This window comes from Maribacter litoralis (genome assembly GCF_003075045.1).
In the GTDB taxonomy this organism is placed as follows: Bacteria; Bacteroidota; Bacteroidia; order Flavobacteriales; family Flavobacteriaceae; genus Maribacter; species Maribacter litoralis.
Map to the genome: position 1 here is coordinate 115343 of NZ_QCZD01000002.1, position 57671 is coordinate 173013.

52 protein-coding genes and 3 tRNA genes (2 of these 55 running past the window's edge) are annotated in these 57671 nt (G+C 36.0%); 30 read left to right on the top strand and 25 right to left on the bottom strand.

Translation table 11 applies throughout. The features are described 5' to 3' along the window. Together DCS95_RS07805 and DCS95_RS07810 are read right to left on the bottom strand one after the other, a co-directional pair. A protein-coding gene (locus DCS95_RS07805; protein WP_116770257.1) for a M56 family metallopeptidase crosses the window boundary here: on the bottom strand, nucleotides 1–873 show its start. Its footprint begins 1440 nt before the window's first position; 873 of the gene's 2313 nt are visible here — the first part of the coding sequence; the start codon lies at nucleotides 871–873; its stop codon lies off the left edge, out of view. Nucleotides 874–875: 2 nt separating this feature from the next. Continuing rightward, the gene (locus DCS95_RS07810; RefSeq protein ID WP_116770258.1) at nucleotides 876–1241 is read right to left on the bottom strand and encodes a BlaI/MecI/CopY family transcriptional regulator; all 366 of its coding nucleotides are present in this window, start codon (nucleotides 1239–1241) and stop codon (nucleotides 876–878) included. 226 nt (nucleotides 1242–1467) lie between these two features. Here DCS95_RS07810 and DCS95_RS07815 point away from each other — a divergent pair, with 226 nt between their 5' ends. Beyond that, nucleotides 1468–2046 (top strand): PhnA domain-containing protein, encoded by a 579-nt coding sequence (locus DCS95_RS07815; protein ID WP_116770259.1) that lies wholly within the window; start codon nucleotides 1468–1470, stop codon nucleotides 2044–2046. A 170-nt stretch (nucleotides 2047–2216) separates the two neighbouring features. On the opposite strand, the gene DCS95_RS07820 is transcribed toward DCS95_RS07815, so the two are convergent. Next, nucleotides 2217–3608, bottom strand: a complete 1392-nt coding sequence (locus DCS95_RS07820; RefSeq protein WP_116770260.1) for a dipeptidase — start codon at nucleotides 3606–3608, stop codon at nucleotides 2217–2219. Nucleotides 3609–3736: 128 nt separating this feature from the next. Between DCS95_RS07820 and DCS95_RS07825 the strand changes: the two genes are divergently transcribed. The 3 genes from DCS95_RS07825 to DCS95_RS07835 all read left to right on the top strand — a co-directional run bounded on the left by DCS95_RS07825 (nucleotide 3737) and on the right by DCS95_RS07835 (nucleotide 5479). Then, nucleotides 3737–3818, top strand: a tRNA-Leu gene (locus tag DCS95_RS07825). Nucleotides 3819–3972: 154 nt separating this feature from the next. Beyond that, nucleotides 3973–5181 carry a bifunctional alpha/beta hydrolase/OsmC family protein gene (locus tag DCS95_RS07830; protein ID WP_116770261.1) on the top strand — a complete coding sequence of 403 codons (1209 nt, stop codon included), beginning with the start codon at nucleotides 3973–3975 and terminating at the stop codon, nucleotides 5179–5181. Between the two features lie 16 nt (nucleotides 5182–5197). Then, the gene (locus tag DCS95_RS07835) at nucleotides 5198–5479 is read left to right on the top strand and encodes a DUF427 domain-containing protein (protein ID WP_116770262.1); all 282 of its coding nucleotides are present in this window, start codon (nucleotides 5198–5200) and stop codon (nucleotides 5477–5479) included. A gap of 62 nt (nucleotides 5480–5541) precedes the next feature. Here the strand turns inward: DCS95_RS07835 and DCS95_RS07840 are convergent, their stop codons facing one another. Both DCS95_RS07840 and DCS95_RS07845 read right to left on the bottom strand, forming a co-directional pair. Then, complete coding sequence (locus DCS95_RS07840) at nucleotides 5542–5790, bottom strand: hypothetical protein (RefSeq protein WP_036157715.1); 249 nt, start codon at nucleotides 5788–5790, stop codon at nucleotides 5542–5544. Nucleotides 5791–5923: 133 nt separating this feature from the next. Beyond that, entirely contained in the window at nucleotides 5924–8302 is a 2379-nt protein-coding gene (locus DCS95_RS07845; RefSeq protein WP_116770263.1) for a TonB-dependent receptor domain-containing protein, read from the bottom strand. A 386-nt stretch (nucleotides 8303–8688) separates the two neighbouring features. On the opposite strand from DCS95_RS07845, the gene DCS95_RS07850 reads away from it, so the two are divergent. After that, nucleotides 8689–9519: a sensor histidine kinase gene (locus tag DCS95_RS07850; RefSeq protein ID WP_244178418.1), complete on the top strand. Its 831-nt coding sequence runs from the start codon at nucleotides 8689–8691 to the stop codon at nucleotides 9517–9519. Then, complete coding sequence (locus DCS95_RS07855; protein WP_116770265.1) at nucleotides 9516–10226, top strand: LytR/AlgR family response regulator transcription factor; 711 nt, start codon at nucleotides 9516–9518, stop codon at nucleotides 10224–10226. The genes DCS95_RS07850 and DCS95_RS07855 overlap by 4 nt, the downstream gene beginning before the upstream one ends. Nucleotides 10227–10311: 85 nt before the next feature. Here DCS95_RS07855 and DCS95_RS20600 read toward each other — a convergent pair whose 3' ends face one another. After that, the gene (locus DCS95_RS20600; protein WP_257786202.1) at nucleotides 10312–10434 is read right to left on the bottom strand and encodes a hypothetical protein; all 123 of its coding nucleotides are present in this window, start codon (nucleotides 10432–10434) and stop codon (nucleotides 10312–10314) included. Nucleotides 10435–10955: 521 nt separating this feature from the next. Next, nucleotides 10956–12206 (bottom strand): 3-deoxy-D-manno-octulosonic acid transferase, encoded by a 1251-nt coding sequence (locus tag DCS95_RS07860; protein ID WP_116770266.1) that lies wholly within the window; start codon nucleotides 12204–12206, stop codon nucleotides 10956–10958. A gap of 90 nt (nucleotides 12207–12296) precedes the next feature. On the opposite strand from DCS95_RS07860, the gene DCS95_RS07865 reads away from it, so the two are divergent. From DCS95_RS07865 to DCS95_RS07880, 4 genes are all read left to right on the top strand, one after another. Next, nucleotides 12297–13451 (top strand): DegT/DnrJ/EryC1/StrS family aminotransferase, encoded by a 1155-nt coding sequence (locus tag DCS95_RS07865; protein WP_116770267.1) that lies wholly within the window; start codon nucleotides 12297–12299, stop codon nucleotides 13449–13451. A 43-nt stretch (nucleotides 13452–13494) separates the two neighbouring features. Next, nucleotides 13495–14511, top strand: coding sequence for a UDP-glucose 4-epimerase GalE (gene galE / locus DCS95_RS07870; protein WP_116770268.1), 1017 nt, complete (start codon nucleotides 13495–13497; stop codon nucleotides 14509–14511). A gap of 76 nt (nucleotides 14512–14587) precedes the next feature. Then, a complete protein-coding gene (locus DCS95_RS07875) occupies nucleotides 14588–15859 on the top strand; it encodes a metal-dependent hydrolase family protein (protein ID WP_116770269.1) in 1272 nt (423 codons plus the stop codon). Nucleotides 15860–15901: 42 nt separating this feature from the next. Continuing rightward, nucleotides 15902–16255: a hypothetical protein gene (locus DCS95_RS07880; protein WP_116770270.1), complete on the top strand. Its 354-nt coding sequence runs from the start codon at nucleotides 15902–15904 to the stop codon at nucleotides 16253–16255. 9 nt (nucleotides 16256–16264) lie between these two features. Here DCS95_RS07880 and DCS95_RS07885 read toward each other — a convergent pair whose 3' ends face one another. Both DCS95_RS07885 and DCS95_RS07890 read right to left on the bottom strand, forming a co-directional pair. Next, entirely contained in the window at nucleotides 16265–17368 is a 1104-nt protein-coding gene (locus DCS95_RS07885) for an acyltransferase family protein (RefSeq protein ID WP_116770271.1), read from the bottom strand. A 37-nt stretch (nucleotides 17369–17405) separates the two neighbouring features. After that, nucleotides 17406–17921, bottom strand: coding sequence for an alpha-ketoglutarate decarboxylase (locus tag DCS95_RS07890; RefSeq protein WP_116770914.1), 516 nt, complete (start codon nucleotides 17919–17921; stop codon nucleotides 17406–17408). A gap of 117 nt (nucleotides 17922–18038) precedes the next feature. On the opposite strand from DCS95_RS07890, the gene DCS95_RS07895 reads away from it, so the two are divergent. After that, complete coding sequence (locus tag DCS95_RS07895) at nucleotides 18039–20834, top strand: 2-oxoglutarate dehydrogenase E1 component (protein WP_116770272.1); 2796 nt, start codon at nucleotides 18039–18041, stop codon at nucleotides 20832–20834. A 25-nt stretch (nucleotides 20835–20859) separates the two neighbouring features. After that, nucleotides 20860–22080: a 2-oxoglutarate dehydrogenase complex dihydrolipoyllysine-residue succinyltransferase gene (gene odhB / locus DCS95_RS07900; RefSeq protein WP_116770273.1), complete on the top strand. Its 1221-nt coding sequence runs from the start codon at nucleotides 20860–20862 to the stop codon at nucleotides 22078–22080. Between the two features lie 40 nt (nucleotides 22081–22120). On the opposite strand, the gene DCS95_RS07905 is transcribed toward odhB, so the two are convergent. Then, nucleotides 22121–22570 carry a retropepsin-like aspartic protease gene (locus DCS95_RS07905; RefSeq protein WP_116770274.1) on the bottom strand — a complete coding sequence of 150 codons (450 nt, stop codon included), beginning with the start codon at nucleotides 22568–22570 and terminating at the stop codon, nucleotides 22121–22123. Between the two features lie 37 nt (nucleotides 22571–22607). On the opposite strand from DCS95_RS07905, the gene DCS95_RS07910 reads away from it, so the two are divergent. The 8 genes from DCS95_RS07910 to DCS95_RS07945 all read left to right on the top strand — a co-directional run bounded on the left by DCS95_RS07910 (nucleotide 22608) and on the right by DCS95_RS07945 (nucleotide 27737). Beyond that, nucleotides 22608–23375 carry a TatD family hydrolase gene (locus DCS95_RS07910; RefSeq protein ID WP_116770275.1) on the top strand — a complete coding sequence of 256 codons (768 nt, stop codon included), beginning with the start codon at nucleotides 22608–22610 and terminating at the stop codon, nucleotides 23373–23375. A gap of 24 nt (nucleotides 23376–23399) precedes the next feature. After that, complete coding sequence (locus DCS95_RS07915; RefSeq protein WP_116770276.1) at nucleotides 23400–24425, top strand: asparaginase; 1026 nt, start codon at nucleotides 23400–23402, stop codon at nucleotides 24423–24425. Nucleotides 24426–24496: 71 nt separating this feature from the next. Beyond that, nucleotides 24497–24584: transfer RNA gene (locus DCS95_RS07920), tRNA-Ser, on the top strand. Between the two features lie 77 nt (nucleotides 24585–24661). Beyond that, complete coding sequence (locus DCS95_RS07925; protein ID WP_058103980.1) at nucleotides 24662–25411, top strand: MotA/TolQ/ExbB proton channel family protein; 750 nt, start codon at nucleotides 24662–24664, stop codon at nucleotides 25409–25411. 25 nt (nucleotides 25412–25436) lie between these two features. Further along, on the top strand, nucleotides 25437–25868 hold the full coding sequence (locus DCS95_RS07930) for a hypothetical protein (protein WP_116770277.1): 432 nt from the start codon (nucleotides 25437–25439) through the stop codon (nucleotides 25866–25868). A gap of 12 nt (nucleotides 25869–25880) precedes the next feature. Further along, nucleotides 25881–26486: an ExbD/TolR family protein gene (locus tag DCS95_RS07935; RefSeq protein WP_116770278.1), complete on the top strand. Its 606-nt coding sequence runs from the start codon at nucleotides 25881–25883 to the stop codon at nucleotides 26484–26486. A gap of 23 nt (nucleotides 26487–26509) precedes the next feature. Continuing rightward, nucleotides 26510–26992 (top strand): ExbD/TolR family protein, encoded by a 483-nt coding sequence (locus tag DCS95_RS07940; protein WP_058103977.1) that lies wholly within the window; start codon nucleotides 26510–26512, stop codon nucleotides 26990–26992. A gap of 76 nt (nucleotides 26993–27068) precedes the next feature. After that, on the top strand, nucleotides 27069–27737 hold the full coding sequence (locus tag DCS95_RS07945) for a porin family protein (protein WP_116770279.1): 669 nt from the start codon (nucleotides 27069–27071) through the stop codon (nucleotides 27735–27737). Here the strand turns inward: DCS95_RS07945 and DCS95_RS07950 are convergent. From DCS95_RS07950 to pyrH, 6 genes are all read right to left on the bottom strand, one after another. After that, a complete protein-coding gene (locus DCS95_RS07950; RefSeq protein WP_116770280.1) occupies nucleotides 27732–28337 on the bottom strand; it encodes a hypothetical protein in 606 nt (201 codons plus the stop codon). The two genes, DCS95_RS07945 and DCS95_RS07950, sit on opposite strands and share 6 nt — an antisense overlap. After that, nucleotides 28337–29794, bottom strand: coding sequence for an RNA polymerase factor sigma-54 (rpoN, locus tag DCS95_RS07955; RefSeq protein WP_116770281.1), 1458 nt, complete (start codon nucleotides 29792–29794; stop codon nucleotides 28337–28339). The genes DCS95_RS07950 and rpoN overlap by 1 nt, the downstream gene beginning before the upstream one ends. A gap of 38 nt (nucleotides 29795–29832) precedes the next feature. Further along, complete coding sequence (gene asnS, locus DCS95_RS07960; RefSeq protein WP_116770282.1) at nucleotides 29833–31266, bottom strand: asparagine--tRNA ligase; 1434 nt, start codon at nucleotides 31264–31266, stop codon at nucleotides 29833–29835. Between the two features lie 96 nt (nucleotides 31267–31362). Then, complete coding sequence (locus tag DCS95_RS07965) at nucleotides 31363–33750, bottom strand: efflux RND transporter permease subunit (protein ID WP_116770283.1); 2388 nt, start codon at nucleotides 33748–33750, stop codon at nucleotides 31363–31365. Between the two features lie 131 nt (nucleotides 33751–33881). Then, nucleotides 33882–34436 (bottom strand): ribosome recycling factor, encoded by a 555-nt coding sequence (gene frr, locus DCS95_RS07970; protein ID WP_116770284.1) that lies wholly within the window; start codon nucleotides 34434–34436, stop codon nucleotides 33882–33884. 45 nt (nucleotides 34437–34481) lie between these two features. Next, the gene (gene pyrH, locus DCS95_RS07975; RefSeq protein ID WP_116770285.1) at nucleotides 34482–35189 is read right to left on the bottom strand and encodes a UMP kinase; all 708 of its coding nucleotides are present in this window, start codon (nucleotides 35187–35189) and stop codon (nucleotides 34482–34484) included. A gap of 149 nt (nucleotides 35190–35338) precedes the next feature. Between pyrH and DCS95_RS07980 the strand changes: the two genes are divergently transcribed. Then, entirely contained in the window at nucleotides 35339–37210 is a 1872-nt protein-coding gene (locus DCS95_RS07980; protein WP_116770286.1) for a M61 family metallopeptidase, read from the top strand. A gap of 77 nt (nucleotides 37211–37287) precedes the next feature. Here DCS95_RS07980 and tsf read toward each other — a convergent pair whose 3' ends face one another. The 4 genes from tsf to rplM all read right to left on the bottom strand — a co-directional run bounded on the left by tsf (nucleotide 37288) and on the right by rplM (nucleotide 40397). After that, nucleotides 37288–38112 (bottom strand): translation elongation factor Ts, encoded by an 825-nt coding sequence (tsf, locus tag DCS95_RS07985; RefSeq protein WP_116770287.1) that lies wholly within the window; start codon nucleotides 38110–38112, stop codon nucleotides 37288–37290. 67 nt (nucleotides 38113–38179) lie between these two features. After that, nucleotides 38180–39313 carry a 30S ribosomal protein S2 gene (gene rpsB / locus DCS95_RS07990; RefSeq protein WP_116770288.1) on the bottom strand — a complete coding sequence of 378 codons (1134 nt, stop codon included), beginning with the start codon at nucleotides 39311–39313 and terminating at the stop codon, nucleotides 38180–38182. A gap of 240 nt (nucleotides 39314–39553) precedes the next feature. After that, the gene (rpsI, locus tag DCS95_RS07995; protein ID WP_116770289.1) at nucleotides 39554–39940 is read right to left on the bottom strand and encodes a 30S ribosomal protein S9; all 387 of its coding nucleotides are present in this window, start codon (nucleotides 39938–39940) and stop codon (nucleotides 39554–39556) included. Nucleotide 39941: 1 nt separating this feature from the next. Beyond that, nucleotides 39942–40397, bottom strand: coding sequence for a 50S ribosomal protein L13 (rplM, locus tag DCS95_RS08000; protein WP_116770290.1), 456 nt, complete (start codon nucleotides 40395–40397; stop codon nucleotides 39942–39944). A 246-nt stretch (nucleotides 40398–40643) separates the two neighbouring features. Between rplM and DCS95_RS08005 the strand changes: the two genes are divergently transcribed. Continuing rightward, complete coding sequence (locus DCS95_RS08005) at nucleotides 40644–43274, top strand: DUF5916 domain-containing protein (RefSeq protein ID WP_116770291.1); 2631 nt, start codon at nucleotides 40644–40646, stop codon at nucleotides 43272–43274. Nucleotides 43275–43369: 95 nt separating this feature from the next. After that, nucleotides 43370–43876, top strand: coding sequence for a hypothetical protein (locus tag DCS95_RS08010; protein WP_116770292.1), 507 nt, complete (start codon nucleotides 43370–43372; stop codon nucleotides 43874–43876). A gap of 52 nt (nucleotides 43877–43928) precedes the next feature. Here the strand turns inward: DCS95_RS08010 and DCS95_RS08015 are convergent, their stop codons facing one another. From DCS95_RS08015 to DCS95_RS08025, 3 genes are all read right to left on the bottom strand, one after another. Further along, nucleotides 43929–44228, bottom strand: a complete 300-nt coding sequence (locus tag DCS95_RS08015) for a T9SS type A sorting domain-containing protein (protein ID WP_116770293.1) — start codon at nucleotides 44226–44228, stop codon at nucleotides 43929–43931. Nucleotides 44229–44325: 97 nt separating this feature from the next. Continuing rightward, a complete protein-coding gene (polA, locus tag DCS95_RS08020; protein ID WP_116770294.1) occupies nucleotides 44326–47160 on the bottom strand; it encodes a DNA polymerase I in 2835 nt (944 codons plus the stop codon). Between the two features lie 102 nt (nucleotides 47161–47262). Continuing rightward, nucleotides 47263–48249, bottom strand: a complete 987-nt coding sequence (locus tag DCS95_RS08025) for an isoaspartyl peptidase/L-asparaginase family protein (RefSeq protein WP_116770295.1) — start codon at nucleotides 48247–48249, stop codon at nucleotides 47263–47265. 41 nt (nucleotides 48250–48290) lie between these two features. Between DCS95_RS08025 and DCS95_RS08030 the strand changes: the two genes are divergently transcribed. From DCS95_RS08030 to DCS95_RS08040, 3 genes are all read left to right on the top strand, one after another. After that, nucleotides 48291–49013: a copper homeostasis protein CutC gene (locus DCS95_RS08030; protein WP_116770296.1), complete on the top strand. Its 723-nt coding sequence runs from the start codon at nucleotides 48291–48293 to the stop codon at nucleotides 49011–49013. A 57-nt stretch (nucleotides 49014–49070) separates the two neighbouring features. After that, nucleotides 49071–50300: a metallophosphoesterase gene (locus DCS95_RS08035; RefSeq protein WP_116770297.1), complete on the top strand. Its 1230-nt coding sequence runs from the start codon at nucleotides 49071–49073 to the stop codon at nucleotides 50298–50300. A 92-nt stretch (nucleotides 50301–50392) separates the two neighbouring features. Continuing rightward, complete coding sequence (locus DCS95_RS08040; RefSeq protein ID WP_058103959.1) at nucleotides 50393–50689, top strand: thioredoxin family protein; 297 nt, start codon at nucleotides 50393–50395, stop codon at nucleotides 50687–50689. A gap of 52 nt (nucleotides 50690–50741) precedes the next feature. Here the strand turns inward: DCS95_RS08040 and DCS95_RS08045 are convergent, their stop codons facing one another. Beyond that, nucleotides 50742–54092 carry a glycosyltransferase family 117 protein gene (locus tag DCS95_RS08045; RefSeq protein WP_116770298.1) on the bottom strand — a complete coding sequence of 1117 codons (3351 nt, stop codon included), beginning with the start codon at nucleotides 54090–54092 and terminating at the stop codon, nucleotides 50742–50744. A 168-nt stretch (nucleotides 54093–54260) separates the two neighbouring features. Between DCS95_RS08045 and DCS95_RS08050 the strand changes: the two genes are divergently transcribed. Both DCS95_RS08050 and DCS95_RS08055 read left to right on the top strand, forming a co-directional pair. Further along, nucleotides 54261–54331: transfer RNA gene (locus tag DCS95_RS08050), tRNA-Gln, on the top strand. A gap of 300 nt (nucleotides 54332–54631) precedes the next feature. Continuing rightward, the gene (locus DCS95_RS08055; RefSeq protein ID WP_244178419.1) at nucleotides 54632–54919 is read left to right on the top strand and encodes a hypothetical protein; all 288 of its coding nucleotides are present in this window, start codon (nucleotides 54632–54634) and stop codon (nucleotides 54917–54919) included. Between the two features lie 29 nt (nucleotides 54920–54948). On the opposite strand, the gene DCS95_RS08060 is transcribed toward DCS95_RS08055, so the two are convergent. Continuing rightward, nucleotides 54949–56271, bottom strand: coding sequence for a cation:proton antiporter domain-containing protein (locus DCS95_RS08060; protein ID WP_116770300.1), 1323 nt, complete (start codon nucleotides 56269–56271; stop codon nucleotides 54949–54951). A 222-nt stretch (nucleotides 56272–56493) separates the two neighbouring features. Between DCS95_RS08060 and rimP the strand changes: the two genes are divergently transcribed. Next, nucleotides 56494–56955 carry a ribosome assembly cofactor RimP gene (rimP, locus tag DCS95_RS08065; RefSeq protein ID WP_116770301.1) on the top strand — a complete coding sequence of 154 codons (462 nt, stop codon included), beginning with the start codon at nucleotides 56494–56496 and terminating at the stop codon, nucleotides 56953–56955. 12 nt (nucleotides 56956–56967) lie between these two features. Further along, nucleotides 56968–57671: the 5' portion of a transcription termination factor NusA gene (nusA, locus tag DCS95_RS08070; RefSeq protein WP_116770302.1), read on the top strand. It continues 529 nt past the right edge of the window; 704 of the gene's 1233 nt are visible here — the first part of the coding sequence; its start codon is at nucleotides 56968–56970; its stop codon lies beyond the right edge, outside the window.

Genomic DNA, 57671 nt, shown 5'->3' on the forward strand with positions numbered 1-57671 from the left:
TTCACTGAATCCAAATAGTAAAATTGCCAATAACGGAAGCAGCAATAGACTTCTAATTAAAATCCCCTTTTTTGATGTTTGTTTTTTCATGATGATGAATCGTTTTTTGATTGATGAATAATTTATGGCATTTGCAATACCAACTGATTGATGGATGTTAGAGCTGTCGTTTGATAAGTACGATAGTAATGTATTTTGATAGTTTAAGTGGTCTTCTTGACTATTAAGTACCGCACTGTCTGCTAAGAATTCATGATTTAGTTTAATGCTTTTCTTGAAAGCATATATTAACGGATTGAACCAAAATAATACTTGTAATACCTCCAGAAAAAGAACATCCAAACTATGCCTTTGTATAGCATGGGTTTCTTCATGTAGCAGCACAGAATTAGGTATGCTTTTGGTCTCAAATTTTTGTTTATTCAGAAATATGTACTTTAAAAAAGTGTGTGGCGGCAGTTGTTCTTTTAATAGGATTCTATAGATAGTACTATGTTTCGTTTTTGGATTGTTATGAATACGTTTCCAAATTTTATTGAGATTGATAAGAAAACGCAATGCAAATCCTGCAACTCCTAATCCGTATATAGTCCATAGTATTAAAGACCAATTCATAGGCGAATTTGCAATAGTCTGAACTACTGGTTGTATCTCTTGGGGTTCATTTATGGTGATAACTTGAGTGACTCCCGTGGAGGGTTCAATTTCAACGTATTCTGTAAATACAATTTGTGGTATTATAAAAGAAGCGATGACTGCTGTTAATAGAAAAAATCTTTTAAAATGATGCATGCTTTCTTTCTCCAAAAGGAGTTTATAGAAAAGCAAAAAGATGCTCATACATGCGGCGGATTTTAAAAGATAGATTTCCATAATTACTTCTTTTCTATTTCAACATCTATTAGTTTTTTCAATTCTTCCAATTCTGCTTTGCTTAAATTGGTTTCTTGAGTGAAAAAAGATGCGAACTGACTCGCACTATCATTAAAGAAGTTTTTAATGAGTCCGTTAACATGTTTAGAGAAATAGTCTTTTTTCTTAACCAACGGAAAGTATTCTCTACTTCTACCAAAGCTTTTATAGTCAATAAACTTCTTGTCGGTCATTCTTTTTAAAAGTGTGGCAACCGTTGTGGTGGCGGGCTTGGGTTCTGGGTAAGCATCAAGCAAATCTTTCATGAAAGCCTTTTTCTGCTTCCAAAGAATATTCATTAATTCTTCTTCTGATTTGGATAATTGCATTTTTCTACAAGTTTAGAGTATGTTCTACAAACATAGAATAAATATTTTAATTCTACAAATGTAGAGGCGTTTTGTTGGTTTTTGCCTTAGGGATAGCAATGAAAAGCCGCATTCGCTTTTTAGCGAAGCGTACTTGCAATGTATAGCCCGACCCCAATTCTTTGGGAAAAGGTCCATATGACCGATTTGAAAGATGTAAATTTGTCTTCTTAAAATAACCAATAATATGAGTGTATTAGCTGATTTGGAAGCACGTAGTGGCTCCACTTGCGAATTATGTACGGGAACCAGTAATTTAGAAGTTTTTGAAGTGGAACCGGTAACGGTAAGTGGTGTAGATTCTAGTATATTGGCATGTGAAATTTGCCGTACTCAAATTGAAGACCCGGAGCAGATGGATGCAAACCATTGGCGTTGTCTGAACGACAGTATGTGGAGCGAATATGATTCGGTGAAAGTTGTGGCTTGGAGAATGCTATCTAGATTAAAATCTGAAGGCTGGCCTAAAGATTTGCTGGATATGATGTATTTGGAACCAGAGGTTTTAGATTGGGCAAAAGCTACTGGCGAAGGATTGGCAGAAAGCGAGAAAATAATTCACCGCGATGTTAATGGTGTAATTCTTGAAAATGGAGATAGTGTAGTTCTGGTGAAGGACTTGAAAATTAAAGGGTCTAGCCAAGTAGCTAAACAAGGTACTGCAGTACGTAGAATTTCTTTAGATCGTGAGAATGCCGAGTACATTGAAGGTAAGGTAGGACCAACTATGACGGTTATCATTACCAAGTACGTGAAGAAAATATAGTTGTTTGTTCTTTGAATCAATATATCATCGATAAAAGATACTTCTAGAATAAAATGAACGTCTTTGCGAGGAGCTTTATAGCGACGAAGCAATCTGTAAGTTTCGTGTTCCAAAGTTACAGATTGCTTCGCCAAACTCGCAAAGACGTTTTATTTTCAACTGTCAACCATTTACTTCTTGGTCATTTCTGTAAAATACTCATAAAAATACGGTATTGTTTCAATGCCTTTAAAGTAGTTCCACACTCCAAAATGCTCGTTAGGGGAGTGTATGGCATCACTATCTAAACCAAAGCCCATAAGTATGGTCTTGCTTTTTAGTTCTTGCTCAAAAAGGGAAACTATTGGTATACTACCACCACTACGTTGTGGAATCGGTTTTTTACCGAATGTAGTTTCGTAAGCTTTTGAAGCCGCTTGGTAAGCAGTGGTATCGATAGGGGTTACATATCCTTGTCCGCCATGATGAGGTTTTACAACTACCTTTACACCTTTAGGCGCAATAGCTTCAAAATGTGTTTTGAATAGTTCGGTGATTTCTCTCCAATCTTGATTAGGAACTAATCGCATAGATATTTTGGCGTAAGCCTTACTGGCTATAACCGTTTTAGCACCTTCACCAATATAACCTCCCCAAATACCATTTACATCTAGCGTAGGTCTAATGGAATTACGTTCGTTGGTGGAATATCCTTTTTCTCCGTAAACAGATTCAATATCCAAAGCCTCTTGGTATTTTTCAATACTAAAAGGTGCTTTTGCCATTTCTGCACGTTCGTCGGCAGATAGTTCTTCTACTTTGTCATAAAAACCAGGAATGGTTATATGATTGTTTTCATCATGTAGACTGGCGATCATTTTGGTTAAAATATTGATAGGGTTGGCAACCGCACCGCCATATAAGCCAGAATGTAAATCGCGATTAGGACCGGTAACTTCTACTTCCACATAACTAAGTCCCCGTAAACCTGTAGTAATGGAAGGAACATCATTGGCAATCATTCCTGTATCGGATATTAAAATAACATCGTTAGCCAGTTTTTCTTTATTCTCGGCTACGTAAATGCTTAAGTTATTACTGCCAACTTCTTCCTCGCCTTCGATCATGAATTTTACATTACATGGTAGCTGGTCGGTTTTCACCATAAGTTCCAATGCTTTTACATGCATATACATTTGCCCTTTATCGTCACAAGCACCACGTGCAAAAATGGCTCCTTCTGGGTGCTTATCGGTTTTTTTGATAACAGGTTCGTATGGTGGTGAAGTCCATAATTCCAATGGTTCGGCTGGTTGTACATCATAATGACCATATACAAGTACCGTTGGTAAATCAGGATTTATAATTTTTTCACCGTATACAATTGGGTAACCAGCAGTTTCATGAATTTCAACAAGATCACAGCCAGCATCCTCCAATCTCGATTTTACCATTTCAGCAGCATCTAAAACATCTTGCGAAAAAGCAGGGTCTGCGCTAACAGACGGAATTTTAAGTAGTTCAATGATTTCATTTAAAAATCGGTCTTTGTTTTCCGATAAATAATTTTTTACGTTTTTCATGTACTTTTTTATGTGACTTTCGATAAAAGTACAAAAAGCGTAATTTTTAAATAGCTAAAATTTAGAGAATTGATTTTTTGCATTATATTTGCACCCCGATAATCACATATCGTGATTTAGGAAAGTATGCAGGCGTGGTGGAATTGGTAGACACGCTAGACTTAGGATCTAGTGCCGCGAGGTGTGAGAGTTCGAGTCTCTCCGCCTGTACAACGAGAAGCCTCTTGAGAATTCAAGGGGCTTTTTTATGCATTAATATTTTCAAATAAGAGCTTTAAAACATCACTTCAAAACAGATTTGTAAGTTTTAACCTTTATTTACTTCTAATGCTATAGATTAAGTCAAATAGCAGAAAGGATAATTATGGGGTTCGAAAAAGTATCGTTTACAAATACTGAAGGAAAACAATTAGCGGCTAGGTTAGAAATACCTAATAATCAAGAAGCACACACTTATGCTGTTTTTGCCCATTGTTTTACCTGTAATAAGAATTTTTCTGCTGTTCGCAATATATCAAGGGCTTTAGTAAATAAAGGAATAGCTGTACTTCGTTTCGATTTTACAGGTTTAGGTGATAGTGAAGGTAGTTTTGAAGACACCAATTTTTCATCAAACGTTTCTGATCTTATTCAAGCGGCTAAATTTTTAGAAGAGAATTACAAAGCTCCTGCTTTATTGATTGGACACTCACTTGGTGGTGCAGCTGTAATTTTTGCTGCTTCTAAAATTGCATCTGTTGTCGCTGTTTCTACCATTGGCGCCCCATCTTCCCCGGCACATGTGAAACATCTATTTAAATCTAATGTAGAGGAAATTAATGCCACGGGTAAAGCAAAAGTGAATATTGGTGGTAGGGACTTCACCATTAAAAAAGATTTTATCGATGATATTGAGTCAAAACCTATGAATGAGGTTTTAAAGAACTTGAGAAAACCGTATTTGGTCATTCATTCGCCCCAAGATACCATTGTGGGTATTGAAAATGCAAAGGAATTATATCAATACGCACATCATCCAAAAAGCTTTATTTCTGTTGATAAAGCTGATCATCTATTATCAAACAATGATGACTCTACATATGTTGGTAACGTTATTGCTGGTTGGGCAGAACGTTACTTGGATATTCCTAAAAGAGCACCATTAAAAACCGCTCACCAAGTTGCGGTGAGTATAGGTAATGAAGGCTTTACCTCTGAAATAGTTTCTGGTAATCATTTGTTGATTGCAGATGAACCTACTGATTTTGGTGGAAACGATTTTGGTCCTTCTCCATATGATTATGTTTCATCGGGATTAGGAGCTTGTACCGCGATGACATTGAGAATGTATGCCACTAGAAAAAAATGGGATTTGCAAAAGGTAGTTGTTCATGTTGATTATGGTAAAGAACACGCTCCAGACTCTGAAAATGTTTCACAATCCGTTGAAAAAATAGATGTTTTTAAAAGAAATATAGAACTGTTTGGTAATCTAGATGAAAAACAACGTCAGCGGTTATTGGAGATTGCCAATAAATGTCCGGTACATAAAACTCTAACGGCAGGTTCTACAGTATTGACTGAATTAAAATAGAATTAAATATTAAGATATGGTACAAGCAATTTGGAATAACGAGGTAATCGCAGAAAGTGATGCTACAATAGTAATTGAAGGAAATCATTATTTTCCGCCGTCATCTATAAAACAAGAATATTTTAAAAATACCGAGACCCATACCAAATGCCCTTGGAAAGGTGAGGCGTCATATTATGATATTGAGGTTGACGGTGATGTAAATAAAGATGCTGCATGGTACTACCCAGAAGTATCAGAATTGGCTAAGAGTATTAAAGGGTATATAGCATTTTGGAAAGGTGTAGAAGTAAAATAGTTTACATAAAAAGGGTCAGCTTTCGGCTGACCTTTAAATTTTTACTTAAATATTATTTGCATTTATGCAGTAGCATTTTGCGGAGCCCAATGGCTACAAGACATACCTGGTGCTGCTTTTTGTGGATTAGCGCAATCGCTAGATTCAAACTTTACACAGGTTACACAATTAGTGTCATCTTTTAAAGTGGCTTTCATTTCAAAACTATCGCACGTATAACTATTTCCTACTTTTACGCCATGCACTTTACAAGTATTGCCTTCAACCAAATTATCACAATTAACACAACTATTTCCAAATCTTATCGACATAATCTTCTGTTTTAAATTCAATTAAAACTAAATCCTTAATCCTTTAGAAGCAATTTAAATAGCTGTTTTTCAGTAGTATGTATTTAGATTATTTAAAAATAGCGAGGGTTAAAATCAATATTTTTATGTTTTTTTAGAATCGCTTTTGTCCTGAAAATTCCATTGCCTCACCCTTGCCAAATCCAAAACTGATACCTAGCGTTACAAACCTGCCACGCTTACTATAATCTCTAAGATAGTATGTGGGCTGATCGGTAATGCTTTCGCTTATACGAGAGGCGAAGACATCCCTAATACTTAAGTTGACAATAGCTTTTCCCTTTAAAATCTTTTTTCTCGCTCCGAAATCCATAAATAGGTTTTCTGATATTTCTTGAAGCAATGTTCTATAACTAGATTGGTAGTTTCCTATTAATTCCAAATCTATATCTGCAGGAAGTTTAATTTTACTGGTTAAACGCGTAGACCATTGGTTTCCTTCAAAGTCGAATGAGCTCCCTTCAAAATCTCCTTCTCGGGCAAAATGGCTGAAATTTAAATCGTTGGTAAAAGATATCCAATTTGCGGGTATGTATTTTGCATTGAATTCTAAACCTGTGGTATTGCTAATACCAACATTTTCTGGTCTTGAAATACTTACGTTGTCCTCAAACTCTACAATATCTTCCACAACGTCTTCGGTATGTCTGTAGAAAACACCAAGGTTCATTGAAACCTTACCAAGTTTGTAAATGCTGGTGACTTCAAAACTATCGGTAAATTCTGGCTGTAAATCTGCATTACCCGTACTTATGCTAAAGTTGTTTCTAATATTAAAAAACGGATTCAAATCCCACAAACGGGGTCTAAATATACGTTTTGAGTATCCCGCTTGTAATGATAGGTCATCGTTAATTTTATAGCTTGTGTGACCACTAGGGAAAAGGTTATTATAATTTTTATCGTTGCTCACGTTTGTGGTCTGTAGCAAGGTGGCAACATCGGTATCTTCAAAACGAAGTCCTACTTTTATGCCCCATTTATCTCCTTCATAAGCAGTGGTGCCGTAAATGCCCAGTACTTTTTGGGTCCATTCGAATACGTTGGTCAAATTAGGGTCTTCAATGAAATCTGTACCATCAAAATTGCTGATGGCAAAATCATTTTCTACGTCGTTTATTTGATATTGCGCACCGGTCTCTAAGGTAAATTGTTCTGACCAAGGGTGTGTGTAATCTGCCTTAAAAGTATATTCTGCTTGGGTGAAATCTGTTCTACTTTTTTGAAGCGTGTCGTCATCAGCACCAATAGTAGTCGTGTTATTAAAGTCTGATGTTTGGTCTTTTGCAAAAAGATTTCCCGTAGCACTTAATAACAACGATTGCTCTTCATTGCCTTCAAAGTCTTTTTTGTACTGAAGTTCATAGGAATATTTAGGATTTGTAGCCTCGGTCAATTCTTGTCTTCTAAAAGCATCTGTCAATGTATTGCTATCATCAAAAGTACTGAAAATGGCATCTGCATTCTCTTTTTCCCATTCATATGCGAAGTTCCCGGAAAGTGTAATTACATTCAGCTCATTAATATGATAATCTGTTCCCAGAATAAGATTAAAAAATGTTTCGTTCTTATCGTTTTCGCCTAAACTGCTGATATAAGTGCCGTCTTCCAAATTCCTATTTTCTGTTTCTTCATCACTGGGGAAGGTTCTTCGCCCAAATCCTAATTGACTGAATAAATTGAACTTTTCGGTACGTCTATTAAGACTGAGTCCTAAACTATGATTATTAGGCACGCCCGTATTTAAAGTAACCGCACCATTTAATCCTTTCTTTTCCTCTTTTTTAAGAACGATATTTATAATGCCCGATGTACCTTCTGCATCGTATTTGGCAGAAGGGTTGGTGATAACCTCTATACGCTCTATCATATCTGCTGTTAAGGTTCCAAGGGCGTTACCTTGTTCATTGGCAATAACAGAAGGTTTTCCATTAATCAACATTTGAACTCCTTGACTACCACGTAGGCTTACCGCTCCTTCAATATTAACGTTTACCGAGGGTACATTGTTCAAGACCTCTAATGCACTTGCTCCAGTACTGCTTAAGTCAGCACCTACATTGAATACACGTTTATCTAATTTGAATACGGTCTGGCTAACTTCACCTTCTACCACAACTTCATCAAGTTGTTGAGAATCTTCTGCTATGGTAACGGTTCCAAGATTAATTTTACCGTCTACAATGGTGGGGTTATCAAATCTTTTGGTTGTGAAACCAATAAAACTTACCTCTATATAAAATTCAGAAGCAGTTGTTTCTAGAGTGAAACTACCATCTTGCAAGGTTGTAGTACCCACAATAGGTTTTTGATTGGTTGGGTCGCCTACAAGAACGGTTGCAAATTCAATTGGTCCGCCATTATTAGTTTCTACAATTTTACCTGTAATGGTGGTAGTGTTTTGTGCGAATGAAGTCGTAGTGACGAATAACAAGAAAATAAAAAGAATTGAGTCTTGAAGTTGTTTAAGCATTATGAGTGTTGATGTTGTTGTTGACAGTAAAGATGCGTCTTACTTTGAAGTAATGAAACCTAAATTCTGCGAACGACAAATGTTATGGTGTAAACGACAAAATAGAGCTAAATGGCGTTTGCCTGTTTAATTATGTCGATTACGGCTTTATTAAATGGGGTGTGGTTGTAAAGTGTTATTTTTAAGTAATGGCCCTCTTTTTCAATTTAAATTCTAGTGCTAAAAAAGAAATACTATTTCAAGTCGTCTTGCATGTGGTGGTTTTTCTATTCTTTACATTTGACAAGTACGATCCGGAAATACAGGGTTTTAAAGTGATTGCATTTTTTAATTATGCTTTGGGTGCTTTTTTTATCAATTACATTTTACTACCTCGTTATTTTTATATGAAAAAGTACTTATACTTTTTTTGTTCGGTAGCATTTATTATAAGTTTTAATATAGCATTTGAAGAACTTATTTTAGAACGTATTTTTTATCCAGATACACGAGCCATGTACTTCCCTGGTGTTATCTACAGTCTTCTTGATGTAATGCCGGTAATTCTAATTTTAGTGGGGTTTAAATTCGCGTGGGATGCATCAAAAAAACAATTGGAGGTCGAAGAACTTCGTACATCTGTCAAAGAAAGTGAATTACTTTTTTTAAAATCACAGATCAATCCACATTTTTTATTCAATAATCTGAATAATTTATACTCATATGCCATAGAGGAATCGGCAAAGACTCCGTCCATCATCCTTGAATTATCTTCTGTTTTACGTTATATGCTATATGATTGTAAAGAGAAATTTGTCATTTTAGGAAAAGAAATAGAACACTTAAAAAATTTCACCCAATTAAATGAAATGCAAATTGAAGAAAGGGGTAAGATTAGTTTTAGAACTGAAAATATCAATAATGATTATCAAATAGCTCCACTGATTTTATCGGTTTTTATTGAAAATGCTTTTAAACATAGTACCGCTAGCCAGTCCGAAGATATTTTTATAGACGTTAGCATTATTTTAGATAAAAATGGGTGTCTGGATTTTGAATGTAGGAATTCATTTTTAGAAATAACCAATACCGAAAGTCTTTCTAATGGTATTGGTTTAAAGAATGTGAAGAAAAGGTTAGAATTGCTATATCCTAATGCACATGATTTACATATTCAAAAAGAGCAGAATGTGTATTATGTGCATTTAAAATTACAGTTAATGAAAGGGATTGTATGATACAATGTATAATTATAGAAGATCAGCCGCCAGCACAAAGAGTGTTGAAAAAATATATTGCCGATATTGGAAATTTAGACTTAAAGGCCACCTTTACAGATGCTCTTTCTGCTATTGATTTTATAAAGTCTGAAAAAATTGATTTAATTTTTTTGGATATTCATTTGCCAAAGATTTCCGGTATAGAATTTTTAAAAGTCATAAAACATAAACCTAGTGTAATCTTGACAACTGCTTTTTCTGATTATGCTTTAGAGAGTTATGATTTTGGTGTGATTGATTATCTTTTGAAACCATTTTCTTTTGAACGCTTTGTTCAAGCAGTGAATAAAGTACCTAGATTAGGTAGTGAGTTCATAGAAGAAAAAACATTAGCTGAGAAAAACCCACTTTCAGATGTCGTTTTTATCAAATCTGGATACGAGCATATTAAAATTGAAGTAGAAGATATTCGTTTTATACGGTCTGATGCTGATTATACCGAAATTCATACAAAAAAACAGAAATACCTTTCGCAAGAAACCTTGCGGTACTGGCAAGAAAATTTAGATACCCGGAAATTTATAAGAATCCACAAATCATACATTTTGAATATTACTGAAATTTATAAGATCAATGCAAATCAAGTAATATTGGAGGACAAAGAAACGCTGCCTATTGGTAGAGCTTTTAAAGAAGGGTTTATGCAACTGATTATAAAAGAATAGGGTGCTAATTGTATTAAATAAAAAAAGCCCCTAGAAAAGGGGCTTTTAAAACGTAATTTTTTGCAATAAGCTTTAATTTAAAAGATTAGACAATCCCTAAAAGGGTTAATATTGCACCTACCGCAACAACAGCTAAAAAAGCGTTCATTGCAATAATAAGTACGGATAGATAAGTTTCTACCCCTGTTTTAAATGATAAATTGTTCATAACATTACCTACTTTAAAGTTACACTACTAAAGTTAGTTGAAATAAGCAACTATTACCTATTAATTGTTGTAAACACCTACAAAAATATGGTGAAACCGTACTTAAATGTGGTAAGTGTTTCTTAATAAGTGCATTATATCCATGAAACTTGCATTTTATCGATTTGTTGAAAATGCAAGTATATTTAAGATGTAATCTATTAAAGCTTACTTAAGTAGTCCAAGCCAATCGGCTATGCCAGCGAGCGGTACTGCCAAAAGTATTAAGATTAAGCATGTAATCATTAATTTAAGAAATCCATTGAGCATTTTAACTCCTGAAGAAAGTCCTTGTTCCATAATCATAGTTCTATTGTTCTGTATTCAATATAGGTATTACGTGTGTAATGTACTGTAAAATAGAGATATAAATTCGATTAACGTATCAAATTGTCTGAGCAAAGTACATGTTGCGTACTAAGAATGTCTTAATTTTTACATTAAACATTTAATAGTTTAAAGGCAGTGTTACTGTGAATGAATCAATTTTTTGAAGATAAAACTGAATTTAATGCATTTAAGATTTGTTGTGTTGCTCCAGCTTTTTCTTTGATAAATTTTGTATTGATTTGACCGGTTTGTTGTCTTTTTTGTTGTTGAGTGAAAAAAGTGTCTATGTTGTGTTGAAGTTCTTCAGAACTGTTTATTGAAATGACTCCACCTAATTGTACCAATTCTTCTGCCTCGGCAAAACCTTCAAATTTCGGACCTATAATTACAGGTATGCCAAATACTGCAGGCTCCAAGGTGTTGTGTAATCCTGTTGCGAAGCCACCACCTACGTACGCAATTTCGGCATAGCTATATATTTTGGTCAATAAACCGATGGTATCTATGATGATGACTTCATAATCCGCTAAGTTTATATTCTCGTTCAAATCAGTATAGCTTACAACAGGCTTTTCTATTGATTGTATAATTTCTTGTATATGATTGCTCTTCATTGTGTGTGGTGCAAGAACAAACTTAATGGGGTAATTGCATTGATTGATATAATCAATAATTAAGCGCTCATCTTCTGGCCAGGTACTGCCTGCAATAAAACAAAATTGATTTTGCTTGAAATTCTCCATGAAGTTCAACTCATTATGTTGATCTACAATTTCGCTTACGCGGTCAAAACGGGTATCGCCAGCAATCGTAACTTTATTGAAACCAATTGAATTTAATAACGAATGCGATTTCTTGTTCTGAACAAAAATGTGCGTAAAGTTGTTGAGCGTTTTACGCATAAATCCGCCATAAGATTTAAAGAAAATCTGATTCTTCTTAAATATTGCCGAAATTAAAAATGTTGGTGTATTTCGTTTGTTTAAAGCAACCAGGTAGTTAGGCCATATTTCATACTTTATGAAAATTGCGATATCTGGGTGAGCAATGTCCAAAAAAGCAGATACGTTACTTTTAGTGTCTAAAGGTAAGTAACAAATGACATCGGCCACATTGCTGTTTTTTTTCACTTCATACCCAGATGGAGAAAAAAAGGTGAGTAGTGTTTTATAATGCGGGTATAACAATTTTAGTTTTTCCAGTACCGGTAATCCTTGTTCGTATTCACCTAATGAAGCCGCATGTATCCAAATAACTTTATCATCTTTTGCAATAGAATGTTTTATTTTAGGAAGGCTTTCCCTTCTACCTTTTACAAATAAAGAAAGCTTTGAATTCGCTAAGGCCAATACCTTTAAAATGGCAGAGGTACTAATGGCAATAAGGTTATAAAGAATGTACAAACTGATGCTTTTGGGCTAAATTACGTTTCTTTCCATAAAATTAGTGTCGCCGGTTTCGTATTTTTGTGCTACTTCATGTAATTACAACAGATGAAAAAGATACAAATGGTTGACCTAGGTGGTCAATACCAAGAAATTAAAGATCAAGTAAACTCTTCAATATCTCAAATATTAGAAACTTCCGCCTTTATTAACGGGCCGGAAGTTCATGCTTTTCAGAAAGAATTGGAAGAGTACCTACAGGTAAAACATGTTATACCTTGTGCGAACGGTACAGATGCTTTACAGATTGCTATGATGGGTTTAGGTTTAAAACCAGGTGATGAAGTAATTACGGCTGATTTTACTTTTGCTGCAACGGTAGAGGTTATTGCCTTGCTGCAGTTGACTCCGGTTTTGGTCGATGTATATCCAGATACGTTCAACATTAATATAGAAGCGATTGAAAAAGCCATTACGCCTAAAACCAAGGCTATAGTGCCAGTGCATCTTTTTGGACAATGTGCGAATATGGACGCTATTTTAGAACTGGCCAAAAAACACGATTTGTTCGTCATAGAAGATAATGCCCAGGCGATTGGAGCTAGATATTATTCAGCAGATGGTACAAAACAAATGGCAGGAAGTATGAGTCACGTAGGTGCGACTTCATTTTTTCCCTCTAAAAACTTAGGATGTTATGGTGATGGCGGTGCAATATTCACAAATGATGATGAATTGGCGCATACCTTAAGAGGTATAGTAAACCATGGTATGTATGAAAGATACCATCATGACGTTGTAGGGGTTAATTCGAGATTAGATTCCATTCAGGCTGCCGTGCTACGTGCTAAACTTCCCAGATTAGATGGTTATTGCGAGGCAAGAAGAAATGCGGCGCGTGCATATTCTAAGGCTTTTGAAGGGCAAGAACATATTGTCACTCCTGTAACGGTTAATAATTGTGAAGGTATCTGTGATGTTTGTGATTGCCATGTTTTTCATCAGTATACCTTAAAAATCACCAATGGTAAAAGAGATGAACTAGCACAATTTTTGGCTAAAAACGAAGTTCCTTTTGGTGTGTACTATCCCATTCCGTTACATAAGCAAAAAGCATATGAGGATGATAGGTACAATGAGGCAGATTTTCCAGTAACCAATCAATTGGTGAAAGAAGTGATTTCATTGCCCATGCATACCGAGTTGGATGATGAACAGATTAACCATATAACGCAGTTAGTCATCGGGTTTGTTAATGGGTAGTATATAGTTTTTTTATTTTGGCAATGTTCAAATAGCATATAAAATGAAAGTATTAGTAACAGGCGGACTTGGATTTATTGGTTCCCACACCGTAGTTGAGCTTCAAAATAAAGGTTTTGAAGTGGTGATTATTGACGACTGCTCTAACTCAGATGAGAGTGTTCTAGAGGGCATTGAGGCAATCACTGGTAAAAAACCACTTTTTGAAAAGCTGGATTTAAAGGAGAGGCAAAAGGTCGAAGATTTTTTTGCAAGACACCAAGACGTCGAAGGTGTTATCCATTTTGCTGCGAGTAAAGCAGTAGGGGAGAGTGTGGAGAAGCCGTTACTGTACTATGAAAATAATATTGGTACGCTCGTTTACATTTTAAAAGAATTATGTAAAAAGAACAAAGCTAGTTTCATCTTTAGTTCTTCTTGTACTGTGTATGGACAAGCAGATAAAATGCCGATTACCGAAGATGCACCTGTTAAGGTTGCCGAATCTCCATATGGTAATACTAAGCAGATGGGTGAGGAGATTATTGCTGATACATGTAAAGTAACTCCTTATTTGAATGCTATTGCATTACGTTATTTTAATCCGATGGGTGCACACCCAAGTGGAGAAATAGGGGAGTTGCCAAAAGGGGTGCCGCAAAATTTAGTTCCGTTTATTACGCAAACCGGCATTGGGTTGAGAAAAGAACTGTCTGTTTTTGGTGATGACTATCCAACGCCCGACGGTACATGTATAAGAGATTATATCTATGTTGTAGATTTGGCCAAAGCCCATGTAGTTGCTTTAGAACGTTTGTTGAATGGCAACAATGAATCTAATTATGAGGTTTTTAATGTAGGTACGGGTAAAGGTAGTTCTGTACTGGAGGCAATAAAGAGCTTTGAAAAAGTTTCAGGAAAAAAACTGAACTATAAAATTGTTGATAGAAGACCTGGGGATATTACTACGGCATATGCAGATACTACTAAGGCAAATGAGGTGTTGGGTTGGAAAGCCGAATATACTTTAGAAGAAGCCATGAATTATGCATGGATCTGGGAGCAGAAAATTAGGGACTGATTTTTTTAAGAACTACGATATAAATAAGGGGAAATATGGCTATATTTCCCCTTATTTAATTTAAAGACCACCTCGTATGAAAAATTCTCTTTTTGTTTTGTTGATGTTCGTTTTTGGTGTAGCAAATGCACAGGACACCTATCTTCAATGCGGTAAAATCGTAGATATTGAATCTGGTAAAATTCTATCGGAAAAGACCATTGTAGTTTCTGAAAATAAAATCAAAGAAATTAAAAATGGATTTGTGTCTGGGAATGAATCGGATATGGTGGTTGATTTAAAAACGAAAACCATTTTGCCCGGGTTTATAGATATGCATGTGCATATTGAAAGTGAATCTAGTCCGTCTAGGTATTTAGAGGCTTTTACATTAAATGAAGCAGATGTTGCATTTCAATCTACCGTATATGCCAAAAGAACTTTAATGGCAGGTTTTACCACGGTGAGAGATTTAGGAGGTTCAGGTGTGAACATTGCACTGAAAAAAGCAATTAATAAAGGAACTATTGTTGGTCCAAGAATTTTTACCGCGGGAAAATCTCTTGCAACTACCGGTGGTCATGCAGATCCTACAAACGGAAGAAGCCAGGAGTTAATGGGTGATCCGGGCCCGAAAGACGGAGTAGTAAACTCGCCTGCAGATGGTAGAAAAGCGGTGCGCCAACGTTATAAAGATGGTGCCGATGTTATTAAGATTACGGCAACAGGTGGGGTTCTTAGCGTGGCAAAAAGTGGTCAAAATCCTCAATTTACGATTGAAGAAATAAAAGCGATTACCGAAACAGCAGATGATTACGGTATGTTGACCGCTGCTCATGCCCATGGAGATGAGGGTATGCAAAGAGCAATTTTAGGAGGAATAAAAACTATTGAACACGGTACGCTGATGTCTGAGGAAACGATGGACTTAATGATAGAGCATAATACATTTATGGTACCTACGATATCTGCCGGACAAGAAGCGGCTAGGTTGGCTAAGATACCTAACTACTTGCCGCCCGTTGTAGCAAAGAAAGCATTGGAAATAGGGCCTAAGTTAAATGCTACTTTTGCAAAAGCTTACAAAAAGGGGGTTAATATAGCTTTTGGTACAGACTCTGGTGTGTCTCCTCATGGGGATAATGCAAAGGAGTTCATTTATATGAACAAAGCTGGTATGCCAATTATAGAGATATTACGTGCAGCTACTATGACCAATGCAATGTTATTGGGAGAAGATGAGCTAGGGCAGATTAAAGAAGGATATATAGCTGATATTGTGGCTGTGAACGATAACCCTTTAAATAATGTGGAAACCCTAACCGATGTGGTTTTTGTTATGAAAGAAGGGGTTGTGTACAAGCAATAGTGTGATCCGTATTACGTACATTTTTTATAAAGTTGATTGAGCATGAAGTTGAGAGTAGATAATAGCGAGCAGTTGATGCAGATTGCCCTGGAAGATTCGCTTTTTAAGAAATTAATTCAACAAGCCGAAAAAGACTTTATCCTCGCAAACGTTCCTTTAAAAATGCCTTTAGCCATTGATGCTTCAGGTTTTATAGCTCTTGTTCGAGAAAAAGTGTATTATTTAATGATGGAGCATTTTGCTGAGTATTTGAATCTTATGTACATCATAGATATCCCTGAGAAAGATTTTCAACATATTGAAATTACCGATACCGTAGATGTGGCCGATCAAGTTACTTTGTTGATATTAAAAAGAGAATACAAAAAGGTTTGGTATAGAAACAAATATCAATAGCATGTGCATTTACACTTTAATATAAATCCCTCTTTTATCCATAATATAGCCAATTAACCAACAAGTAAACATTATCCATAGGGCAAATAATAGTGAGCCAAAGTAATCACCAGCGGTAGCAATGAAAATAGTATCTGCAATCCAGTTATAAGCGGTGGTGCCTTTCATAGTTATTTCTGACAGGCTTATGATAAAGAGTTCAGATAATAGATAGATGAACAAGGTGTTTCTGCCAAAAACTTCAAAAAAGTAAGTCCATTTTCCGGGTTTAGACATATCCAGCAAATAGATTAAAATGGCTATGATGAATATATCTATTCCGCTAGTGAGCAATACAAAAGAACTGGACCAAAGTTTCTTATTGAAAGGGAAGATTAAATCCCACGCAAAACCCACAATAATTAATAAGCCGGCAGCCATTATGAGTTTGGCTATGGTTTCAAAGTTTTGACCGTTTTTTTGAATGAATTTACCGGTAAAATATCCGGCTATGACATTTACAATTGCGGGTAAGGTACTTAATAAACCTTCTGGGTCAAAAGCTACGCCACCATTACCATGATACATGTGATCAGCTCCAATAAGAAATTTATCTAATTTTAGAACCGCGTTTCCTGTTAGGCTGAGGTCTCCAAATACAATTAGAATAATGTGATATGCTACTAAGGCCAATGCACTGAAAATTAAAACTGATTTGGTTTTAAAATATCTGAGCAAAAGGGAAGCGAACAAGTAGCACAGTGCTATACGCTGTAGAACACCAAAAATTCTAGTTTCTCCAATTGGTTTTAAACCACCGTTGTCAAAAAACGGAAACCAATACATTAAAAATCCTAATAGGAATATTATGGCAAAACGTTTAAAAACCTTTTTTAAAAACGTACCGCTACTTACATTGTCATATTTTTTCATGCTAAAACTCATGGCATTACCTACGACAAATAAAAAAGTAGGGAAAACCAAATCGGTAAGTGTAAATCCGTTCCAAACGGCATGTTTCAATATTCCAAAACTGGTATCTCCATTTCCTGGGGAATTTACAATAATCATAAGGGCAACATCCATCCCCCTAAAGACATCTAAAGATAGATATCGGTTCTTTAACGTATTCATGTTGGTTGGTTTGGTCTAAGATGTAAGGTAGTGATTTTTAAAAGTAAACCCTCACAAAGGGCATTATGGCATTTCCATAAATACTTTGGTTGTCATCATAAAGTAAATCATAACGCAAGCCAATGGTAACATTTCTAGTGCTATAGCCTGCGCCAACAAAAAATGCAGGTAACCAATAGTTATCCTCAATATCTATAGTTGAGGTAGCTATGGTTCGGTTAATACGTAGTTGTTCAAATTCGGCAGATATTTGAATTTCAGGTATGGGGTTGAATAATGAAAGAACGCTACCACCATATGCTAAAAACTTATCATCATCAAATTTTGCATAGTTGAAACTTAAACTAGCTCCAGAAGCAAATTGCTCATTGAATTGGTAAATGGCACTTGGAGATATAGAGCCATTAAATCCATTATTTGTGAATCCTAATCCAATACTTCCACCAAATCTTACGTTATTCCAAAAATCATTACCGAAATTAGAAGTTTGGGCAAGGGAAAAGGTGATATTTAATGTAGCTAATCCTATGAATATTAATTTTTTTAAGCTCATGTGATGATTTTGTTTTAAAGTTTCATTTTTTTCAATAATACTTGGCATTCTATCGTTAGATATTGTAAATGTTGTATTTTTGTTAGAAATTTATTCTAAAGATACAGAAAGTAATTCATGGATAAATATTCCTTTTTGAATACCGTTCATACCTCTTTTTTTTCAGAGTTATACGATAAGTATTTAGTAAATCCGGATAGTGTAGAGCCAAGTTGGAGAGCCTTTTTTCAAGGATTCGACTTTGGAATGGAAAGTTCGTTAGAGGAACTTGAAATTGATGAGAATCGAACTACTGTCGTAGTCAACGGCAACAAGAGTGAAATGCCAGAATCCTTACAGAAGGAGTTTCAGGTGATCAGGCTTATTGATGGCTACAGAAGCAGAGGTCACTTATTTACTAAAACAAACCCGGTTCGTGAGCGAAGACATTATGAACCTACATTGGATATAGAAAATTTCGGACTTTCATCGTCTGATCTTGATACTGTTTTTAATGCTGGTGATATAATTGGTATAGGTCCAAATTCCTTAAAAGAAATTGTTAGGCATTTACAAAGTATCTATTGCGATGCTATTGGTGTAGAGTATATGTATATTCGAAAACCAGAGCGTGTAAAATGGATCCAAGATTGGATAAATGTCAATGACAATCATCCAAATTTTGAGCCTGAAAGAAAAAAACATATTCTTAAGAAGTTAAACCACGCCATCTCGTTTGAGACTTTTTTGCATACTAAATATGTAGGTCAAAAAAGATTCTCGTTAGAGGGTAACGAATCTTTGATTCCTGCCTTAGATGTAATTGTTGAACACGCAGCAGAAATGGGTGTTAAGCAATTTGTTATGGGTATGGCCCACCGTGGTAGGTTAAATGTGCTTACCAATATCTTTGGTAAATCTGCGAAAGATATTTTCAGTGAGTTTGATGGTAAGGATTATGAGCAAGAGATTTTTGATGGCGACGTTAAATATCACTTGGGTTGGACTTCTGATAGAAAATCCGATAACGGAAATAAGATAAAAATGAGTATTGCGCCAAACCCTTCTCACTTAGAGACGGTAGGTGCTGTTGTTGAGGGTATTGCAAGAGCTAAGCAAGATGCCGATTATCAAGATGATATTTCTAAAGTGCTTCCTATCGTAGTACATGGTGATGCCGCTATTGCGGGTCAAGGTTTAGTCTATGAGGTAGTTCAAATGGCGGGTCTTGATGGGTATAAGACCGGTGGTACCATACATATAGTGGTAAACAACCAAATAGGTTTTACAACTAACTATTTAGATGCAAGATCTTCTACATACTGTACCGATGTTGCGAAGGTAACATTGAGTCCGGTACTTCATGTAAATGCAGATGATGCAGAAGCAGTAGTGCATGCATCTCTTTTTGCCTTAGAATATAGAATGCAATTTGCGGGCGATGTTTTTATAGATTTATTAGGCTATAGAAAGTATGGTCATAATGAAGGTGATGAGCCAAGGTTTACCCAACCGAAACTTTACAAGGCAATTGCAAAGCATAAGAATCCAAGAGATATTTATGCTGAAAAGCTGATGCAGGAAGGTGTAATAGATAATACTTATGTTGCTCAATTAGAAAAACAATATAAAGATTCTCTAGAAGAGAAATTAGAAGATTCACGTAAAGAGGATAAAACTATAATAACTCCGTTCATGGCAGATGAATGGAAAGGTTTTGAAAATGTACGTGAATGGGAAATGATGGACCCGGTAAAAACCACATTTGCAAAAACTAAGCTAGATAAGATAGCTAAAGTGATTACGGCTTTACCTGAAGGAAAGAAGTTTTTGCGCAAAGTAGAAAAATTGGTTAAGGATCGCTACAATATGTATTTTGAAGCCGATAACCTTGATTGGGCAATGGGTGAGCTGTTGGCATATGGTACTTTGTTAGAAGAAGGTTTTGCGGTTCGTATGTCTGGTCAAGATGTTGAGCGTGGTACTTTTTCTCACCGCCATGCCGTAATGAAAGTAGAGGAAAGTGAAGAAGAGATTATTTTGTTAAATCAGTTATCTGAAAAACAAGCTAAATTCCAAATTTATAATTCACTTTTATCTGAGTATGGTGTTGTAGGTTTTGATTATGGTTATGCTATGGCAAGCCCAAATACATTGACCATTTGGGAAGCACAGTTTGGTGATTTCAGTAATGGAGCCCAGATAATGATCGATCAGTATATTTCTGCAGCAGAGGATAAATGGAAACTTCAGAACGGTTTGGTGATGTTATTGCCTCACGGTTATGAGGGTCAGGGAGCTGAACATTCTTCTGCGAGAATGGAACGTTACCTTCAACTGTGCGCAAAAGATAATATGTACATCGCAGATGTGACTACGCCTGCTCAAATGTTCCATTTATTACGTAGGCAAATGAAGGCGAATTTTAGAAAGCCTTTGATAATCTTCACGCCAAAAAGTTTATTGAGACATCCAAAAGCCGTATCTAAGATTGCAGATTTAACCAGTGGAAGTTTTCAAGAAGTTATTGATGATGACACTGCAGATGTCAAAAAAGTAAAAAGTTTGGTTTTCTGTACAGGTAAATTCTATTATGACCTGTTAGCGGTCAAAGAAGAGAACAACAGAGACGATGTTGCTTTGGTTAGGGTTGAGCAGTTGTTCCCGGTTCCTGAAAAGAAAATGAAAGCGGCAATTGCTAAGTATAAAAATGCCGATGATATTGTTTGGGCACAAGAAGAACCAAGGAATATGGGTGCATGGAGTCATATGTTAATGCACTTTAGTGAAGCTGAAAAGTTTAGAGTTGCTTCAAGAAGATTTTATGCAGCTCCAGCAGCTGGTAGTTCTGTACGTTCCAAAGCGCGTCATCAGCAAGTTATAGATTACGTTTTCGATAAGACAAAGGACAATATGTCCAAACCAAAAAAATAATATAACATATCAAATTATAGAAAGAATGATTCTAGAAATGAAGGTCCCTTCGCCGGGAGAGTCTATCACAGAGGTAGAAATAGCGGAATGGTTAGTTGAAGATGGGGATTATGTAGAAAAAGATCAAGCAATTGCAGAGGTAGATTCAGATAAGGCTACCTTAGAATTGCCTGCAGAAGCAAGTGGAACAATTACACTGAAAGCCGAAGAAGGTGATGCAGTTGCGGTTGGTGCCATAGTTTGCTTAATAGATACAAGTGCTGCCAAACCAGATGGTGGTGCAGAAGCAGCTAGTGCTCCAAAAGAAGAGAAAAAAGAAGAGCCTAAAAAAGAAAAAGCTCCACAGCCTGCTCAGGCAAAAGAGACCTATGCCTCTGGAGTTCCTTCTCCTGCAGCCAAGAAAATTTTAGATGAAAAAGGTGTTGATAGTAGTTCTGTTTCCGGTTCTGGTAGAGATGGTAGAATTACAAAAGAAGATGCTGTAAATGCAGTGCCTTCTATGGGGTCGCCTACAGGTGGCAGTCGTGGTGAGTCTAGATCAAAACTATCAATGCTGCGTAGAAAAGTAGCGGAAAGATTAGTTTCTGCAAAAAATGAAACAGCAATGTTGACTACGTTCAATGAAGTGGATATGAGTGCCATTTTTGAACTTAGAAATAAGTATAAAGAAGATTTCAAGAGCAAGCATGGTGTTAGTTTAGGTTTTATGTCCTTTTTTACAAAGGCAGTGGTAAGAGCCTTGGAAATGTATCCGGCCGTTAATTCTATGATAGACGGTAAGGAAATGATTTCTTATGATTTCTGCGATATCAGTATAGCTGTATCAGGACCTAAAGGTTTAATGGTGCCGGTAATAAGAAATGCCGAAAACTTAACATTTAGAGGTGTTGAAGCTGAAGTTAAAAGATTGGCAATTAGAGCACGTGAAGGTGAGATTACTGTTGATGAAATGACAGGTGGAACATTTACTATTACCAATGGTGGTGTATTTGGTTCTATGTTGTCTACACCAATTATCAATCCACCACAAAGTGCTATTTTGGGTATGCATAATATTGTGGAAAGACCTATTGCCCGTGAAGGAGCTATTGCTATAGCACCGATTATGTACGTGGCTTTGTCATATGATCACCGTATTATTGATGGTAAAGAGTCGGTAGGATTTTTGGTTGCCATTAAAGAAGCATTGGAAAGTCCGGAAGAAATATTGATGGACAATAACGTAAAGAAAGCTTTGGAAATGTAATTTTCTAAGGTTTTATAAAAAGAAAAAGCGTTGAGGAAACTCAACGCTTTTTCTTTTTTAAATAAATACATTTTTTGCCATAGTCGATAATGGCTTTTGACTTTTTAAGAATATCTGCTCCTAAAATACCGTCTACAGGTTCTGTGTTGTGTGCGATTAAAGCTTCATTAACATGCTTTAGGTCAAAAAGCACAATTTCTAATTGGTGATATTCCCATGAGTATAGATTGATGGTATTTTCTTTGGATACCAAGGTTTCCATATTGGTGGCTCCTGCACCTGCGGCTTTTACAATAGATTCTTCGGATATTAATTTAAAGTGCTCTATTTTATCCATGCCAATGCAGGTGTTCGATGCGCCAGTGTCTAATATAAACCTGCCTTGTACATCATTTATTTCGGCATGGATTTCAAAATGATCGGTTGCCGTTAAAGACAAGGGGATGCGTACGTAATCTTTATGCTTCAAGAATTTTTTGAGGGTACTCATAATTCATTTTCTTCAAAGATAAGCCTATTTTTGCCGCATGATTATAACAGATACGCATACGCATTTATATAGTGAGGCTTTTGACGATGACAGAAAAGAAGCGATCGAGAAGGCAATTGACTTAGGGGTAAAAAGGTTTTTTATTCCGGCAATAGATTCTACGTATACTGAAAGTATGTTGAAATTGGAGAAAGATTTTCCGGGACATATGTACTTAATGTCTGGTCTGCATCCCACGCATGTGAAAGAAAATTTTGAAGAAGAATTGGCACATGTAGAGGAAATGCTTAAAACACACTCCTACTATGCCGTTGGGGAGATAGGTATTGATTTGTATTGGGAAAAGAAATATTTGAAAGAACAACAAATTGCCTTTAAAAAACAGATTCAGTTGGCTAAAAGAAAAAATTTGCCGATCGTTATACACTGTCGCGATGCTTTTGATGAAGTTTTTGAAGTGTTAGAGGAGGAGAAAGGTGATGGTTTACGTGGTATTTTTCACTGTTTTACGGGAACTTTAGAGCAGGCTAAAAAAGCCATTTCCTATAATATGAAATTGGGTATTGGTGGTGTGGTTACCTTTAAGAATGGTAAGATAGATACCTTTTTAGATCAAATCGAATTAAAGCATATTGTGTTGGAAACCGATGCGCCTTATTTAGCACCTACACCTTATAGGGGGAAAAGAAATGAAAGTGCATACATTATTAATGTACTCGAGAAATTAGCGGACATTTACGGTGTTCCCAATGAAGAAATTGCAGAAATAACTACCAGTAACTCTAAAGATGTGTTTGGTGTGTAATAATGATTGTTTAGTGATTTAAATATGGATAAAAGAAATATATTACTGATATATACAGGAGGAACCATTGGTATGATGAAGGATTATTCTTCTGGAGCCTTAAAGGCGTTCGATTTTTCACAGCTACAAAAGAACATACCAGAACTTAATCAGTTAGATTGTACGATATCAAGTTTTTCTTTTGATTATCCAATTGATTCTTCGAATATGAATCCTGGTCATTGGATCGCTATTTCCGACATCATAGCCGATAAATATAATGACTACGATGGTTTTGTTGTACTGCACGGTAGTGATACTATGAGTTATACCGCCTCGGCTCTAAGTTTTTTACTCGAAAATTTAACCAAGCCGGTAATTTTAACAGGTTCACAATTGCCAATAGGGGATTTAAGAACCGATGCTAAAGAGAATCTCATAACCGCTATTCAAATTGCTGCTTTATGTGAAAAAGGAAAGCCGGTAGTGCAAGAAGTAGGGTTGTATTTTGAATATAAATTATACAGGGGTAATAGAACTACTAAAATAAATGCGGAGCATTTTCAGGCTTTTGCCTCTTTAAACTATCCCCATTTGATTGAATCTGGAGTTCATTTGACCGTTTTTAAAGAATATTTATTGCCTCAGAAAAGAAAATTACCCTTAAAATCTCATAGAAATATGGATGATAATGTTGCAATTTTAAAAATTTTTCCAGGAATTAATAAAAATATTGTCGACGCTATCTTGGGTGCCAAAAATTTAAAAGCGCTGGTTTTGGAAACTTATGGATCAGGAAATGCACCAATGGAAGAGTGGTTTTTAGATAAATTGAATAATGCGATAATTAATGGTGTTCATATAATTAATGTTACGCAGTGCTCTGGCGGTGCGGTTATGATGGGCCATTATGAAACGAGTTCTAGATTAAAGAAAATGCAAGTTATTAATGGTAAGGATATTACAACTGAGGCTGCCATTACAAAGGCAATGTACTTGCTGGGAAGCGGAGTCTCTCCTGAGCTATTTAAAACTGTTTTTGAAACATCTTTACGCGGAGAGATGCTTTAAATTTAACAGTACTTTAATTTCGATAACTAATATTTTTTTTGTTATTTGCCCACCCTTAAAAAAGGTAACTTAGAGAGGTGGCCGAGTGGTCGAAGGCGCACGCCTGGAAAGTGTGTATACCCCAAAAGGGTATCGAGGGTTCGAATCCCTTCCTCTCTGCAAGTAAGTTTTACTTTTTTTATATTGTTTTTTTTTTATCTTTAACCCTATTAACTAACTAATTTAAGTTTGAAAAAATGAAAAAATTATTCCCAAGCCTAGCAGTCGCTGGGGCATTTGTAGCAGGTACAAATATTGTAAGTGCAAAAGTAGCAGCAGTAGCGTTGCTAGTTCAAGAAGGAGCTCCTGAAGCGGAAAAAGGATTTACTCAGGTTTTAAAAGAAATGTTTATTACAGGTGGTGCCGGTTTCATGGGTATCGTTCTTTTATGTTTGATCCTTGGTTTGGCAGTTGCGATTGAAAGAATCATTTATTTGAACATGGCAAGTACAAATTCTGCCAAGTTGAAACAACAAGTTGAAGATGCTTTGGCGTCAGGTGGTGTTGAGGCTGCAAAAGAAGTTTGTAGAAATACAAAAGGACCTGTTGCTTCTATCTACTACCAAGGTTTGGATAGAGCTGGTGAGAGCATCGAATCTGCTGAGAAAGCTGTTGTTGCTTACGGTGGTGTTCAAATGGGTCAATTGGAGAAAAACGTTTCTTGGTTGTCTTTATTTATCGCTATTGCACCAATGCTTGGTTTCATGGGTACGGTAATCGGTATGATTCAAGCCTTCCAAAAGATTGCTGCTGTTGGTAACTTAAGTGCATCTCTTATTGCAGGTGATATTCAAGTTGCATTATTAACAACGGTATTCGGTCTTATTACGGCTATTATACTTCAAATTTTCTACAACTATATTATCGCTAAAATTGATAGCATTGTTAATGATATGGAAGATTCTTCTATTACATTGATAGATATGTTGGTAGATCACAAAAAATAAGTTTCACTTTTAATACCTAAAAATTATGCAAAAAATTATTAAAATAGCATTAATTGCTATAGGTGTATTAAGTGCAGTGCTTTGGTATTTGTTACCAAGTGCAGATATGCCGGCAGCTGAAGCTGCTCAGAGTGGAGCTATGAATACTATGTTTATCATTACTTATCTTTTATTGGGTATTGCAGTTGTGGTAAGTTTAGTGTTTACTTTAAAGAATTTATTTTCTAACCCACAAGGGTTAAAGAAGACGTTATTTGCTGTAGGAGGCTTTTTATTAGTAGTTGGGGTTTCTTACGTCTTGGCAAGTGGAACGGATGTAGATCCGGAATTCTTGGCTATGGAAGACGAGGGTACGATTAAGCAAATAGGTATGGGGTTAAATGTATTTTTTATCCTTACTATAATTGCTGTATTATCCTTGATCATACCAGCTGTTAAAAATATGTTTAGTAAATAAAAATAGAAAACTATGGCTAGAAGAGCAGGAGCACCAGAAGTAAGTGCCGGTTCCATGGCGGATATAGCTTTCCTTTTACTTATCTTTTTCTTGGTAACTACTACTATTGAAACGGATGCAGGATTGGATCGTATGCTTCCACCAATTGAACCGCCCGATACGGATGTAGTAATTAAACAGAAGAACATCTTTCAGGTGAATATTAACAAAAATGGTCAGTTGTTAGCTGATGAAGAGTTAATTGAGCTTAAAGATTTAAGAGAAAAAGCAAAGGCTTTTTTGGATAATGGCGGTGATGGAACATGTTCTTATTGTCAAGGAAGAAAAAATGCTGAGTCTTCAGATAATCCTTCTAAAGCGATTATCTCTTTAAAGAATGATCGTGAAACAAAGTATAGTACATACATTACGGTTCAAAATGAACTAGTAGGTGCTTACAATGATCTTAGAAATAGAGAGGCTCAACGTTTGTACAATAAGAATTTCGTTGACATGGAAGCTGAATATCTTAACCCTGAAACTGACGACGACGTAAAGGAAGAGTTGAAGGAAAAAGTAAAGAGAATTCAAGATTTGTTTCCACAGAAATTATCTGAAGCTGAAACTTCAAGTGATTAATTAATTAAAATAAAAGTAACACTATGTCAAAATTTGCAAAGAAAAAAGATGGAGAGGTACCTGCGGTATCAACAGCTTCCCTTCCTGACATTGTATTTATGCTTTTGTTTTTCTTTATGACGGTAACCGTGATGAAGGATAGTTCTTTAAAAGTTGAAAATGTACTTCCTAATGCTAGTGAAGTAAAGAAGCTTGAAAAGAAAGATCGTGTAATTTATATTTATGTTGGTAAGCCAACTAAGGAATATGAGAAATTATTTGGTAGTGAGCCGAAGATTCAATTAAACGATAAATTATCTAGTCCCTCTGAAGTTGGTGATTACATTTTAATGGAAAGGGCTAAAAAGCCTCAAGAACTTCAAAATGTTTTGACTACGGCACTAAAAGTCGATAAGAACGCAAGTATGGGATTGATATCCGATATTAAACAAGAGTTAAGAAAGGTTAACGCTTTAAAGGTAAATTACACTACCTATGAAGGTGACGCTTTCAATAATCTACAATAGTTAGTTAGTAGAATATTACTTATCTAAAACGCTTCAAATTTATTTGAAGCGTTTTTTATTTCATTAACTTTACTTTATGCGCTTTTTTATTGTTTTGCTCTTCGTGATTTTTCAGTCTAATGCCCAGGTGGCTTTAGATACAGTACCAAATTCACGGTACTTTGAAGATCAGTTTTATTTAGGGCTATCTTATAATTTTATATTAAATCATCCTGAGGGCTCTAATCAACGAAATTTATCTTACGGTCTGCAAGGTGGTATTATAAAAGATATCCCGTTAAATCGAAAGGGAACAAAGGCTATTGGTATAGGTGCGGGCTTGGCGCTGAATAGTTATTATTCAAATCTAGTTGCGGATATTTCAGGAGACGATATTACTTATAGTATTAATGATGATATTACCAGAAGTAAGTTGGAAACACATCTGTTAGAATTTCCGTTGGAATTTAGATGGCGAAATTCTACTGCGGAAGAATATAAGTTCTGGCGTATTTATGGTGGAATTAGAGCAGCTTATATTTTAGGTGCAAGGTCTAAATATGATCTTGATGATGTTAGTGAAGGATTCAATAATACGGACTTAACAAAATTTCAGTACGGGCTAACATTGAGCTTTGGTTATAATACCTTTAATCTGCATGCTTATTATGCTCTTACTGAATTATTCAATGGTAATGCTTCGGTAAATGGAGAGACGTTGCAATATAGACCTTTGCGCATTGGATTAATCTTCTATATACTATAACCAAAAACGTACGGTCAATAATTGTGATAGTAAGCCTATCAATAGACCCATTATCACTTCAATACCTGTGTGCGCTTTTAAATAAAGGCGGGCAGAAATCACACTACCGGTAAGTAGAATAAAAAAGCTTATAGCTATTATCAGGTTGATTTCAAAGTGTATGCTTAAATTCAACAAGTACATTAATAGGCCGCTGACGCCAACTGTATGAAGACTCGCCTTAAAATTGAAGAAGAGCAAAAGTATGCATGCAATTGTTGCACCCAATAATCCAGTAAAATAAAAGTATAGTTCGCTAACATAATTGTTGGGTATAACCTTGTAGAGTATTAAAAGTAGAATACAAGCATGAATATATAGCGGGTATTTGCGCTCATTAATTGAATTTAAGGAGATGGATTGTACCATACCTAAGTTTTTTAATATTAGGAAGGTTACTATAGGGATTATGACCGTTAGTATAAAGATGGGTAGTACACTGGCGCTTTTAATTTCAATTGGGGTATATTTTGGCGTAATAAGAAAATAGGCCACTGTGCCGCCAATAGGTATAAAAAGTGGATGTAGTAAATAGGAGATAAATTGTGAAAAAACCTTCATTAGATTTCTTTTCTCATACGTGCAACAGGAATATTCAATTGCTCTCTATACTTTGCAACTGTCCTTCTAGCGATAGGGTATCCTTTTTCCTTTAAAATTGCCGCTAATTTGTCGTCTGTAAGCGGTTTCTTTTTCGTTTCGTTCTGTATTACGGTTTCTAGAATTTTCTTTATTTCCCTTGTTGATACATCTTCGCCTTGTTCATTTTTCATGGATTCGGAGAAGTACTCTTTTATAAGCTTGGTTCCGTAAGGGGTATCTACATATTTACTATTTGCTACCCTAGATACTGTTGAAACGTCCATGCCTATTTCATCTGCAATATCTTTTAGGATCATTGGACGCAAATTTCGCTCGTCTCCAGTTAAAAAATATTCTTTTTGATACTGCATAATAGCGTTCATGGTAATGAACAATGTTTGCTGTCTTTGTCTAATAGCGTCTATAAACCATTTGGCTGCGTCTAACTTTTGCTTAATGAACATGACGGTGTCTTTCTGTGACTTCGACTTGTCTTTGGCCTCTTTATAGCCTTTAAGCATATTGCTATATTCTCTAGATACGTGTAACTCGGGAGCATTTCTACCGTTAAGGGTCAATTCTAGTTCACCTTCGGTAATTCTGATAGCAAAATCGGGTACTACGTGCTCAACTATTCTATTGTTGCCAGAATAAGACCCACCCGGTTTAGGATTTAATTTTTCGATTTCACCGATCGCTTCTTTAAGTTCTGTTTCGGTGATATTATGTTTCTGAATTAGTTTTTGATAGTGTTTTTTTGTAAAATGTTCAAATGACTTTTTAAGGATTTCGGTAGCTAATTCAATGCTTGGAGTAACATCTTTTCTTTCTAATTGAATAATTAGGCATTCCTCTAATGTACGAGCACCAACACCCGGTGGGTCTAATTCCTGAACAATAGACAGTATCCTAGTAATAGTTTCTTCGTCTGTATAGACATTTTGCGTAAAGGCTAAATCGTCCATGATGTCCGAAATAGGTCTTCGTATATAGCCACTTTCATCTACACTGCCTACTAAAAACTCGGCAATGTTCCATTCTTCATCAGAAAGATAAACCGTATTCAGTTGGTTTATTAAGTGTTGGTTGAATGAAATACCGGCAGCATATGGCACACTTTTTTCCTCATCATCAGAACTGTAATTATTCGCTTTTGTTCTATAATCAGGTATTTCATCATCACTTAGATAATCATCAATATTGATGTCTTCAGTGTTAATGGTTTCGCTATCGGCATTGTCGTCATAAACATCGTCATACTCATCGGCAACCTTATCTAAATCATCTTTACCGGTTTCCAAAGCAGGATTCTCTTCTAGTTCTTGTTTCAGTCGTTGTTCAAATGCTTGCGTTGGCAATTGAATTAACTTCATCAACTGAATCTGCTGTGGAGATAACTTCTGAGATAATTTAAATTGTAAATGTTGTTTTAGCATTACTTTGTTCTAGTACTTGTAAAAGTAACCAAATCTGCTTAAAATTCAGCATTCTGTGGTGTTCTTGGAAACGGTATTACGTCTCTAATGTTGCCCATGCCAGTTGCAAAAAGTACTAACCTTTCAAAACCAAGACCAAAGCCACTATGTTCTGCTGTTCCAAATTTTCTTAAATCTAAATACCACCAAAGTTCTTTTTCGTCAATACCTAGATCCTTTATTTTTTCTTTAAGTACATCTAAGCGTTCTTCACGTTGTGATCCACCTACGATTTCTCCAATACCTGGGAACAAAATATCCATGGCTCTTACGGTTTTGCCATCTTCGTTTAAACGCATGTAAAACGCTTTGATCTTAGCAGGATAATCAAAAAGTATTACCGGACATTTAAAGTGTTTTTCTACCAAATAACGTTCGTGTTCACTTTGTAGATCTGTACCCCACTCTTCAATAGGGTAGGTAAATTTCTTTTTCTTGTTTGGCTTACAATTCTTAAGAATTTCAATTGCCTCGGTATAGCTAACTCTTTTAAAATTGTTTTCGACAACGAATTTTAATTTCTCAATTAAAGCCATGTCACTGCGTTGTGCTTGTGGCTTGCTCTTTTCTTCATCCAATAACCTCTTTTCTAAGAACTCTAGATCTTCTTGGCAGTGGGTTAAAGTATATGATATTACATTTTTTATAAAATCTTCGGCAAGATCCATATTTGCATCAAGGTCAAAGAATGCCATTTCTGGTTCTATCATCCAGAATTCTGCCAAATGTCTTGATGTGTTAGAATTTTCTGCCCTAAAGGTTGGTCCAAAAGTGTACACTTTACCTAAAGCCATGGCATAAGCCTCTGCCTCTAATTGTCCAGACACGGTAAGGTTGGTCTCTTTGCCAAAGAAATCTTCTTTGTAGTTGACATCGCCATCATCTGTCAACGGAGGATTTTTTTCGTCTAATGTGGTAACCCTAAACATTTCTCCAGCGCCTTCAGCATCCGAACCCGTAATTATTGGGGCGTGAAAATAGTTGAAACCATTTTCCCTAAAATAGTTGTGTATCGCAAAAGACAAGGTTGATCTTACACGCATAATAGCGGCGAATGTGTTAGTTCTGATTCTTAAGTGAGCTTTCTCCCTAAGAAATTCCAATGAGTGCTTTTTGGGTTGAATTGGGTATTCTTCTGGATCTGCGATACCCAAAACCTCCAATTCGCTAACTTGTATCTCAACAGATTGACCTCTACCTTGGCTCTCTACTAAAGTACCCGATACTTTTAGTGCGGCTCCTGTATTTACTTTTTTTAATAATTCTTCATCAAAATTTTCAAAATCTACGACACATTGAATAGTACCTAGCGTTGAGCCATCGTTTAGAGCAATAAATCTATTGCTTCTAAAGGTTCTAACCCATCCTTTTACTGTTATTTCCTGAAGTAGGTTTTTACTTGAAAGTAGTTCTTTTATTGTTACTGAACGCATGATGTTGAATTGAAAATTAAAGTTCCAAAGATAGGATTTTGTTAAAAAATAAAGTGGCTAAACAGCTATATAAACATTGCCTTCAAATGAATTTAATCAATTGTTGTTTTCATCTTGAGGTAAGATGTCTATTTGCGGTTTTTTTAAAGTCTGTTTATTAGCTATACTTTTTTCTAGTGATAATAGCAACGACGGCAATAAAATTAAATTAGCCAACATTGCTAACAATAAGGTGGCCGAAACCAATGATCCCAGTGCTACCGTACCCCCAAAATTAGAAATAACGAATACTGAAAAACCAAAAAACAAAACAATTGAAGTATAGAACATACTTACCCCAGTTTCTCTAAGGGCGTTGTAGACCGATTTTTCAATTCGCCATTTGTTGGCTGTGAGCTCTTGCCTGTACTTGGCAAGAAAGTGTATGGTGTCATCAACCGAAATACCAAACGCAATACTGAATACTAATATCGTTGATGGTTTAATAGGTACGCCTACAAAGCCCATAATGCCCGCAGTTATTACCAAAGGCAATAAGTTAGGTATTAACGATATTACGATCATTCTAAATGAACGGAAGAGATATGCCATAAAAAGCGCAATAAGTGCTATGGCAAGGGCAAGTGACATTATAAGGTTTTTGACCAAATATTTGGTCCCTTTTAAAAATAGAAGTGCACTACCGGTCATATACACATTGTAGCGTTCGGCAGGGAAAATTTTAGTGATGTTCTCTAGCAAACGTTGTTCAATGTCTTCCATTCGGCTCGTATTCACATCACGCATGAAAGTGGTTATCCTTGCGGTCTGCCCAGTGCTGTCAACAAAAGATTCCAACAGATTGCCGTTATCGGATGATTTACGGGCAACATCCATTATAAAAGTGTTTTCTTGACTTGTGGGAAGTTGATAGTATTTAGGAATACCATTGTAAAAGGCCTGTTTGGAATACTTTACCAAATTTACCACGGAAACCGGAGTAGATAACTCTGGAATTTCTTCTATGACCTCCCCAAGTTGATTCATTCGTTTAAGTGTGGCAGGTTTTAAAACTCCTTTCGGTGTTTTGGTGTCTACAACTATTTCAACGGGCATAATACCCTTGAACTCTTTTTCAAAGAAGCGAATGTCATGAAAGAATTCAGCATTTTTGGGCATGTCTTCTATAGGGCTACCAGAAATTCTAATTTGATAGATGCCTATGATACTTAAAACCAATAAGGATATCGAAACTATGTAAACCGTAATTCTTCGATGTCTTACAATACCTTCCATCCAATTAACAAAGGCATCGATCCACTTTTTATTTAAGTGTTTTAAATGCTTTGTTTTTGGTAAAGCCATAAAACTATACACAATAGGAATGATCAATAGTGATAAGATAAAGATACCGATGATATTTATGGAGGCAACAATACCAAATTCCTTAAGTAGCGTACTATCTGTAATGATAAAAGTAGCAAAACCAGAAGCTGTAGTAATATTGGTCATTAAGGTTGCATTTCCTATTTTGGAAATAACTCGTTGTAATGAAAGTGCCTGGTTACCATGTTTTTTAACCTCTTGCTGATATTTGTTGATCAAGAAAATACAGTTGGGAATACCTATAACAATAATTAATGGCGGTATTAAGGCTGTAAGTACTGTAATTTCATACTGCAATAGTCCAAGAAAACCGAAGGCCCACATCACCCCGATAATTACTACACACATTGAAATGAAAGTGGCTCGTACACTTCTAAAGAAAAAGAAGAATATTAAAGAGGTAACGCCCAATGCGGCCAAAATAAATTTACCTATTTCATCAATAATATTCTGAGAGTTCATGGTTCTCACATATGGCATGCCAGATATATGAACGTCTAAACCGGTCTCTTTTTCAAAATTGCGCACCAGGGTATTGATGTCCTGGAGTATAAAATCTTTTCTTACGGTTGTATTGACGATGTCTTTGTCTAAGTTAACAATGGTACGTATTGTTTTACTTTCCTTATTAAAAAGTAAATTCTCGTAGAAAGGCAGGTCATTGAAAAGATGATCGGTAATACTATCTATTTCTTTCTGGGTCTTTAATTCTCCTGTAATTAAAGGTAGCATTTCAAACTCTTGCTTATCGTTGTTTTTTACCAACTCTTTTAGATTGTCGGTAGATATTACAAACTCCACTTCTGGAAAAGCTGCCAATTGTTTACTTAGCTTGTTCCAACGGTTAAAATTAGCAGGTTCAAATAGGGTACTGTCACGAATTGCAAAAACGACTGCATTGCCTTCCTCACCAAATTTGCTCAAAAAATTCTGATACTGTATGTTTACCGGATGGTCATCTGGTAAAAGATTGGTTTGTGAGCTTGAAAAGCGCATATATTGCCATTGCCAGCCCATGAAAATGGTGAAACCGGTAATCAATAGTAAAATGAGGATTCTGTTGCGTAGAATTATGTTTGCCGTTTTAGGCCAAAATCCTTTCGTAAGTTTCGCTACCATAACTGTATTTGCAGGTGGCAAAGGTAACTATAAGCTACAATTGTTCCTAAAATTGAAAAGTCTAAATTTTATACAAATAAAAAAAGCTACCGTATTAGGGTAGCTTTAAATTCTTTTTTTAGTTTTTGAAACTAAACTTTCATTATCTCAGCTTCTTTTTTGTCTAAGAAAGCGTCAATTTTCTTAGTATAAATATCAGTAAGATCTTGTACATCTGCCGTGGCATTTTTTTGAAGGTCTTCAGAAATATCCAAATCTTTTATTTCTTTATTTGCATCTTGTCTTGCACTACGTACACCTACTTTTGCGTGTTCAGCTTCTGCCTTCGCTTGTTTGGTCAACTGAATTCTACGTTCTTCGGTCAATGGTGGTACGTTAATAATAATCATATCGCCATTGTTCATAGGGTTAAAGCCTAAATTGGCGTTCATAATGGCTTTTTCTATTTCTTGAAGCATACCTTTTTCCCATGGTTGAACAGAGATAGTTCTACCATCTGGAGTATTGATATTGGCTACTTGAGATAGTGGAGTTTGAGAGCCATAGTAATCTACCATTACCGATGATAGCATGGTAGGGCTAGCTTTACCGGCTCTAATTTTTAAAAATTCACGTTCTAAATGCGCTATTGCAGCTTCCATGCCTTCTTTGGTAGCGTCTAAAACAAATTGTATTTCCTCGTTCATATAATAATTGTATTACTATCGCAATAACATTAATTGTACCAAAAATTATAAATTGACAGTCGTTCCTATGGTTTGTCCGTCAACAATTTTCAATAAGTTTCCTTTTTTGTTCATATCAAAAACTACGATCGGTAGTTCGTTCTCTTGACTTAAAGTAAAGGCAGTTGTGTCCATTACCTTTAAGCCTTTTGTAAGTACGTCTTGAAAAGAGATGTTGTCAAATTTTGTAGCATTTTTATCCTTTTCGGGATCGGCAGTATATATACCATCTACCCTAGTGCCTTTTAAGATGACATCTGCTTCAATTTCGATGGCTCTAAGAACGGCTGCGGAATCAGTGGTGAAATATGGGTTTCCCGTACCGCCACCAAAAATAACAACTCTTCCTTTTTCTAAATGCCTCATGGCACGTCTTCTAATAAAAGGCTCTGCTACTTCATTGATTTTAATTGCGGTTTGTAATCGGGTCTGTACGCCACTCATTTCTAGGGCGCTTTGTAAAGCTAACCCGTTTATTACGGTTGCTAACATACCCATGTGGTCACCTTGCACCCGATCCATCCCGGTAGCTGCACCAGTAAGTCCTCTAAAAATGTTGCCACCTCCAATAACTATTGCGACTTCAATTCCTTTTTCAACTACTTCTTTTATCTCTTCCGCATATTCATTTAAGCGATTAGAGTCTATGCCATATTGCTTTTCACCCATTAGGGCTTCACCGCTTAATTTTAGAAGAATTCTTTTGTAGTGCATTCTGGTTTTAATTTGCCATCAAAAATAATGAAAATTTTTGATGGGCGTGGTCAATATTTTATTCCGCTAAAAGATATGTGGTTAGATCCAGTGGATACTTATTTTCTATCTTTGAAATCATTATTTTAAAAATTAGTAATTCGATATTTATGAGAAAATATTTTTTAATTATTTCATGCTCACTTTTGCTATATGCATGTGGAGCTGGTAAGCAGTTGGTGTCTATAGAAAAAAGTGCAGTTATAACTTCAATAGATTTGGTGAACGTAGTAGATGATAAGGTGCAGGTGAGTATGGATCCAGGTGCTTTTTCAACAGAGACGGTTATTTTTAGAATACCAAAAACGGTTCCTGGCACCTATAGTACGGATAATTACGGAAAGTATGTACAAGATTTTGAAGCCTTAGATTATAAAGGTAATGCTTTGAGTTTTACGAAACTAGATGAAAACTCATGGAGTGTCTCTAATGGAACTCAATTAGATAAAGTAAGGTATTGGGTCAATGATACCTATGATGCCGAAAATGAAGTTGAAGATGCTGTGTTTTCACCTGCCGGAACAAATATTGAGAAAGACAGTAATTTTATGTTGAACCTACATGGTTTTGTAGGTTATTTTGATGATTTTAAGGAAGTGCCGTATGCAATTCAGATTAAAAAACCTGCTGATTTAATTGCTACGACAACGCTTTCCGATCAAATTGACCGTAAGCCTGATCCACTTTGGGATGCGTTTTTTGCAAATAGGTATTTTGAGGTTATTGACAACCCTATCATGTATGCTAAGCCTAATACCGAAAGTTTTGAGATAAACGGTATAACGGTGACGTTAAGTTTGTTTTCTCCGAATGACGTGTATAAAGCGTCGGACTTAAAAAGTAGGATGTTGCAGATGATGGAGGCTCAAAAGAAGTTTCTAGGAGAGGTTGATAGTACCAAAGAGTACAATATTTTATTATATCTATCGGATGTTAATAAACCCGATGCTCATGGTTTTGGTGCTTTAGAGCATCATACTTCTACGGTAGTTGTTTTACCTGAAGCTATGGATATTGGTCGTTTGGAGCAAGCAATGGTAGATGTGGTGTCTCATGAGTTCTTTCATATTGTAACACCTTTGTCCGTTCACTCGAAAGAAATTCAATATTTTGATTTTAATGATCCTCAAATGTCTCAGCATTTATGGATGTACGAAGGTACTACTGAGTATTTTGCCAATTTGTTTCAAATTCAGCAAGAACTTATTACTGAAGACGAATTTTATGAGCGTATGCTGACCAAAATTGGAAATGCCTCTTTTTACGATGATAACATGTCGTTTACCGTTATGAGTGAAAATATTCTTGAACAACCTTATGAGCCTAATTATGCTAATGTGTATGAAAAAGGGGCATTAATTAATATGTGTTTAGACATTATTTTACGAGAAGAGAGCAATGGTCAAAAAGGCATGCTTTGGTTAATGAAAGAATTATCTAAAAAATATGGCACAGATGTTCCTTTTGAAGATGAAGTTTTATTTGATGAAATCGTTGCAATGACCTATCCGGAAGTGGATACTTTTTTTAAGAAGCATGTAATAGGAAACACACCCATAGATTATGATCTGTATTTTGAAAAAGTAGGTTTGGCTACAAAAGATGTTCAAGAACCTACCGGGTATTTTTTTGATGGTCAAGTGCCATACATGGATGTTGATGTGCAAAACGATAGTGTGGTATTTATACGTGAGAATATTGAGCTCAATTCTTTCTTTAACGACTTAAAGCTTCAGGGAGGAGATATTTTTAGAGTAATCAATGGTAAAGAGATAAACCTTGAAACATTACGTCCAATTATAGGTGAAAGTTTTAGCTGGACACCAGAAACCGTTGTAAGTATGACGGTGGAAAGAGATGGTGAAATGATATCGGTAGAAGGACCGGTGGGAAAGCCCGTAAAAAAAGTAAAAAAGATAGTTCCTTTAGATAATGTAGACCAGAAAACTTTAAACTTACGTAACGCCTGGTTGAAAGACTAGAGTAGAATAAATTTTCAAATAAAAAAACCGCCTACTTTGCAGTAAGGCGGTTTTTTATTGAGTTAGTTGTATTGTAATTAACCTAATGCAACTCTTTTGAAACCTGTTACTTCTAAGTTAGAATCAACAGATTTTACATATTGAGCAACACTTTGTTTGCTGTCTTTAATGAAATCTTGGTTAACCAAGGTGTTGTCCTTAAAGAAACGCTTAATTTTCCCTTGAGAAATTTTATCTAGCATTGCTTCTGGTTTACCTTCTTGACGTAATTGATCTTTAGCGATTTCAATTTCCTTGTCGATGATAGATTGGTCTACACCATCTTCGTTTAATGCAACAGGGTTCATTGCAGCAGCTTGCATAGAAACATCTTTAGCAACCTCTTCGGCACCTGCAACTGATGCAGAAAGACCTGTTAAAACAGCTATTTTGTTTCCTGCGTGAATGTAAGAACCTACGAAAGGAGCGCTTAATGTTTCAAATCCACCTATTTCAATTTTCTCGCCGATAACACCAGTTTGTTCGGTAAGTTTTTCTTGAACGGTCATGCCTTTGTAATCAGCAGCTAAGAAAGCTTCTTTAGAATCAAAGTTGATTGCTAAGTCTGCCAATTCTGTAGCCAATGTTACGAAAGTTTCGTTTTTAGCAACGAAGTCGGTCTCACAGTTAAGGGAAATAATAACACCGTTAGTGTTGTCATCATTTACCTTAGCGATTGCTGCACCTTCAGAAGAATCTCTGTCGGCTCTTTTTGCTGCAACTTTTTGACCTTTTTTACGAAGAATTTCGATTGCGCTTTCAAAATCACCTTCAGCTTCCACTAAGGCCTTTTTGCAATCCATCATTCCTGCACCAGTAGTCTTTCTTAATCTATTAACTTCTGCAGCTGTAATCTTTGCCATTTTTTTTACTTTTTGTATACCCGTTTTAAGGGGTCGTTAGATTTATTTTTATAACAAATGTAGTAACTTATTCTACACCACCTTTAACGTTGTCTTGCCATTCTTTAAGCTCGTCCCACTTGCCTTCTGCAGCCATTTTAGCTTGCTTTGGCCATGAAGTTGGATCTAAATGAGCCATTCTTGAACTAGCTTCAGTCAAAATCTCTTTGATTTTTTCAGCATCACCTTCAGAAAGATCGGCGTAAGTAGCAATACCGGCAGCAACTAATGCTTCTGCAGCTTTTGGTCCAATACCTTCAACTTTGGTTAAATCGTCAGCCTCAACTTTTGCATCTGCAGCAACAGCTTCTTTGGTAGCTTCAACATTTACTTCAACGTTAGGTACTTTATCAACAACTGGTGCTGGTTTTGTGTCAACTTTTGCTGGAGTAGGTGTTGGCTTTTCAGCAGTAACCTTTTTCTTTGGAGCTTTATCCTTCTTATCTGACTTACCTTCAGAATCACCTTTTTCTGCCTTACGTTCTGCAAGACCTTCGGCAACTGCGTTGGTAACTTCTGTCATAATGATGTCAATTGACTTAGAAGCATCATCGTTAGAAGGTATAAGGTAATCTACATCTCTAGGGTCACAGTTGGTATCAACCATTGCGAAAATAGGAATGTTCAATTTTTGAGCTTCTTTTACTGCAATGTGCTCTCTCATAGTATCAACGATGAATAAAGCACCTGGTAAACGTGTCATTTCAGAAATAGAACCTAAGTTCTTTTCTAATTTTGCACGTAAACGGTCTACTTGTAATCTTTCTTTTTTAGAAAGTGTAAGGAAAGTACCGTCTTTCTTCATACGATCGATAGAAGCCATTTTCTTAACAGCTTTACGAATAGTAACGAAGTTTGTTAACATACCACCTGGCCATCTTTCTGTGATGTAAGGCATGTTTACGTTTGCTGCTTTTTCTGCAACGATATCTTTTGCTTGTTTTTTGGTAGCTACAAAAAGTATTTTTCTACCTGATGCTGCAATTTTTTTAAGAGCCTCATTGGTCTCATCTAATTTTGCAACTGTTTTGTAAAGGTTGATTACGTGAATCCCATTACGCTCCATGTAGATGTAAGGAGCCATGTTCGGATTCCATTTTCTTGTTAGGTGACCAAAATGTACACCTGCTTCTAATAATTGTTTTACTTCGACTCTCGCCATTTTAAATTTAGTTTACGTTCTTTTGAATTAGCAATGATAAAGTGGTATCTCGATATAATATCAAGAAGCCTTCACCATTTAGATGCTAAACTAATCTTACCTTCAATTTTTAGGGATTAAAGGATTTTTAATTGTCCTTTCGGACTTTCAATGAACTTGTTAATAATCTGGATTATCCAGTGTGATAAAATATAAAAATAGGCACCCAAAAAGGGTGCCCTGTACTCTTGCAATTTCGAATTAACGTTTCGAGAATTGGAATTTTTTACGTGCTTTCTTCTGACCGAATTTCTTACGTTCAACCATTCTTGGATCTCTAGTTAATAGACCTTCTGGTTTTAAGATTGTTCTGTTCTCGGCATCAATCTCGCACATTGCTCTAGATAAAGCAAGACGAATAGCTTCTGCTTGACCAGTAATACCACCACCGTAAACATTTACTTTTACGTCATAAGTATCTAAACTTTCAGTTAAACTAAAAGGTTGTTTTACTTTGTATTGAAGTGTTGCAGTTGGGAAGTATACACTTAAATCTTTATTGTTAATGGTAATGTCTCCATTTCCATCAGAAAGATATACTCTCGCTACAGCGGTCTTTCTACGACCAATTTTATGAATTACTTCCATCTTATTTAATATCTTTTAAATTAACAACAGTAGGCTTTTGAGCTTCTTGACCATGCTCTGTACCTGCGTAAACTTTTAGGTTTCTAAAAAGCTCTGCACCTAATCTGTTTTTAGGTAACATACCTTTTATTGCTTTTTCAAGAATGCCTTCTGGATTTTTATCCAATAATTGTTGTACGCTAGTAGTACGTTGTCCACCTGGGTAGCCAGTGTATCTCATATATGATTTATCAGACCACTTGTTTCCTGTAAGAACAATTTTCTCTGCGTTGATAATAACAACATTATCACCACAATCAACATGAGGGGTGAAACTAGGCTTATGCTTTCCTCTTAACAAATAGGCGACTTTTGAAGCCATGCGTCCTAATGTTTCTCCTTCGGCATCTACCAATAACCACTCTTTGTTTACAGTTGTTCTGTTGGCCGAAACGGTCTTATAACTTAATGTATCCACTACTGCTATTTTTAACTATTATTTTAATCAATCCCGTGAAAGGGGCTGCAAATCTACAATTATTAACTTGAATTGCAAATACTTGTTTCTTATTTTTTTACATTTTTTAATTAAATGCAATATCTAACTACTTTACTTTTATCGAGATACTGTTAAACTAATTGATTTTATTGCTATTTCTGTAACAATCGGTAATTTTCTGTGTCTCTTCAATATCATAATCATTCAATCAAAGAACGCACAGTAATGATCAAATGTTTATTGCACAGTATCATATTTTTATTATTTACAACTACAATTCTTGCTCAAATAGATTCGGTAAAGGTACAAAGGGAATATGTTACCAAACAACTTCGGGCTGGTGAAGAAATTACAATTGACGGAGAATTGTCTGATCAGGCTTGGGATAATATCTCTTGGGATACCGACTTTACCGTTTTTGACCCTAATAATGGTGAAACGCCTAGTCAATCTACAAAATTTAAAATTTTATACGACCAAAAGTTTCTTTATGTAGGTATTCGTTGTTACGACAGTATACCTGCTAAAATAGAAAAGAGACTTGCCAGGCGCGATAATTTCTCTGGAGATTGGATAGAAATAAATATAGATAGTTACAATGATAAAAGAACCGGGTTTTCTTTCAATGTTTCCGCTGCGGGAGTAAAGGGAGATGAGTTCATTTCTCAAAATGGTGATTTTTGGGATGCCAGTTGGAATCCTATATGGTATACTGCCACCCAAATCGATGATAAAGGATGGACAGCAGAAATGAAAATACCCTTCAGTCAATTAAAATTTGGAGAGCAAGAAGAACAAATTTGGGGTTTACAATTGAACAGAAGATTTTTTAGGGCAGAAGAACGCTCGTTGTGGCAACCAGTTTCACTTGATGCTCCAGGCTGGGTGAGCGAATTCGGAGTGCTTAGGGGTCTAATGAATATTCAACCTCAAAAGCAACTTGAGATTCAGCCTTTTTTAGTGAATCAATACGATGCCTATCCTTCGCAAGCGGGCAATCCTTTTCGCGATGGAAACGATTATATTCTAAATGCCGGGCTAGATGCTAAAATTGGTTTAACAAATGATCTAACTCTAGATTTAACGGTGAATCCTGATTTTGGACAGGTAGATGCCGATCCAGGTGCCATTGCTTTAGACGGATTTCAAATTTTCTTTGAGGAGCGTAGGCCTTTCTTTATTGAAAACAAAAATATTTTCGACTATGAGTTTGCCGATGGTAATGACAATATATTTTATAGTAGAAGAATTGGTAGAAGTCCGCAAGGCTTTGCGACCACCACACCAGAAGAGTTTATAGATGAGCCTACAAATTCAACGATTTTGGGAGCCGCAAAGTTCTCGGGTAAAACAAAAAATGGATGGTCTTTAGGGCTGTTAGAAAGTGTTACCGGTAAAATGTATGCGGATATCGAAGATGTCGCAGGTAACAAGCGTTCAGAACTTGTGGAGCCCTTAACGAATTATATAGTGGGCAGGGTGCAAAAAGATTTCAATGAGCGCAATTCTTTTATTGGTGGCATTTTTACGGCAACGAATAGAAATATAACTGATAATCTAGATTTCTTAAGAAGTGATGCATACACGGGCGGTTTTGATTTTAAGCACAATTGGAAGAACAGAGATTACTATGTTGAAGGTAATATCGTTGGTAGCCATGTTAAGGGTAGTGCAGATGCCATTGCCAGAACCCAAAGAAGTATAACCCATCTTTTTCAAAGGGTAGATGCAGGTCATGTTTCGGTAGATGAGAGTAGAACATCGTTAACGGGTACCGGAGGTAAAATTGAACTAGGTAAAGCAGGTGGTGGAAATTGGAGATATGATGGCGGACTAATATGGCGCTCTCCAGAATTGGAACTTAATGATATTGGTTTTTTGCGTCAGGCAGATGAAATAAAGCAAACCGCTTCAATTAGCAGATTGTTTTTAAAACCTACTAACTTTTACCGCAGAGCCAATATGGAACTAAATCAGTATACTACCTATGATTTCGAGGGTAATTATAATAGAATACAGTATCAGTTTGAAGGCTTTATAAATTATAAGAACAACTGGTGGACAGAAGTTGGAGCTGCCCACAAACCCCGAATTTTTTCGAATACCGTATTGCGAGGCGGACCAAGATGGCGCTGGTCTGAAGAAAATTTTTGGTATCTATTCTTTGGTTCTGACAGTAGAAAGAAACTTAGTTTTACTCTAGGTTATGTAAATAGCCAGGCAGCGGAAAAAAACTTTTCATTGGCGCGATATGTCTTTAGACTATATTACCAACCATTTGATGCTTTTAATTTGTCTATTTCTTCTGAGTATGAAGAGAATCCGAATAAAACGCAATATGTTACGGAAACCAATTTTAATGGAAATGCCAGATATATTACGGGTAATATTGATCAAAAAACATTTAGTACTTCCATCCGCTTTAATTATAGTATAAACCCCAATTTATCCATTCAATATTATGGGGAGCCTTTTATTTCTAGAGGTAAATACACCGATTTTAATTATGTGAACAATCCAATAGCCGAAAAACTAAGTGAACGGATAAGGTTATTTTCAGAGAATCAGATTTCAAAATCGACAGATACGGATAATTATTTGATAGACGAAGATTTAAATGGTGTTTTAGATTATCAAATTGCGGATCCTAACTTTTCATATGTTCAATTTAGGTCTAATCTTGTATTAAGATGGGAGTATATACCAGGTTCGGAAATATTTTTGGTGTGGTCTCAAGGTGTGGTTGGTGCCGGTGATCCCAGTGAAACATTGGGTAGAAATTTAGACAGACAAATATTGGGACAGAAAAAAGACAATACTTTTTTGCTAAAGGCAACATACAGGTTTATTCTGTAAATATTTGGTTCTTAGAATTAAGCATTTGGTATATTTTGAAATAATAAAGCGTTTTTTTCGTTTTTAGGGGTGTACAACCAAAAAAAACTAAATAGATGTATAAATATATTTTACTAATTACGGGGGTGGTATTGACACTTATGTCCTGTAGTTCCGATAAAGATGAAACACAAACAGAGTTAGAAGTTACCAGCACTGCTATTATTGGCACCTGGGTTGCTACAGAGCTTGAAATTGATAATGAAACTGCAAGTGATGACGTTAAATTTGGAAAACAGATATTAGATTTTCTAACAGCAAAGGACTGTTACATTATTACGTTGCAATTTAATGAAGATTTAACTGCCAGTGCTTCTAACTCTGCAAATTATGTTGAGGTAAACGCTACCAGTTCTGGGTTAGATATTCCTTGTCCTACGGAGTCTGATATCAATGAAAGTACTTATACTTTTGATGGTGAAACCGTAACGACTATAGATGAAAACGGAGAGGAATTAACGATAGGTGTTTCTATTGACGGTAACATGATGACTGTTGATGCAAGTGACTTGGATATTCCTAATTTTTCAGAAGACGGACAATTAATTTTTGTAAAACGCTAAGTTTTAAAAAGTATATAGAATTTAAAAACCCTTGTCTCATGGCAGGGGTTTTTTATTGTTTGTAAAACTTTGTTTTTATATTCTGATGTTCAGATTGTATGGTAATCATATACAGACCTTTTTCAAGATTGAAAACAGGAATGTTCAAAGCGTTTCTTTTAATCTCCCATTTGTGGAGAATGACTTGGTTTCCATAACTATCTCTAACGGTAATAACAGCATTCTTATCATTTTTTAGACCGAGCACGTTTATAACGTTGGTTGCCGGATTTGGAAAGACTTTAACCTCTTGCGCAGCCAATGAAGCACCGCTAAAGACCGTAAAAGCTAAAATGATTATAAGTCTTTTCATGAAAAATAGCGTACCTCATTGTAGTGGTACGCTATATGCTAACGTTACAAAAATACATTTTCGTCTCCCTTTAAAGAAACTTTAACTATTCCTAGCATTAATGGGCTACCAACCAGTTATCACCTAAGCCAACTTCAACATCCAAAGGAACTGCTATTTTGTAGGCATTTTCCATTTCAGATTTAATGAGTGTTTGTAATTCTTCCAATTCTGGTTTGTAAATGTCAAATACCAATTCATCATGTACTTGCAGTAACATTTTAGACTTGTAATTGCCTTCTTCTAATTTGTTATGAATGTTGATCATGGCGATTTTTATGATATCCGCAGCACTACCTTGAATAGGTGCGTTTACTGCATTTCGCTCTGCAGCGCCACGTACTATGGCGTTACTACCATTGATATCTTTTAAATAACGTCTTCTTCCTAAAACAGTTGAAACATAACCATTGTCACGTGCAAAATCTACTTGCTCGCTCATGTAGTTTCTCAACTTTGGGTAGGTCTTGTAGTAGGTGTCTATCAGTTCTTTTGCCTCTTTTCTTGATAGGTCCGTTTGGTTACTTAATCCGAATGCAGAAACACCATAGATGATACCAAAGTTTACGGTCTTCGCATTACTACGTTGTTCTCTGGTCACTTCTTCCAAAGGCACATCAAATACTTTTGATGCCGTAGATGCATGAATATCCTCTCCATTTTTAAAAGCTTCTATCATGGTGGTTTCTTCACTTAATGCTGCAATAATACGTAGCTCTATTTGAGAATAATCCGCTGCCAACAAAGTGTAGTTCTCATCTCTTGGAACAAATGCTTTTCTAACTTGTCTACCGCGCTCTGTTCTAATCGGTATGTTCTGTAAATTAGGGTTGTTACTGCTTAAACGACCTGTTGCGGCAACGGTTTGCATATAATCTGTATGCACCCTTCCTGTAGACGGTTCTACTTGTTCTGGTAATGCGTCTACATAGGTACTTTTTAATTTGGCAAGACCTCTATAATCCAATACATTTTGAACAATTTCATGGTCTTTTGCTAAATATGATAAAACATCTTCAGCAGTTGAGTATTGACCGGTTTTGGTTTTTTTAGGCTTATCGACTAGTTTTAGTTTGTCAAATAAAATTTCACCTAACTGTTTTGGTGAACCAATATTGAATTCTTCACCGGCAACCTCGTAAATTTTCTTTTCTAGATTGCTAATGTCATTGTTCAAATCTTCTGAAAGTGAATTCAAGAATTCTTTGTCTAAATTAATGCCTTCCAATTCCATATCTGCCAAAACTCGTAATAACGGTATTTCAATATCTTGAAATAACTTTTCTGTATTGGCTTCTTTTAATTCGGGTCTAAAATGTTGTGCTAACTGAAAGGTGATATCTGCATCTTCTACCGCATATTCCGTTTGTTTATCTAAGGGAACATCGCGCATGCTCAATTGATTTTTCCCTTTTTTGCCGATAAGTTCAGTGATTGAAACGGGAGTGTAATTTAAATACGTCTCTGCCAAAACATCCATATTGTGGCGCATATCTGGATTAATTAGATAGTGAGCCAACATGGTATCGAACAAAGGACCTTTTACATCAATATTATACTTATTCAGTACCTTAATGTCATACTTAAGATTCTGACCTATTTTTTCAATTTCCTCAGACTCAAAGAAAGGGCGTAATTCTTCTAAAAGCGCTTGTGCTTCATCTTTGTTATCTGAAAAAGGAACATAATAGCCTTTTGTTGCTTCCCATGAAAATGCTATCCCTACCAATTCAGCTGTCAATGGAGCCAGACCGGTTGTTTCGGTATCAAAACAAACGGAGGTTTGTTTCATTAAGTTCTTAAGAAACAATGTCATTGCCATACCGGGTGCAACACTTTGGTATGCATGCGATACATCTGCAATGGTTTGTCTGCTTGAAAAATCTTTTACCGTGGCGCCTGAGTCGGCAGCACTTCCAAATAGCGAGAACTGCCCAGATCCCGCATCTTGTTTTTCTTTTTTTGCCGTTACCGTGCTTGTTACTTGTGTAACCGTTTCATCTGTTTCTTCCGAGAATATTTTAATAAATTGATCTTTTAGTCTTCTAAATTCCAATTGTTCAAAAATCTCTTGTACTTTTTCAAAATCAGGCACAGAAAGTTCATAGTCTTCCGCGTTGAAAGTAACATCGCAATCAATACAAATGGTTGCTAATTTTTTAGAAAGTAGACCCAATTCTTTGTTGGCTTCTACTTTTTCCTTCATTTTTCCTTTCAGCTGATCCGTATTGGCCAGTAGATTTTCCATGGAGCCAAATTGTGCAATGAATTTTTTTGCGGTTTTATCTCCTACACCTGGTAAGCCAGGTATGTTATCACTGGCATCGCCCATCATGCCCAAATAGTCTATTACCTGTTCAGGTCTTTCTACTCCGAAACGTTTCTGTATTTCTGGTATACCCCAAATTTCAATTCCGTTACCCATTCTCGCTGGGCGGTACATAAAAATGTTTTCAGATACCAACTGACCAAAGTCCTTATCTGGTGTAACCATAAACACTTTGTAGTCTTCCTTTTCTGCTTGTTTTGATAAAGTACCAATAATATCATCTGCTTCCCATCCCTCTAACACTACACAAGGTATGTGCATAGCTTTAAGTATGTCTTGTATATAGGGTACCGCAATCTTTATGGCATCTGGTGTTTCATCTCTGTTGGCCTTGTAATCTGCGAACATTTCTGTTCTTTCCACACTTCCTCCTTTATCGAAACAAACCGCTAAATGATCAGGTTTTTCACGTCGAATAACGTCGAATAAAGAATTCATAAATCCCATTATAGCCGAGGTATCCATGCCCTGGGAGTTAATTCTTGGGTTTTTTATAAGTGCGTAATATCCACGAAATATTAGTGCATATGCATCTAGCAAAAAGAGTCTTTTTTGATCTGCCATTATTCAATATTGATTGTAAAAGGTTAAAAGTACAAATTGATCGTGAAACATTAGGGTAGATTTCCCGATTGCTTAACCAATATGTTTCTGTCCTGAAGTAATTTATTTGTTTAAATAACTGTCTGAAGGATTGTTTACATGACCTTCTTTAGTGTATGTTCTATAAGTAAACCCAGGGTGAATGCAATAAGCCCCTGTCTCACCTTTTTTATTAATGGCAATAAAGCCTATTTGAAAATCTTGCTTGTCCTTATTTTTTGCGATTATTCTTTTTACGCCTTCTTCGCATGCTTCTTGTGGCGATTTACCTTGTCGCATTAATTCAACAATTAAAAAACTACCAACCGTTCTAACAACTTCTTCACCAACACCTGTAGCAGTGGCTCCGCCTACCTCATTATCTACGAAAAGTCCGGCGCCAATAATAGGGGAGTCACCAACCCTTCCTGCCATTTTATAGGCCATGCCACTGGTGGTACATGCCCCGGCAATATCGCCGTCGGCATCAATGGCCAACATACCTATGGTGTCATGATTTTCTATATTGATAATTGGTTTGTATTGTGAGGTTTTTTTCCATTCTTCCCATGCTTTTTTGGATTCTTCGGTTAAAAGATCTGTTTTTTTAAATCCTTGTTCGTAAGCAAACTGCTCGGCACCTTTACCTGCAAGCATTACATGCGGAGTTTCTTCCATTACTTTTCTGGCGACAGAAATAGGGTTGGCAATATTTTGCATTGCCAGTACGGCGCCACAATTACCATCTTTGTCCATAATACAGGCATCTAACGAAACATTTCCGTCTCTATCGGGTCTGCCGCCATTACCGACAGTACTGTTATTTAAGTCGTTTTCTTCTACCATTACACCTTGGTGAACGGCATCTAGTGCACTACCGCCTTTTTCTAAAACTTGCCAAGCTTTAGCAGTGGCATTACCAAAATTCCATGTACAGATTGCTATTGGTAAAACAGCCTCTTTTTCGGTTCCTATTTCTTCTTTAGGTTCATTAAATGAGGCGAATAGGGGAGTAGATATTACGCCTGCGGCTACAGTGCCCGAATTTCTTAGGAACTTTCTTCTTTTCATGGGTTGGGTTCTTTACTTTTATTGACCTTAAATATAGTAATATGATAGTAGAAGTTTGCGCAAATTCCTTAGAATCTGCCTTGGTTGCCGAACGTGCTGGGGCAGACCGTATTGAGCTGTGTTCGGAGTTGGCTGTTGGAGGGTTGACACCTTCTTACGGGTTACTAAAAGCGGTTAAGGATCAAATTTCTATACCTGTTCATGTACTTATAAGACCTCGTAGTGGTGATTTTTCATATACCGATGCAGAAATGGATATAATGCTTTCGGATATTAAGATTTGTGCCGAATTTGGTTTTGCCGGTATTGTAGCGGGAGTTCTTTCAAAGGATTTTTCGTTGGATGTTGATCGTACTAAAAAACTAAAGTTGGCAGCGGGCAATATGAGTTTTACTTTTCATAGGGCGTTTGACTGGCTCGTGAATCCTTTTGAAGCATTGGTCGAATTAGAAAATTTAAAGGTGAATACTATTTTATCATCTGGACAACAAAGTTCAGCGCCTAAGGGTTTAGATTTTTTAACTCGTCTAAAAACAAAAAGCACTACGATACAAATAATGCCAGGTTCTGGAGTTAATGCCGGTAATGTTGATTTGTTTAAAGAACAAGGTTTTGGCGCAGTACACCTATCAGGTACTGCAATGATGCAAGTATTGCCGTCTAAACCATTAATATCCATGAATTCAAAAGGTTTTTTGAGCGATGACCATATAGCGATTACCCAATTAGAAAATATTGAGGCAGTGGTTTCCAAGGTTAAATAAAATGTAAATGAGCGCATATACCGCTGTTATACAGATATCTTTGTAAAAAAACATAACATGATTCGTTGGCTTATTTTCGTTTTGGCATATATGGCCTTAAGTTTTTATGTGTTACAGGCATTAAGGACTATTTCAAAACAACCTTGGTGGTCTTGGATTTACATTGCGGTTTCGCTGGCTGTTATGGTTAATTTTATTTATCAATTCACGGTAGGTGAAGAAACGGGTCGTGTTTTAAGTATACCTAAAAGTTATGCCTTTGGTTTTTTATTGACCATGCTCACCTTTAATTTGATCACTATAATTTTCTTGTTTTCGGAGGATATTTATCGCCTTATTTCCGGATTGTATCAAAAGCTTTATGGTGAAGAAAAACAGTTTGGGTTACCGGCACGCAGGCGATTTTTAAGTTTGTTGGCATTAGGTATTGCCGCGATACCTTTTGGGGCTTTGTTGTACGGAATGTACAAAGGAAAATATAATTTTAAAGTGCTACGGTATAACTTGGAATTTGACGATCTACCAGATAGTTTTCATGGGTATCAAATCACCCAAATATCAGACATTCATAGTGGGAGCTTTGATGATCGAAAAAAGATAGAATATGCGGTAGACCTGATCAATAAACAAAAAAGTGATGTCTTGCTTTTTACAGGTGATATGGTAAATAATATGACTTCTGAAATGGAGCCTTGGGCAGATCTTTTTAGTACGCTTCACGCAAAAGACGGTAAGTTTTCTGTACTGGGAAATCATGACTACGGTGATTACATTCCATGGGAAACCGAAGAGTTAAAACATCAAAATTTAGAAGACCTTAAAAAATTGCAGAAAGATATGGGCTTTGATCTTTTGCTCAATGAACATAGATACCTGCAAAAAGGTGATGATAAAATAGCTTTGGTAGGTGTAGAGAATTGGGGTAAAGGCGGATTCAAAAAAGCCGGGGATCTTAAAAAAGCTTCTGCACAAATACAAGAGAACGATTTTAAAATATTAATGAGCCACGATCCTTCTCATTGGGAAATGGAAGTCATTAAAGATGCTTATCATTATCATTTAACTTTAAGTGGGCATACCCACGGCATGCAATTTGGTATTGAAATACCGGGTTGGGTCAAATGGAGCCCTGTGAAATGGAGGTACCCTTATTGGGCAGGAATATATAAGGAAATGGGTCAGTTTTTAAATGTGAATCGAGGTTTTGGCTTTTTAGGATACCCTGGTAGGGTCGGAATTTGGCCTGAGATTACGGTAATTACTTTGCAAAAGAAGGCATTAACATGATTTTAACCCTTTTACGGGTTTACAAATAGACAGCCGAGAGTAGTATTTTAACAATTTTTATTACATTTGGCTAACATAGAAAAGTATTTTATATGTCCAAATTTGGTGAGCTAATAGATTTAAAGGTACCCGTTCTTCTGGATTTTTATGCAGAGTGGAACGAACAGTCAACTGCAATGCACCCAGTGCTTAGAGATGTAGCTGCGGCTTTAGGTGATAGAGGTAAGGTTATAAAAATTGATGTGGACAAGAATAAAGAACTTTCCCAAGCCTTACGTGTTAAAGGTTTGCCTACACTTATGATCTACAAGAAAGGTGAAATGGTTTGGCGCCAAAGTGGTGAACAAGACGCGAACACCCTTATTGGTATTCTTAAGGAATACGTATAATTTTACCCTTTAATATTTTAAAAGAAAAGAACTTTGGGCTTTCGCCCAAAGCTTATTGTTGTGCCGAAATATCTATAGTATCTTCTAATATATCGGTTCTTGTATTGTCTGGTAATATTGTATCGGAAACTGGCATTGTATCCATCATATCCGGATCTGATCCCAGTACATCTTGTGGCATGCCCATATCGTCTTCATCTTTATAGAAATGCTGGAACTTATCGATATACTCATTGAATATCAATGTTTCTTTTTCGGCAATATCTTCGCTGTCATTAGTAATTACGATATCTATATTACGTCTGTAAGCTTCCATATCAGCAATGATGTCATCAATGTTATTGTATTGTTCATCTAAACTGGTAGAAGCGTAATATTCCAACCTTTCTTGATACTTCTTCTTTAATTTTTCGAACAACGCACGAGCTTTATTGCTTTCGCCTACCTTGTAATATCCATCTACAAATGGTTCTACTAAAGTGTAATAACCAAACTTGTCCACTGGCATATTGGTCAACGATATTTCAATAATATCCTTTGCCTTGTCTATCTTATTTTCCTTAATAAGAGCTTCGGTTAAGCGCGCCAAATTACCTCTGAACGATACACTTTGTATGCGTGTTTGTGTATCGTGGTAGATATCTCCGCCAGAGTTGCCCCAATCCCAACTGGTAACAATATCGTACATCAAATCTGTATCAATACGGCCTAGTTCAAAAGCATTAGGTCTTTCTGTTCTAATAGGCACCAATTTGTAAGCCAATCCATCTAATTGCAGGTAATCTTTCATCCAAAGATATTCGGCATCGTCAAAACTACCTCCAGAGAAGTACAATGGACGTTTCCAGTCATTATTGGCCAATATGTCAAGCATCATCATGCTTTTCTTGGTAATGGCACCTGGTAAGTCAATATCTATATAGTCTACAATTAAATCGGCATCTTTTTCTTTGACCAAACCACTGCTCAATACATTTTGTTTGTTTACAGGAACCCTTATTTTATTGGTTGGGTAGTAAACTATGTTTTGGGTGTCTTCAGGATATTGGCTTAAGTCTGAACCATTTTGTTCAAATAAATACTTAAGCTTTGTTCTTGGTTTGTCGCTGTCGATCCAATTGATAAAATCTTTAATAGGCCATCTGTTTTCTGTAATACCTTGGTGGTACAATACATCTCTAGATCCCCATCTATATTTTTCATGTGTAATTTGTGAAGGTATTGGTGCACTCTCGTAAGCGGCCGATTTCATTTGGTCAACGTACCAATCTGTCTCAAAAAGGCTGGTACAAACAATACGAACATCTGTTCTGTAATGTTCAATTTCTTGGGCATACCAAATAGGGAACGTATCATTATCACCAATAGTGAATAATATTGCCCCAACATCTTCTTGACAAGAATCTAAATATGCCTTTGCAGATGAATTAGCTGTAAAACGATTTGATCTGTCGTGGTCGTCCCAATTCTGTACCGCCATTACTGTAGGAACGGCAAGTAATGTTACAACTACGACTACGGGTGCTAGTATTTTAGGGGTGATCCAATCTTTAAATCCGTCGTATAGTCCGTAGACACCTATTCCTATCCAAAGTGCGAATACGTAGAATGAACCTACTAGAGAATAATCACGTTCGCGAGGTTGAAAAATGCCTGGGTTGGTGTAAAATTGAATTGCCAATCCTGTAAACAAGAAGAAGATTAGTAATACCCAAAATTGCTTCTTGTCTTTAGAGACCTGAAAAACAATGCCTATTATTCCTAGAATTAACGGTAAAAAGAAATAGGTATTTCTACCAGGATTGTTCTTTATGTCGCTAGGTAGATTATCTTGACTACCTAAGCGCCAGCTGTCTATGAAATTGATTCCGCTTAACCAATTTCCATTCTCATTGTAGCGTCCTTGAACATCATTCTGTTTTCCAACAAAATTCCACATAAAGTAACGTAAATACATGTAGTTGAACTGAAATTCAATCATGTATTCAATGTTGTCCCACAATGTTGGTGGCTGTACTTCGATGTACTCATCAAAACGCTTTAAAAAACTTATATATTGGTCGGCGCCAATTTCGCCATTTGCAAAACCTATTTTAACTTGCTCTGCTGCCTGTCTTAATTCTTGGTTAGGCTGGGTAATCCTGAAATCCAAAGCTCCAAAATAGCGCATGTAATTCTCTGCATTTTGAGAGCTCCACATTCTAGGTAGCAACCCTTGATGCTTAGGGTTCGGACCTTGTATAGCGTCTTTGTATTTGTTTACTATGATGTATTTGCCAAGCGTATAGTCCTTCTCATATTTAGGCTTGCCATCTTGATCTTCACCAGGCGAGGCAAACATATCCGAATAGTATGTTCCGTAAACGGGGCTGTCTACACCTGGGTATTGTTCTCTGTTATAGTAAGCAAGAAGAGCACGTGCATCTTCCGGATTGTTCTCGTTGATAACCACTTTGGCATTTGCTCGAATTGGTAACATCAGCCATGATGAAAATCCTAAGAACAAAAACATCATGCATAAAACAATGGTGTTTGCAGTTTTGTAGTTGTTTTTGCGAGTATAGTTTAGGCTAAAGTAAAAGGCTGCAATAAACAATAAGCCAATGATAATAGACCCCGAATTAAACGGAAGTCCAATGCTATTTATGAAAAAGACCTCTCCCCATCCAAATACTTTTAATACGTAGGTCAATGAGAATTTATAAACCAACATTAATATTGCGATTACAATAATGTTCGCTAATAAAAAGTTCTTTACCGTAGTTTTTTTGTATGTTTTAAAATAGTATAACAGACCAATTGAAGGAATAGCCAAAAAGCCCATGAATTGAATACCAAAGGTAAGTCCTACCACAAATGAAATTAAAACGATCCATCTATTTCCTCTTGGGTCGTCTAAATTATCTGTCCATTTAAGACCTAGCCATAATAAAAGTGCCATTATAAAACTGGCCATGGCGTAAACCTCTGTTTCCACGGCATTGAACCAAAAACTGTCTGAATATGTAAAGGCAAGTGACCCAACTAAAGCACTGCCAAATACCGCGATAGCTTTACTATTGGTGAACGGACCATCTTTGTCTATCAATTTTCTGGTAATGTTAGTAATCGTCCAGAACATGAATAAAATGGTAAATGCGCTAGATACACCAGACACTAAATTTACCATCATAGCTACTTGATTGGGTTCTAATGCGAACATAGCAAAGAAAGCACCGATCATTTGCAATAGAGGAGCCCCTGGTGGGTGACCAACCTGCAGCTTGGCAGCTGTGGCTATATATTCCCCCGCATCCCAAAAACTATTTGTGGGTTCAACGGTAATATAATACGTTATAAGGGCTATAAAAAATACGGACCATCCTAGTATGGTGTTCCACTTTTGGTAGTTCTTTGAAAACATGAAGCTTGGGTTAAACCTAAGTGGCGAATTTACTAATTAATATAGAAAGGAATAAACTATTTTTATAAACCTTTAACATGAAGCAATAAAGATTTTTTCAATTTTTACTGTAAAAAATATTTGGTAAAACCAAACTTTGTTTTAAATTTGCAGCCTCTTAATAGGTATTGGCCCATGGTGTAATGGTAACACTCCGGTTTTTGGTACCGTCATTCAAGGTTCGAGTCCTTGTGGGCCAACTAAGAGAACAACGAAAATCCTAATATCAACCGATATTAGGATTTTTCATTTTTATGACCTGTGTCATTTTTTCTAAAATAAATTTGCATGAAATTTGATCGATCATATAACTTTCCATATGTTAATGTGAAGAAATGGTTAACTGTGTGTCAGTAATTTTGTACATTTAATCTAATAACGTTACAAATTCATCGGAAAAGAAACCATTTCGATATCGTTATTATATACTTTAGTACCCTAAAGAACTTAACCTTATGAAACTCTCTCCAAAAGTTTTAAAGATATTATTAATTGTTGTTGTGCTCGGATTTGGAATAGGATTCTATCTTCAGGATGTTAAGCATGAAGAAAGTACTTCCCATGCTTGGAAGGCGAATCGTTATAATTTAGAGCGATTCAATAAAATAATGGAGTATAATAAAAAAATGAACTCCACTAACTGGAGAGTACTCAAAGATAGTATAGACCAACAATTGGATACATTGATGATACTTCGTTTTCGTAAAGAAGTCGATAGTTTAGAAGATGCAGAGCCTCAAGCTTATGAAGAGCATCAAGAGCAACATGCTTCTTTTGGTCTTCAATAGTTGAGATAGGTGTTTTTTTTGCTTTAATTTTAATGGTCTTTGAATGTATTGGTCTGATGATTTTCATCATCTGTACTTGTAGAAGACGTAGTATTAGAAACTCGAACGGCATCTTCAGCTAAGTTTCTTTCCAAAATCTCCTCATCCAATTCGTCTAAGAGTGTACCCATTTTACGTTTATCTTTTATCATAGCCCATGTCATAACAAGGCTTGTAGCGATTATAACAAAGAGTAGAATACCAGATTCAAAGCCCTCAATTTGTGCTTCCATGGGTATTGCATAAAATAGAAGTACGGTAATTAGTCCTCTTGGTGCTATAAATAATTGGGGTAGCATGTCTTTACCTACAAATATCATTAGTATAATGAAGCGTATAGCATATATAGATGCTATAATCAGTAAGCTGACAATGGCTACATTAATGCTTAACAGTGATGATAGTACAATAGTGATACCAAATATGACAAAGAAAAACGTTCTTACTACAAATGCTGTTTCAAGGGTTACAATATGTAATTCGTGATATATTTGTTGCATTCGCTCAGATTCTAGAAAGATTTTTGTTTTACCCGGAAAAAATAAATTCACATTTTTTACGATCAATCCGAATACGAGTATGATGATTAAAGAAGATAAATGCATCTTTTTACCAATAGCATAAAGTAGAAGAAGAACTGCTATAAGTAGAAATAATTTTGCCTGACTTTTAATTTTTTGAAACACTAATATAATGGCATAGCTGGCAACAAGGGCTATTACAACAGTGAGTAGTAGGTTTAAAGCAAATCCGCTTGCGCCGGTGTCTTCTGCCGGGTTTAATTTCCCCGTTAAGAAGTAAAACATCATAATCCCCATAATGTCAGAAAAGGTGCTTTCATAAATATGGAATTCCTTCTTTTTCTCACTTAGGCCTCCAACACTCGGAATTATGATCGCACTGGAAAGTATTGATAATGGAGTAGCGTAGAGCCAGGCAGACTGCATAGTCATGTTGGGTATAAATTGATATAGTATTAATGCAGCAACATAAGCAGACCCTACTAAACCTATTAAAGCAATAGCCATTGATTTAAGAATGGGGATCAGCTTTTCCCTTTTAAGTTCTAATTCTAAAGCAGCTTCAAGAACGATCATTATTAAACCAACGGTTCCTAAAATTTCTAAAGAGCCCTTAAAATCTGGTATTTCTGGAATAAAGAATTCAAGACCTATTTTAATGAGTATGCCCAGTACAATGAGCATTAATACTGCCGGAATATTTGTTTTCTTTGAGATGCCGTTAAAAAAGAATGACAAAACTACAATTAAAGATGCTCCAATAATTAGGTTGTACGAGGATAGAATTTCCATGAAGGGTTATTTTGGTTGGTGTTCTGTTAAAAATAAGATTTTTTCTAAAAAGCTATAATTGAAACAAGATTTATTATTTTATATAATTGTTTTCAAAATGAATGAATTAGGTGTTGGTGTGGTATTGTAGGAAATTAATTTTGTTGTATATTTGCAAAGCTGAAAGGATATAAAAGTATTCATGAGGGGACAATTAGTCCCCTCTTTTATTACTTATTATTTATGCTAAAGGAAAAAGTAAAAGAATTATTGGAACAAGGTCTTCAAGAAGATCCCTCCCTATTTTTAATCGATTTCACAATGGGTGCTGATAATAGCATTCATGTGGTAATAGACGGTGACCATGGGGTTACGGTCAGTGATTGTATAAAAATCAGTAGGGCGATCGAGCATAATTTAGACCGTGATGAACACGATTTTTCCCTAGAGGTTGCTTCTGCTGGTGCAGCTGCACCTTTGGTTATGCCTCGTCAATATTTAAAAAATGTTGGTAGAAAACTTGAAGTTCGCACAAACGATAATAAGTTTGAGGGAAATTTGACCGCAGTAAATGATGATTCTATTGTTTTGGAATGGAAAGCTAGGGAGCCTAAGCCAATAGGTAAGGGGAAAGTGACCGTTCAGAAAAAAGAAGAAGTAAATTTTTCAGATATTATTAAAGCAAAAGTTGTATTAAAATTTTAATTGTAATTACCAATGGAAAATATTGCGTTAATTGAATCTTTCTCAGAGTTTAAGGACGATAAGTTCATAGACAGGGTAACATTGATGGCCATTTTGGAAGATGTTTTTAGAAATGCGCTGAAAAAGAAGTTTGGTTCAGATGATAACTTTGATATCATTATTAACCCAGATAAAGGTGATTTGGAAATTTGGAGAAACCGTGTCGTTGTAAATGATGGAGAGGTTGAAGAGCCAAATGAGGAGATTTCATTGTCCGCTGCTCGTAAAATTGAGCCAGATTTTGAAGTTGGTGAAGATGTATCTGAAGAAGTAAAGTTAATTGACCTGGGTAGAAGAGCTATTTTGGCATTACGTCAAAATTTGATTTCTAAAATCCATGAGCATGATAATACAACCATCTACAAGCACTTTAAGGACTTAGAGGGTGAAATATACACTGCAGAGGTGCACCATATTCGTCATAAGGCTATAATTTTGCTTGATGATGAAGGTAATGAAATCATTTTGCCTAAAGATAGACAAATACCTTCTGATTTTTTCCGTAAAGGTGATAATGTTAGGGGTGTTATTGAAAGTGTAGAATTGAAAGGTGCAAAACCTACCATTATAATGTCTAGAAGCTCGCCTAAATTCTTGGAGCAATTGTTCTTCCAAGAAATACCAGAGGTTTTTGATGGTTTGATTACGGTTAAGAAAGCTGTTAGAATACCTGGGGA

Excerpts from the sequence above, each read along its gene's own strand:
- DCS95_RS07895 (WP_116770272.1), top strand. The coding sequence starts at position 18,039 with ATGGATAAATATTCCTTTTTGAATACCGTTCATACCTCTTTTTTTTCA.
- DCS95_RS08005 (WP_116770291.1), top strand. The coding sequence starts at position 40,644 with ATGATCAAATGTTTATTGCACAGTATCATATTTTTATTATTTACAACT.
- DCS95_RS08045 (WP_116770298.1), bottom strand. The coding sequence starts at position 54,092 with ATGTTTTCAAAGAACTACCAAAAGTGGAACACCATACTAGGATGGTCC.
- DCS95_RS07890 (WP_116770914.1), bottom strand. The coding sequence starts at position 17,921 with ATGAGCTTAAAAAAATTAATATTCATAGGATTAGCTACATTAAATATC.
- rpsI (WP_116770289.1), bottom strand. The coding sequence starts at position 39,940 with ATGGAAGTAATTCATAAAATTGGTCGTAGAAAGACCGCTGTAGCGAGA.
- DCS95_RS07835 (WP_116770262.1), top strand. The coding sequence starts at position 5,198 with ATGGTACAAGCAATTTGGAATAACGAGGTAATCGCAGAAAGTGATGCT.
- DCS95_RS07840 (WP_036157715.1), bottom strand. The coding sequence starts at position 5,790 with ATGTCGATAAGATTTGGAAATAGTTGTGTTAATTGTGATAATTTGGTT.
- frr (WP_116770284.1), bottom strand. The coding sequence starts at position 34,436 with ATGAACGAGGAAATACAATTTGTTTTAGACGCTACCAAAGAAGGCATG.
- DCS95_RS07880 (WP_116770270.1), top strand. The coding sequence starts at position 15,902 with ATGAAGTTGAGAGTAGATAATAGCGAGCAGTTGATGCAGATTGCCCTG.
- DCS95_RS08035 (WP_116770297.1), top strand. The coding sequence starts at position 49,071 with ATGATTCGTTGGCTTATTTTCGTTTTGGCATATATGGCCTTAAGTTTT.
- DCS95_RS07930 (WP_116770277.1), top strand. The coding sequence starts at position 25,437 with ATGCAAAAAATTATTAAAATAGCATTAATTGCTATAGGTGTATTAAGT.
- DCS95_RS07935 (WP_116770278.1), top strand. The coding sequence starts at position 25,881 with ATGGCTAGAAGAGCAGGAGCACCAGAAGTAAGTGCCGGTTCCATGGCG.
- DCS95_RS07980 (WP_116770286.1), top strand. The coding sequence starts at position 35,339 with ATGAGAAAATATTTTTTAATTATTTCATGCTCACTTTTGCTATATGCA.
- DCS95_RS07965 (WP_116770283.1), bottom strand. The coding sequence starts at position 33,750 with ATGGTAGCGAAACTTACGAAAGGATTTTGGCCTAAAACGGCAAACATA.
- DCS95_RS08030 (WP_116770296.1), top strand. The coding sequence starts at position 48,291 with ATGATAGTAGAAGTTTGCGCAAATTCCTTAGAATCTGCCTTGGTTGCC.
- rimP (WP_116770301.1), top strand. The coding sequence starts at position 56,494 with ATGCTAAAGGAAAAAGTAAAAGAATTATTGGAACAAGGTCTTCAAGAA.
- DCS95_RS07865 (WP_116770267.1), top strand. The coding sequence starts at position 12,297 with ATGAAAAAGATACAAATGGTTGACCTAGGTGGTCAATACCAAGAAATT.
- DCS95_RS07910 (WP_116770275.1), top strand. The coding sequence starts at position 22,608 with ATGATTATAACAGATACGCATACGCATTTATATAGTGAGGCTTTTGAC.
- DCS95_RS07945 (WP_116770279.1), top strand. The coding sequence starts at position 27,069 with ATGCGCTTTTTTATTGTTTTGCTCTTCGTGATTTTTCAGTCTAATGCC.
- DCS95_RS07815 (WP_116770259.1), top strand. The coding sequence starts at position 1,468 with ATGAGTGTATTAGCTGATTTGGAAGCACGTAGTGGCTCCACTTGCGAA.
- asnS (WP_116770282.1), bottom strand. The coding sequence starts at position 31,266 with ATGCGTTCAGTAACAATAAAAGAACTACTTTCAAGTAAAAACCTACTT.
- pyrH (WP_116770285.1), bottom strand. The coding sequence starts at position 35,189 with ATGCACTACAAAAGAATTCTTCTAAAATTAAGCGGTGAAGCCCTAATG.
- DCS95_RS08040 (WP_058103959.1), top strand. The coding sequence starts at position 50,393 with ATGTCCAAATTTGGTGAGCTAATAGATTTAAAGGTACCCGTTCTTCTG.
- odhB (WP_116770273.1), top strand. The coding sequence starts at position 20,860 with ATGATTCTAGAAATGAAGGTCCCTTCGCCGGGAGAGTCTATCACAGAG.
- DCS95_RS07885 (WP_116770271.1), bottom strand. The coding sequence starts at position 17,368 with ATGAATACGTTAAAGAACCGATATCTATCTTTAGATGTCTTTAGGGGG.
- DCS95_RS08060 (WP_116770300.1), bottom strand. The coding sequence starts at position 56,271 with ATGGAAATTCTATCCTCGTACAACCTAATTATTGGAGCATCTTTAATT.
- DCS95_RS08015 (WP_116770293.1), bottom strand. The coding sequence starts at position 44,228 with ATGAAAAGACTTATAATCATTTTAGCTTTTACGGTCTTTAGCGGTGCT.
- DCS95_RS07855 (WP_116770265.1), top strand. The coding sequence starts at position 9,516 with ATGATACAATGTATAATTATAGAAGATCAGCCGCCAGCACAAAGAGTG.
- DCS95_RS07875 (WP_116770269.1), top strand. The coding sequence starts at position 14,588 with ATGAAAAATTCTCTTTTTGTTTTGTTGATGTTCGTTTTTGGTGTAGCA.
- DCS95_RS07950 (WP_116770280.1), bottom strand. The coding sequence starts at position 28,337 with ATGAAGGTTTTTTCACAATTTATCTCCTATTTACTACATCCACTTTTT.
- DCS95_RS07915 (WP_116770276.1), top strand. The coding sequence starts at position 23,400 with ATGGATAAAAGAAATATATTACTGATATATACAGGAGGAACCATTGGT.
- DCS95_RS08025 (WP_116770295.1), bottom strand. The coding sequence starts at position 48,249 with ATGAAAAGAAGAAAGTTCCTAAGAAATTCGGGCACTGTAGCCGCAGGC.
- rpoN (WP_116770281.1), bottom strand. The coding sequence starts at position 29,794 with ATGCTAAAACAACATTTACAATTTAAATTATCTCAGAAGTTATCTCCA.
- tsf (WP_116770287.1), bottom strand. The coding sequence starts at position 38,112 with ATGGCAAAGATTACAGCTGCAGAAGTTAATAGATTAAGAAAGACTACT.
- DCS95_RS07810 (WP_116770258.1), bottom strand. The coding sequence starts at position 1,241 with ATGCAATTATCCAAATCAGAAGAAGAATTAATGAATATTCTTTGGAAG.
- DCS95_RS07820 (WP_116770260.1), bottom strand. The coding sequence starts at position 3,608 with ATGAAAAACGTAAAAAATTATTTATCGGAAAACAAAGACCGATTTTTA.
- galE (WP_116770268.1), top strand. The coding sequence starts at position 13,495 with ATGAAAGTATTAGTAACAGGCGGACTTGGATTTATTGGTTCCCACACC.
- DCS95_RS20600 (WP_257786202.1), bottom strand. The coding sequence starts at position 10,434 with ATGAACAATTTATCATTTAAAACAGGGGTAGAAACTTATCTATCCGTA.
- DCS95_RS07925 (WP_058103980.1), top strand. The coding sequence starts at position 24,662 with ATGAAAAAATTATTCCCAAGCCTAGCAGTCGCTGGGGCATTTGTAGCA.
- polA (WP_116770294.1), bottom strand. The coding sequence starts at position 47,160 with ATGGCAGATCAAAAAAGACTCTTTTTGCTAGATGCATATGCACTAATA.
- DCS95_RS07830 (WP_116770261.1), top strand. The coding sequence starts at position 3,973 with ATGGGGTTCGAAAAAGTATCGTTTACAAATACTGAAGGAAAACAATTA.
- DCS95_RS07940 (WP_058103977.1), top strand. The coding sequence starts at position 26,510 with ATGTCAAAATTTGCAAAGAAAAAAGATGGAGAGGTACCTGCGGTATCA.
- DCS95_RS07845 (WP_116770263.1), bottom strand. The coding sequence starts at position 8,302 with ATGCTTAAACAACTTCAAGACTCAATTCTTTTTATTTTCTTGTTATTC.
- DCS95_RS08010 (WP_116770292.1), top strand. The coding sequence starts at position 43,370 with ATGTATAAATATATTTTACTAATTACGGGGGTGGTATTGACACTTATG.
- rpsB (WP_116770288.1), bottom strand. The coding sequence starts at position 39,313 with ATGGCGAGAGTCGAAGTAAAACAATTATTAGAAGCAGGTGTACATTTT.
- DCS95_RS07850 (WP_244178418.1), top strand. The coding sequence starts at position 8,689 with ATGAAAAAGTACTTATACTTTTTTTGTTCGGTAGCATTTATTATAAGT.
- DCS95_RS07905 (WP_116770274.1), bottom strand. The coding sequence starts at position 22,570 with ATGAGTACCCTCAAAAAATTCTTGAAGCATAAAGATTACGTACGCATC.